Here is a 56,291-nt window from a genome sequence, read left to right as displayed (position 1 = left end):
CGCTTCCTCATCGATGACCCGATCGAGCCAGACAGCGAACGGGAAGCTCGGGAAATTCCTGAGCTTGCGCCTCGATATCGGCAGGAATTGTCCGAACGTACGTGACATGACACATGCGGGTAGCCGGGCATATTGAGATCGAGTCGACTTTACATACATACTGTCCGTTTGTAAATGATTGGATCAAGGGGTATTTTATGCGACGCACGAAACAAGAGGCGGCCGAAACGCGCCAAACGATCTTGAAGGCGGCCGAAACGCTCTTTCTGGAAAAAGGGTACGACTCCGTTTCCTTGGACGAGGTCGCCGCCGCGGCCGGCACGTCGCGAGGCGCGATTCACTGGCATTTCCGCAACAAGCAGGGCCTGCTCTTCGCGCTGCGCGACGAACTGCGTCTGCCGATGCAGTATCTCGTCGATCGGCTATCTACCGATACGAAGCTGGTGGCGCTCACCGCGCTCGGAGACGCGCTCGAAGAAGCATTTGTCCGCTTTCAGAACGACCCGCGTCAGAAGCGAATGCTCAGGGTGATTCTCGCGACAGAATGGGCCGCGGAAGACGCATTGCCCCAGGGTGGGCGGCTACAAGATCAAACCAAGGAGCTGTTGTTCAGCATCTTCCTGGCGGCTCACAAGAATAAGCCGCTGCCGGCACCGTGGACGCCTAAATCCGCGACCATCGCATTCAATGCCATGGTCAACGGATTGGTCGGGGAATGGGCGCGTGGAGCTGAGGATTTTGAGCTCGTTCCCGATGTGGTCGCGATCGTGCACACGGTCCTGGAAGCGTGGGGTGCGCCGCCGGCACGGAGACAAATCAAGAGGCCTTCCGTACGCGAGTAGCTTGCTTGGCAAATGCCCTTCGAGCCGAGTCCGAGATCAAGGCGGCGTCGGTTGCGGCCGAAGTCTACAAAAGTACCGCGCCACTATGCTGTCGCGCGCCAAAACGACAGCTGCGCGAGAAGGCCGGCGCCGCTGAGCACAAGCGCGGCGGCCAACGCTGGATTGTCGCCGATTCCCGCGAGAGCCGTGCAGACGGCTCCGACCACCATTTGTGTGAAGCCGTAAGCCCCGGAGGCAGCGCCGATGCTTTCTGGGTCGACGCTGATGGCCTGGGACAAAGCAGCGGGGGAAGCGATGCCGGCCCCAAGCGCAAACAGAAACATCGCCCCGACGACCAACGGCACGCTCAGCCAGCCGGTCAGGACGGCGATCAGAAGCGCCAAGGCTGCCGCTACGCTCAGCAGATTTGCTCGCACCAAGAGCCTCTCGATCGTGATCCGCCCGATCAGCCGGCTCGCTAACATGCTGCCTAGCCAGACGCCTGAGATCAGCATGCCGAGATAGAGGCCTACCTCCTGCGCCGAGCGATGCAGCGCTCCAGTGAAAATAAACGGTGCGGCGGCAACGAAAGCGTACATGGCAGTCGTCGCGCAGCCTCCGCCTATGGCGTACCCGAGAAAGACGGGAGACGCGAGGAGCTTGCGGTAGCTGGTCAGGACGGTGCCCGGGCGATACCCGTCGCGCCTCCCGGTCTCGGGCAACAGAAACCAGGCGCAAAGCAAGTTGGCGATTCCGAAGGCCGCGAGCGCATAGAGGATCGAACGCCAGCCGAGGGTGGACGCGAGCAGAGCGCCAATAAGAGGTGCGAGTCCGGGGCCGACCGTCACCATCAGGTTCATCAACGCCAGGCGCCGAGCGGTCTCCTGCGGCATTGCCGTATCGCGGACGATCGCGCGCCCGAGGACCAGTCCGGCGCAGCCGCCGAACGCCTGCAACAGCCGCGCCCCAATCAGCATGATCGCGTTGGGCGCCAATGCTGCGGCCAGACCGGCTGCGGCGTAGAGAGCGAGTCCGCCAATCAGGACTGGCCTGCGCCCGAAGCGATCTGACAGCGGACCGTAGAAGAGCTGTCCGACGGCAAGCCCGGCGATATAGAGGCTGACGGTGAGCTGCATCGTGCCGGACTTAGCCTGCAGCCCCGCTGCGGCGATTGGCAGAGCCGGCACGAAGATGTGCATTGCCAGCGTTCCGCTGAAGGTCATCAGGGCAAGCAGCCAGAGGGGCGCCGCGGGAGGTTGGCTGCCGATCGGCGTCTGACGGTCTATCCCGTGAGCGCCGCCTGTCATCTCGTGACCGCTCGATCCGTCGAGGAAGAGGAAATGGCGGCTTGCGCTGAAACCTCCTCACGCGGCCCGATCTCGACGGTCGCCGTCAGCCCTGCGATCAGGCGGTGCTCTCTTGCAGGTTCGGTGACCTCGATGCGGACAGGCACACGCTGAGCGAGGCGGACCCAGGTGAACGTGGGATTGATGTTCGCGAGCAAGCCATTGCCCGCAACCCTTTCCCTGTCCTCGATAGCCGCCGCGATGCTCGTCACCCGTCCCTGTAAACGGCCCGCCTGTCCCATCAACGTTATCGTGACCGGGGCACCGACCTGGATCCGGGGCAGCTTGGTTTCCTCGAAATAGCCCTCGACATGCAGGGTATCGGTGTCCACCAAAGCAACGACCGCTTTGCCGCTCGCCACATAGTCTCCGGCCTGAAGGCTCAAATTGGTGACGATGCCGTTTGCCGCCGCTCGGACCTCCGACCTGTCGAGATTGAGCTTGGCGAGCGCCCGGTCGCTCAGCGCCTTCCGATGGTCGGCTTCCGCCTGTGCCAACGCCGTCTCGGCCTCTTCCTTGCTCTTGCGCGAAACTACCTCTTTCAGCTGTTGGTAGCGGTCGACGTCGCGCCTCGCTTGTTCGAGCGCAGCGACGCGACTGGCCAACGCAGCCTCGGACTGATCCAGGGCGATTCTGAAACGCTCGCTGTCGACGCGAAACAGCAGATCACCTTTGCCGACTGATTGATTGTCTCGGACGGAGACCTCGCTGACCAGACCGGAAACGTCGGGAGCGACGCTGATCACGTCGGCGCGAACCCGCGCATCGCGTGTCCACGGCTCGTTCATGTAATGATTCCAGAGCCCACGGCCGACGGTCGCCGATGCGGCGACGACGGCGAGGGTAATCAGCACGCGGCCGGCGAGGACCAGATAAGTCTTCATGATGAAAGCCATTGGGAAGCGGAGAACAGTGCACCGACGATGCAGACATAGAGGGCGACGTTGAGCAGCGCCCTGTGCCAGACGAGCCTGTAGAAGCCGGTGCGTGCGAGCACGCCGATCAGCGCCTGGGTCAAGACGTAGGCGATGATCGCAATGACGAAGAAGCTGGGAACGAAGACGCCGTAGACGTCCAACTCGGGAGGCATGCGCTTCTACTCCGCGGCCATCAAGGTGAATGGAGCCTGCTGGCGGTCGAGAGGCCGGGGCTCTGGCGGCGGGCCGGCTTCATGCGGAAAAAGTGCACGTCGAAGGCCGACTAGTGACTGAAGCGTATCGAGCTCCGCGCTGCCTTCCCCATGCTCGCGCACCGTCCGGAACGTCGTGTCGATGCTATCGCGGAGGTCACGTGGCCCATCGGCGGCAAAGTTCCCCGCTGACAGGCTTTGGCGCGCGAAAGTCGCCACGCCGCTCAAGACGGTATCGATACTGTCACGGGCCCGACCGGCGACGAGACGCCGGTCCCGTTGCAGCGCGACGATATTGTAGCCGATGCGAATCTCGCGAAGGATGTCGACGGAGGTCTCTTGATCGGGGGAAGCGACGCTCCAGCGCGGCACGAGTTGGCTCAAGCGGTCGAGATTGCGGCCGGCCAGAGCCGACAGGTCGTGCTTGCGCTTTCCCTCCGCCAGCGTCGCGAGATCGGACCAGCCGGCGCGCAGGAGTCGTCTGGCCGCGATCTCGGCGCCGAACGGCTTGGTGACGAGCGTCCACGTCAGGGCGAACAGAACACCGCCGAGCGCCGCGAGCCCCTCGTTCGCATAGGCGGCGAAGTCCATGCTGTAGCGACTTTGAAACGCCAGGCTTCCGGTGCTGTTGGTCGCCAGCACCAACGTGATCAGCATGAGCTGAGGCCTCGGAATGAAGGCGCCGATCAGCAGGAACGGCACCGCAAGCGTCAGCACCACCATTTCGAAATCATGGATCCGCGGCAGGACGGCGAAGAGATAGAGCGCGGCACCGGTCGTGCTGACCGCGAGCCAAACGACCATCGTCCTCATCGCGGCCGCAGGCCGGTCGAGCAACCCGAAGAAGCAGCAGGCGACAGTCGTCATCGCGACGAAAAAAGCCCCGCCGGGCCAGCCGCTCTGGATCCAGATCAGCCCGGCCGCGAGCGTAGCCAGAACGGCCGATCCGCATGAAAACAGGATGAGGCCGTGATCATAGTAGCGCGTGCCGGGGACCAGTTGATTGCGTGAGAAGGCGGGGCGCCAGGCTTCGCCAGTCTGCCCAGATGCGATCAGCTTCTGCAGAACGAGACAATCCTGCCAGAGATCTATGACGTCGTTCAGGCGCGATAGAAGGCTCGTGGTCAGCAGGCCCTCCCAGCGTCCTAGCTCCTCGCGCGAGGGTTGGAGTGCCGTGAGGCTGGAACGCAACAGGTCCGGCGTTGTCGACCCGGCAACGGTTCGCCCCGCTATCCAGTCGGCAATCTCGTCCAGTGCCGAAGTCAGCCCCGGGGGAAGCTCTTTTGCCTCGAGCTTCAGCGCATGCAGACGATCAGCCAGCGAGGACAGCATCGGCAAAAGCAGCAGCAGTCGTCCGCGAAGTTCTCTTGCCCATCTGAGCCGGCCGCGAGTATCCGCGCTATGCGATATTTGGCCGATAAACATATCGAGCGCGGTAACGTCCGCTGCCAGCCGTTGCCGGGCTACCGGCGTCGCAGGCCCTGCCCGGTCATGCAGGATGTCGTCGGCCCAGGTCGCAGCGTCCCGCAGCCATTTCGCGATCCGAGCGTCGAAGATTGGGCCGATGCCGACCGGAAACACGATTGCGCCGACGACGCTGGCGCAGACGATGCCGAGAATGATCTCTTCGCTGCGGGCCACCGCCAGATCGAAGATGTTTTCCGGTGTGGCAAGGCTCGGCAGCGCAACCAGCGGCAGCGTATACGCCGAGAGCATGAAGACATAACCGCGCGGCGTCCGATCCAGAGCCGCGAGATAACAAAGGCATCCGGCCCAGAGTGCGACGGCGAGAGTCAGGAGTTCCGGCGCATTGACGAAAAGGGGAACAAGTACGACCGCGGCCGAAGCGCCCAAAAGCGTCCCGAGCGTGCGATAGAGCGCCTTCGAGTTTGTCGTGCCGGATAGAGGATTGGCGACGACATATACCGTCGTCATCGCCCAATACGGCCGAGGCAGGTCGCAGGCGAGGGCAATGTAGAGGGCCAGCATCGCCGCGGCGAAGGCTTTCGCCGAAAATAGCCAGTCACGCCACGTCGGAAAGGTCACGCGACCGTCTCAGGGAGATGAGCCTCCTCTGGCTCGGTGCTGCTGGCTCGGTTGATCGCATCCATCACCTTCAGCGCAGCTGCAATCTCGGCCGGGCTCACGTCACGCAGAACACGATCCCGCAACTCGTTCAGAATTTGCTCGATCTTGCCCGCGAGGCGCGCGCCTTCCGCGGTGAGCCAGATCGCATTGGCGCGCCGGTCGCTGGGGTCGTCACGACGAAGAAGGAGGTCCGCCGCGCTGAGTTGGTCGAGGAGCCGGACCAGCGACGTTCCTTCGATCCCGATATGACCGGCCAGCGTTACCTGCCTGACGCCGTCGCCAAGCCGATGCGCCCAAACCAGCACCGCCGCCCGGGCCTGGGAAATCCCATGGGCTGCAAGCGCAGCCTCGCAGAGCTTCCGCCATTGGCGGCCGCTCAACAGGAGATTGGAAGTCAGGGTGAATGTGGGACTATGCATGTCTTCAACATTGGTAGCTTAAAAATAATGAGCATGCAATCTAATTAGCGACCGATCGCGGCTGAGAGCGGACGAGGCGTCGGAGGGTGGTGGGTTGACTGGTGCGCAAGTCGCGCCTGCCTCGCTCTTGCGCGCGTCGGGAAAACCTGAAGCCCAGATCGTCGGAGGATGCGCATCGCTATCACTCCGGTATTTCGTTTCTGCCGCGTGTCATGTCGTCTGGTTCGCGATACAGGAGCTTGGGGCGCTGGAGGCGAACACTGGATGATACCCAGGAGGACGATCGAAACGCTCAGCTTTATGGCCGTCGTCGTCATAGTGACGGCAGCGTTCATCTGGCTTTTGCTCCCCTACTACGGCGCCGTCCTCTGGGCCGTCATTTTGGCGATCCTGTTCACCCCCCTGCACCGAAGACTCTTGAAATGGTTAGGGGGACGCCAAAATCTGGCGGCGACGATCAGCTTAACGGTCTGCGTTTGCATCGTCGTAGTTCCAGTGACGCTGATCCTCGCGTCGCTTGCGCAGGAAGCGGCCAGATTCTATGGCCGGATCAGCTCGCAAGAACTCGATCTCGCTGCGATGCTCGCGCGAATCCGTCGCGAAATGCCTCCGTTCATCCTCGATACGCTGACGGCGCTGAACTTGGGCAATCTCGCAGAGATCCAAGCGCGGCTAACCTCCTTCCTCTTGCAAGCCACTCAAACGGTCGCAGGAGGAGCCGTGACTTTCGGGCAGAACACGGCGGAGCTTTTCGTCAGCCTCGGCATCATGCTGTATCTTCTATTTTTTCTCTTCCGCGATGGAGCTGACCTGACGGAGGTCCTTCATAGGGGGAGTCCCCTGGATAAGCGCCACACAAGTCACATCCTGAGCAAATTCTCGTCCGTCGTGAAAGCGACGATCCAAGGCAACGTCATTATTGCAGCAATGCAGGGCGCGATCGGTGGAATCGCCTTTTGGGCGCTGGGCCTCGACGGAGCGATCCTCTGGGGCGTGTTAATGGCGGTCCTATCTTTATTGCCGGCGATCGGCGCGGCGCTGGTCTGGCTGCCAGCCACCGGATATTTGCTGCTCTCAGGCGACTATGTGAGAGGAGCCATACTGCTCGCGATCGGCACGTTGGTGATCAGCACTGTCGACAATCTCGTGCGTCCGCTTCTGGTCGGCAGGGGAACGCGTCTTCCGGACTACGTCGTTCTTGTTTCGACCGTCGGCGGCCTTTCGCTTATCGGCATGAACGGCTTCGTCATCGGTCCGCTGATCGCAGCGCTGTTCTTGGCGGTGTGGTCGCTGTTCATCGACGATCAGTCGCATTCCTGAACATGCTCGTAACAGCCCCAAATTCCAAGTCTGACGAACCGTATCGGCAGAGCTGCGCAGACGTGCTCTCGGCAGCGGCCGCGGATCCTAGCATCGGCCTCGACCAGGCCGAAGCGAAGCGTCGTCTGACGGAATATGGTCCCAACGAGCTCGATGCGCCGCCGCCACGACCGGAATGGCTGAAGCTGCTTGCGCAGTTTACCGATATCTTGGTGCTCCTCCTTCTCGCCGCCGCGACGATCTCCGCGGCCGTTTGGTGGCGCGAAGGGAAGACTGAGGTCCCCTACGAAGCTCTGGCCATCTTCGCCATCGTCGTTCTCAATGGGTTGCTGGGCTATGTTCAGGAGGCCCGGGCGGAACGCGCCGCGGCGGCTTTGCGCCAATTGTCGGCGATGCGCTCGGACGTCGTCCGCGACGGAGCTCAGACGAGCATCGCCTCCGCTGACCTCGTGCCGGGGGACATAATCCTCGTCGCCGAGGGGGACACGATCCCCGCCGACGCCCGGCTGATCCAGTCCGCCGCGCTGCAGACGATGGAAGCTGCGCTCACCGGCGAGAGCCTGCCCGTATCCAAGGGCATCGACGCCATCTCCGGCAGGGCAGAGATCGGCGATCAGCGCAACATGCTCTTCAGCGGCACCACTGCCATCTACGGGCACGGCCGCGCCGTTGTCACGGCGACGGGCATGAGAACGGTGATGGGTCGCATCAGCGGCATGCTGGAGAAGGCCCCGGACGAAGCGACACCGCTGCAGAAGGAGCTTGGCCGCGTCGGCAAGGTGCTTGCAATCACCGTCGTCCTGATCGCCGCTGCCGTCATTGGAACCATCCTCCTCTTGTCGGAGGTCCGTGGCCTTTCCCGCACGGTCGACGTGATGCTTCTCGGCGTCGCGCTCGCCGTGGCCGCAGTGCCGGAAGGGCTGCCGGCGGTCGTCACCGCCGTGCTATCGCTCGGCATGCAGCGCATGGCGCGCAACAGCGCCGTCATTCGCCGCCTCTCCGCGGTAGAGACGCTGGGCTCCGCGACCGTCATTGCTTCGGACAAGACCGGCACTCTGACCAAGAACGAGATGACCGTGCGCCGGATCATAACGGCGAGCGGCTGCGCCAACCTTTCCGGAACCGGCTATGCGCCAAATGGCCAGGTCGAATTCCGCGAGGCGGGACGTTCCAACGGCCTCCTTCAATTGGAGATCGTGCGCGCGCTGACAGCCGCCGAGCGTGCGAACAACGCGCTGCTCAGCGAGCGCGCGGAGGGCTGGGTCGTGCACGGCGACCCGACGGAGGTGGCGCTCATCGTCGCCGCTCGCAAGGCCGGTCTGCTGACGGAGGCGCTCAATGCGCGCTTCGGCCGCGTCGGGGAGGTGCCATTCTCGTCCGAGCGCAAGCTCATGAGCACGATCCACAGTGATGCGGAGCGGCCCGAACGCCTCGTCTTGGTGACCAAGGGGGCGCCCGACGTGTTGCTTGACCACTGCACCCACGAACTCGTCGGGTCGGATGCCCTGCCGCTCACCGATGCGCGCCGTGTCGAGATCATGGCCAGCAATGAAGCCCTCGCCGAGGAGGCGCTGCGTACGCTCGGCGTCGCCTTCCGCTCCCTGCCGGCAAAGCTTCCCGAGGCCAGCCAATTCGAGGAGGCGATCGAGCGCGAGCTCGTCTTCATCGGCCTGATCGGCATGATCGATCCGCCACGGCTCGAGGCGCGCGAAGCAGTGGGGCGTGCGCAGGTTGCGGGCATCCGCTGCCTCATGATCACCGGAGACCATCCCAAGACAGCGAGCGTCATCGCCCGCGAGCTCGGCATTTCCGTAGACGACCAGGTGGTCACAGGCGCCCAGATCCAGGCCATGACGGACGACGAGCTCGACGATGCGGTGAGAGAGGTCGCCGTCTACGCGCGCGTCAATCCCGAGCACAAGCTGCGGATCGTGCTGGCTCTTCAGCGGACTGGAGAAACGGTCGCCATGACCGGCGACGGCGTCAACGATGCGCCCGCGCTGAAAGCAGCCGACATTGGCATCGCGATGGGGATAACCGGCACCAACGTGTCCAAGGAGGCAGCGGACATGGTTCTGGCGGACGACAATTTCGCGACCATTGTCGCCGCGGTCGAAGAGGGGCGAGCGATCTTCGCCAACATTCGGAAGTTTCTGCGCTATCTTCTCTCGTCGAACATCGGCGAAGTCATGACGATGTTCTTTGGCATTATCCTCGCCGGCACGATCGGCCTCAGCGGAGCCGGCATCGGCGGTCTCGCGTTGCCGCTTCTGGCGACACAGCTTCTCTGGATCAATTTCGTCACCGATGGTGCGCCTGCGCTCGCCATCGGCGTCGACCCTGCGGATGACGACGTTATGAGCCGGCCGCCACGGCTGCGCGACGAAGGGGTATTGACCGGCCGGATGTGGGCGGGTGTCGTTTTCGTCGGCGCCGTCATGGCAACGGGAACGCTGCTCGTGCTCGATGGAGCCCTTCCTGGCGGGCTGATCGAGGGCTCGGGCACGATCGCGTACGGGCAGACGATGGCGTTCACCACCTTGGTGATGTTCCAGCTCTTCAATGTCTTCAATGCGCGCTCGGACGAGCTCAGTGCCTTGCGGCGGCCGTTTCGAAATCGCTCGCTTTGCTTCGCGGTCGCTTTGTCATTGGTGATGCATGCCGCGGTGATCTACACGCCGTTTTTGCAGAAGGCGTTCTCCACCGTCTTCCTGAGCATCAGCGACTGGCTGCTCTGCATCGCTGTCGCGAGCTCGGTGCTGTGGCTGCGCGAAATCGAAAAGGCGGTAATGCGTCGCCTGGCGCCGGGCGGTGCCGACGTCGGCCCGCGGGATCTCGATCCAGATCAGGTTGAGACGTCGTAGCTACGCCGCATCCCTGTCGGCCCGATCTAGCCTATTTCGCCCTTGCCGCCTGTTCCAGGCTCGCCGGCGCGATCACGCGGTGGAGCGGCGCGATCACCGCTATGTACGTCCGCCCCAACCAGTTGTGGCAATGCACCACGGTCACCACGACTAGCTCCCGGCCGCCCGCCGCGCCTGGGCGCAGCAGGATCGCGAGCCGGAAGTCGAGATGCCGGTCGTCCTCGCCGAGCACCAACTCCCTCGCAGTCTTCGACAGCAGCGGAAAGAAGCCAATCACCGGGCCCCGCGCCGCCGCAGCAGCACCGACCGCGCGAGACGATTTGACGCCGACTGTCGCCATCACCACATCGCGCACCCGCGTCAGCGCGCGAATCCACCACGCCTGCCGCTCGAACCCAGCGCGCGCCAGCACTTCGAGATCGTTGTTTGACCCCACCGGCAACTGAATCGCGTACGCATCCAGCAGGTCCGCGCCAACATAAAGTGGCGCTAGCACGCTGTCGGACGGCACGGGCACCGCATAGGCTTTGGTCATGTCGCCGGCTTTCACAAAGTCTCATCAGCCGCAAGCGATAAAGGCAAACCAGTTGCCCCATGCACCCCGTCTTCCAGTATGGGCGTCCCGCCCGGCTCGATACGAGGTGCCATTTGGCGCGCCCTTCTGCTATCATTTTCTTAGCAGAGAATGACCTCCGAACGCTACGAAAAATATAGCATGAAAGTTCCCAAACCTGGCCAGCCCGTACGCGGGTCGCGTTCCGGACACCCAACTATGGCGCTTCTCGATCTGCTGGGGAGGCGCATGAGTTTGCGCGTTTTGTGGGAGCTTGCGCACGCCGGACAACCTCTAACGTTTCGGGAACTGCAAGCGGTCGCGGAAACAAATCCGAGCCTCCTGAACACGCGCCTCAAGGAACTGCGGGCCGCCGACATCGTAGTCCATCACTCGGGCGGCTATGACTTGAGCGAAGAAGGGAAAGTGTTGGTCAGCCTCATCATGCCGCTCGACCAGTGGGCCGCCGCATGGGGAGCAAGACTTGGGGCCGAAAACGAGGCGCCGTCAGCACTGCATGCGATGCAAGACGCTCTGGAAAAGGACCGCTCAAGATCAAATGAAAGCTAGTTGCCGTTCTCCTGCGCCACCGTAGCCCAGCCCTTTTGCGTATCGCAGCGACCGGTTTCGCCTTTTTTTTGAGAGGCTGGAATCAAGGATGACTTTCGAGACGCTCGGCGGCGTTTGGCTCGCCGCCTCTGCAATCGAGATCGCTTCCATTTCAGTTCCCCGATAGCGGCCCGCTGATCGTCATCATGCGACGGATTCTTCGGAGCGAGGCGCCACGCGCCCGAGTCGCCTCTTCGCGTCGAGCTCGTAGAGGATCGGCACGACGAAGACGGTCAGAGCGGTTGAGACCACCGTTCCGAAGATCAGCGAGATGGCCAAGCCGCCGAAGACGGGATCCGTCACCATGATCGCCGAGCCCAGAATAATGGCCAGCGTTGTCAGCAGGATCGGGCGCAGGCGCACGGCGCCGGCCTGCCTGGTCGCGACGTCGAGCGCCATGCCGTGCTTCAGGTTGTCCTGAATGAAGTCGATGATCAGCAATGAGTTGCGGATCACGACACCGGAGAGCGCGATGATGCCGACCATCGAGGTCGCTGAGAAATCCGCCCCGACGAGCCAGTGGCCCGGGAAGATGCCGATGACACCGAGAGGCACTGACGACATCGCGATCATCGGAACGAGGAAGGAGCGATAATAGGCGACGAGCAGAAAATACACCGCCAGCAAGGCGCCGCCGAGCGCGATGCCCATGTCGCGATAAACGTCGAGCGTCATTCGCATCTCGCCGCCCCACAGCAGCTGATAGCCGTCGATGGTGTCGGGCGCGTCCTCCTTGAAACCGAGATTTCCGGTTCTCAGCGGCCGGCCGTCTGGAGCGGTGATGCCATTCAACCGCTTCTGAAGATCCAGTACGGCGTAGAACGGCACGGAGTTCGACAGTTCCGCTCCGACGAAAGTCACCTTCTCATTGTCGCGGTGGAGGACCGGCCTGTCCGCAGCGGCAGGAAGGATCGTAACAATCTCCGAAAGCGGGACAGGCTTTCCGTCGGCGTTGCCGACGAACACCCTGTCCAGCCGGGTCGGATCGACCGCGAAGCGGCGCGGCACGAAACCTCTGACGTCGACCGCGTTCTTCTCGTCGGGTAGGTGCGCCCGGCTCAAGGTCTTGCCGCCAAAGACGAGCGAAAGCGCCTCGGCGATCTGGGCCGTCGAGACCTTGGACAGAGCGGCCTTCTCCTTGTCGGGCACGATACGATGCTCGGCCACGTCGGCCAGCTCCGTATCCGTGAGGTCGACGACGTCGTAGGTCTTCTCGAACGCTTGGCGGACCTCGGCGGACAGTGTCCGCAGCCCCTCGGAATCCGGGCCATAGAGCTCGGCGAGCACGGTCGAGCGCAGCGGCGGACCCGGCGGGTCCTCGACAAGCGCGACCTTCGCGCCGGGGTAGGAGCGACGGAGCGCGTCGACCTTCGGCCTCAGATCCCGCACGATGTCGATCGAGCTTTCCTTCCTGTCGTGCTTGTCAGTCAGGTTTACGCGGATTTCCGCCACATGATTGCCCGTGCGCCCGGCTGTGCCCTTGAACAGGCCGTTGAAGTCCTCGACGCCGGCCTGCCCGATCCAGGTCTGGTAGTTGAGGACGTGCTTTTCCGCGGCAAGCAGCTTCGCCATCTCGCGCACGAAACGGTCGGTAGCTTCCACCGGAGTGGTTTCCGGCATGGCGACCACGATGTTGAACGTGTTCTTGTTGTCCTTGGGCAGGAAGCCGATGGCGACGCCAAGCGGCGAGACCGCTCCTCCCACCCCGGCGGGCCGGACGAACTGCCAAGCTCCCTGCATGACGGACACCGCCATCAGAGCGAGGATCGTCGCCCCGAAAGCGAGGCGTGCGCGACGGTTCTGCTGCAAGGGCCTGATGAGGCGAAGGTAGAGACGCTCCATCCTTCCCGGTTGGCCATGGCTGGCCTCCTGCTCATGCTCGTCGTCTTCGTGGATTTGGTGGCGGTGCAGCCAGCGATTGGCCGCCCACGGCGTGACGATGTAGGCCACGACGACCGAGGCGGCCATGGCGATCGGCACGTTGAAAGCGATAGGATAGAAATAATCGCCCGCCATGCCGGTGACGAGAAACAGCGCGGCGAAGACCAACATCACCGCGAAGGTGGCGAGATTGGTGGCGTTGCCGATCTCGTTGGTGGCCCGGACGGTCACGGCCTCCTTGCTGGCGTGAAAGCGCGCGGCTCCGTAGTGGCGGTGGATGTTCTCGATCACGACGATCGCCGCATCCACCAGCAGGCCCAGCGCCAAGATCAGAGCAAATAGAGTTACCCGGTTTATGGTCACCCCGCCGAGCAGATCGGCGAGAAGCGTGATCGACAGGATCAGCGGCACCGTGACCATGACGATCATCGCCTCGCGCCAGCCGAGGAAGAAAATCAGCACCAATCCTACGGTCCCGAGCGCAACGAGGAGGTGCTCCAGCAGCAGGTTTACTGCCGCGTCGGCCTTTTCACCGTCGTTGCGGGTAACGATAGCCTGCACGTCCTTGGGTACGAAGGAGGTCTGCATGCGCTCGATCCGATCGATCACCGCATTGGCTACGACCACGGCGTTAGCGCCCTTCTTCTTGGCGACGGCGATGGTGACCGCCGGCATATCCGTCGCAGCCTTGCCGAAGCGAGGATCGCCGGGCCCGAAAGAGAAACGACTGAACGCGGTCACTTCCGAGGGCGGCCCATCGGTGACAGTCGCTACGTCGCGCACATAGACGGGGCGCCCGTTATGGATGCCGACGATCTGGTTGCGGACGTCGTCGGCCGACATGAAGGAGGCAGATAGTTTGATGGCTTCGACCCTGCCGTCGCGCACCGTCGGCTGCAGCGGCATGGAAAGATTGCTCGCCGTGAAAGCGCCATAGGCTTGGCTCAGCGTGACGCCGAACGCCTGGAGGCGGTCCGGGTCGAGCTCGATGGCGATTTCCCGCCCCCTGCCTCCCTTGATGCCGACAACGGAAACGTTCTCGGTGCTGCGCAGGCGCTCAGCCATGCGCTCGGCCACCCGTCTCAAGGCGTAGTCGTCATAGTTCGCCGACGCGAGCGTAACGGTGACGATGGGAACATCGTCGGCATCGATGCTTTGCACGAACGGCGTTCCGGCATCGACAGGCAGGCGGCTGCGGCTCGCCAACACGCGGTCGTAGAGCTTGACCAGCGACTCTTCCTTGGGCTGCCCCACCTTGAACTGGACTTGCACCAACCCGAGCGAATTCTGCGCCGTGCCCTCGATGTGATCGACCCCGGATATTTCGCCGAGGATCCCTTCCAGAGGCGTGACGATCAGTTCCTCGACCTCTGCGGCCGAGGCGCCCGGCAAGCTGACGCTGACCAGCGCGGCCGGCACCACGATCTGCGGGTTCTCCTCGCGCGGCGTCTGCAGCACCGCAACGACGCCCATCAGGGCCACGGCGATGATGAAGACGATAGTCAGCTTCGAGGTGATGAAGGTCTGGGCGAGGCGCCCTGCGAGGTTGAGGCGGAGTTCGTTCATCGCGGGCTCTCCACTGTCGCGACCACGGAACCGTCGCGCACTGCGCCGTTCGCAGCAGCCAGGATCGTCTCTTCGCCCGACAATCCCGCCACGATCTCAACTGACTCGCCCACGTTTCGGCCAAGGCGCAACCAGCGGAACCGCGCAACGGTGCCGTCGAGCACAAAGACCCCGTCCAGGCCCCCACGCCGGATCACAGAGGCACGTGGGATCAGCATCGCCTTCTGAACGCCGAGCGCGATGTCCGCACGACCGAACATGCCGGGCACGAGGCGTGAATCGTTCGGCAGGACGATGTTGATCTCGTATCGCCGAGTGACATCGTCCCCGGAGGGGACGATGCCCCGGATCCGGCCCTGAAAAGGAGTGTCCTTCAAGGTGTCGATCCGCACGAGCACCGGGGTCGCCTGATCGATCGCAGACAGATTGCTCTCCGACACGAAGGTCTTGAACAGAAGAACCTCGCGGGACTCGACGGTGAGGATGGCAGATCCTGCCGTGGCCATTTCGCCCCGGCGCCTGGCGACCGAAACGACGACGCCGTCCACCGGGCTCGTGATGCCGGCATAGCTCTTCTGCGCCTGGGCGGCAGAGAGGGCGGACTGCGCTCTGTCGAGGCTCGCACGCGCGATATCGACTCTCACCTTGGCCTTGCGCACGGTTTCGGATGCGGCCGAACCCGACAGCGCAAGTCGAGTGAACTTCTGGACGTCCTGTTCGGCGTCGTCCAGCTCCTCGCGGCTCGTGCGGACGCCAGCCTGAGCCTGGCGGATGGCCTCGTCGATATCTGTCGGATCGATCTGGACGAGCAGATCCCCCCGCGAGACCTTCTGGCCCTCGCGGACGTCGAGCCGTTCGATGAAGCCGACGACGCGAGAGGACACGTCTATGCGCCCGTCCGAGACGACAGAACCGGGGACAGTATAAGTGACGGGGATCTCCGCTACTCGAACCTGCGTGATCGGGACGGCCGTGGGGTTGTCCGAACGAGGGGGCTGAGCGCTTGCCGCGATCGGTGCCGCCAGAATGACGCTCAGCGCGATGAGGCAAGCGGCTCGGGAAGTACTTCCCATCTCATTTTTCCTTTTCCGCATCGTGGAACGCCCGGCGCAGAACCGCCGAGATATGCTGTCCGAGAATCGAAGGATCCCCGTAGTCGGGACGGCCGCCCGGCAGATACGGCAGCAGCGCTGCAAGCTGCACATGGCCGAGGATGATGCCGATCATCGAAACAGTGGTCAGAAAGCGCTGATCTTCTGACCCTTGCTGGTCGGCCAGGCTGCTTACCAAGCTGAACGGACTTTCGAGCACGGAATGGGCGAGCTCCCGCAGCCGGCTGCCGCCGCCGTCGAGCAATTCGCGCACGAGCAGGCGAAAGAAGACCCTGTCCTCCAGCAACAGGCGAAGGAAAAAATCGACGAAGACTTCCAATTGCCCGCTCGAAGCAGCCGTTCGTGTGAAGATGTCGGCCAACGGAGCGGTCTTTTGGGCGAAGACGTGGGCAAGCGTCTCTCGGATGAGATCTTCCTTGCCTTTGAAGTGATGATAGAGATTGGCTGGCGTAACCCCGATCTCTTTGGCCACGTCACGCATAGAAACTGCGCTGTACCCGAGATCGGCATAGAGGCGAGCAGCGACCTCCAATATAGCCGTGCGCGTGTCGGTGGGCTCCATGGTCCCTCGCATATGGAACTGAACGTTCGTTAAGTGCCGTCTACGGCGGCATCTGATCCATGTCAATTGAAAAGTTCGTTCGAATGAACTATATCGTCCCTCGACGAAAGGAGTCGGCCCATGACGGAGTCCAAAGCGACATCGAGCGGACACGAAGCGCGCAGCGCCAAGACGCGCTCGCAGCTGATCGAAGCCGCGATCGAGGTGATCGGCGCTGTCGGCTACGAGGGGGCCAGCACTCGCGCGCTGGCCACGGCTGCGAAAACGACGCTGTCCGCAATTCCCTATCATTTCGGGGGCAAGAAGGAGCTCTACCTGGCTGCGGCAGGCATGATCTCCGACTACGCGGCCGGCCGCTTCGAAGAGGCTATCGCGCTTCTCGACGTGGCGAAGCCGTCCGAGAGGGCTGCCCACTTCGAGCAGGCGCTCACCGAGCTCATGCATATCATCATGGAGGATGCCGAGCCCCATTCGTGGACGTCCTTCGTCGCACGCTGCGCCTATGACAATGACGAGGCCTTCGCGCTGATCCACGAGCGAGCCATCGCTCCCCTGCTGAAACATCTCGTGCAGGCTGCAAGCGATTTCACGGGAAGAGATCCCGGCGACGAAGCGCTCAGGTTACGGATCAACGCGATCGTGACTGCGATCATCAGCTTTAGGTTTCTGCGCGGCATCATGCTGCGAGGAATGGGCTGGGAGAGCATCCGACCCGACAGCATCAAGCAGGTCGAGGACATGGTCCGCGATCTCTGCCGCAGCGACTTTCTTGCTGTCCGGTTTTCCCAATGAGGCGCGGGAGAAGGAGCAAGAGTGCTGCTCCAGCCGCCTCGACAATCTTCTCGTCACCCAAAAAAGGAATCACACGGTGAGCAATCAATCCTACGCGCATGAAACCATTGCCTGGGCGAAACAGCGCCTCGACGATGCGGATACCATCGTCTCCGAGGTCGAGAAAACCGCTGAAACGCTGCAGGACGACGTCCGCAAAGAAGCCGACGCCGCACTCGCCCGTCTCCGGGTCTCACGCGGCAAGATCCAAGAGATCTATGATCGGCTTCGTGCCGAGGCCGCGAGCGCGAAGGAAGGCGCCGAGCAGATCCAGGGCGCCCTCGAGGCCGAATGGATCGAGGTCGAATCCGCACTTCAATCCTACCTGAGCGCGGCCAGAGATCGAGCGGACACGGTGCGCGGAGTCGTGGCCGCGCGCGCCCAGACTCAGCGTCGGTCGTGGGAAGCGTCGCTGCAGGAGATTCGCGACCGGGCGGCCGACGCCGTCGAGACTGCGCGTGGAGAGCTCGACGCCGCCATCAAACGCTTGTCCGACGAGGCTGAGAAATTCCAGGCTCGGATCGGCGATGCCAAGGATGCCGGCGACGAGTCCTGGGAAGCCGTGAAGAGCGGCGTTGCTGAAGCGAAGGCGGTGCATGACCGTACGATTCAGCGGATCAAGGACGCGTTCTCGAAGCTGTTCTGATCGAAGCGCTTCGGCCTTTCGATAATGGCGAACCAAGGAAGAACGACATGAAATCCCTCATATCTGCGATAGGTCTGGCGCTCTTTGCCCAGACCAGCTTGCTGGTTGTGCCAGTTGCCTTTGCCCAGAACGCGACCGGACAAGGTCAAGCCGCCTCTCAGAACGACCCTTCGCTTGCTCGGCGGGCGGTGGAATGGTCTCGGGATCGGCTCGCCGAGCTCGACGCGACCATCGTCGTGCTGGAGAAGGAGTCGGCCCGACTTCAGGGCGAGGCGCGGAAGAATGCGGACGAGGCCCTGAAGGCGCTCCGCGATCGACGCGACGCATACCGTGTCCAGGCTGAAGAGGCTGCGGCCAACGCCAGCACCTGGACGGATGCGCAGGTCGCCGCGGCGCGGAAATCTCTGGATGACGGTTGGGCCGCCTTCCAGACTACTCGGGATCGGTATCTCGAAGCGGCGAAGGTCGATCTGGCCACCCGCCGGGCGATACTGGAGGCCGAGCTCGAAGCGCGTCAGAAGGCGTGGCGGAATTCGATCGACGAACTGCGCGCCAAGGCCTCGAAACTTGCGGCCGACCAGCGGGCAGCGATCGACGCCCGGATCGCCGTGCTGAATTCGCAGGTCGACGAAGCAAAGGCCCGAATCGCCCGGCTCGAGGATGCCTCCGCCGAGGCGTGGGAAACGACCAAGAAGAGTTATGCGGACGCGCAGAAGCTCTTTTCCGACACCTATGCCTCGATCCGAAAAACCATAGAGGACGCGACGAAGTAGCCCTCTATGGGCCGGAGGCGGCATGACGGCGCCCCTGTCCTCCGCCTCCGGCAAGCGTTCAAGGAGAGGCTCATGAGCCTGATGAGCGAAATTCAGATCTTGCGTGCACAAATTGATGCTCATGCCCGCAAGGCGCCGACCGCCGACGTGGGCGTCGAGCAGGGACCTGTGCCTCCACGTACAAGCCCGGACATCCCTCATGAAGGGCTCGACCTCGACGCTTTCCTGAAAGCGGTCAACGAGACCCTCGACGAGTTTGCCGAGGAACTCGACAGGTTCCCTCGCCTGACGGCGCTCGCCGCGCTTGGGCTCGGTCTGGCGGCCGGTGTCGTCATCGGTCGCCAGCTCCGCTAACCGTCTCCCTGACCGCCAGAAAGGTCAACAATGTCCACCCTCAATTCCGCGAAACTGTATGGTCGCGTGGCGTTGCTGCGTCGTCAGGTTCTTCTTCGGCAGTTGATCCGGCGCGCTATCGCCGGCGCGCTCGCGGTGGCCGCCTTCACCGTAACTGCTGGGCTCGCCACCTATGCGCTGTTCCTTGCGATCAGGGCTCCGTTCGGCGACCTCAACGCGGCGCTAGCCGTCGCAGCGCTCTACCTTGCTATGGCGCTCGTTCTGTTGGCCTACACGTTGCGCGAGCCGCATTCCCCTGAACTCGAAGCACTGGCGGAAATGGAGGCGGCCGCGCTTGAGACGATCACGGCCGAGACCCAGGGCGTGGTCCAGATGGTCAACACCGCCGGTCATCGCTTTGAGAACCTCGGAAGCAGTCTGACGCTCGGCGTCAGCATCCTCGGTGCGCTTCGCAGGCTGTTAGCCGCCCGAAAGCCCTGAGGCGAGTCAATCCGCTAGGTCGCCGTGCCGCTCCATTCCGCAGCGTGCTCGCACCCGCACATCCGTTGGAAGCCTGATTCTCCGCGCATATGGCACGCATGCCGGGTACCCGAAAGGACTATGCAATGCCGGACCTCATCGTCGTCGGTTTCGATACCCAGGACGCGGCGGACGACGCTCTGCTCAATGCGAAAATCCCGTGCCCGCTGCTTGTTCGTTCTCGCCTTCGCTCTCCTAACGGCCTGTGCGGAAAGACCTGGACCTGAACTGCTTGAGAACGTGAGCACGACATTTCCCAGCGGGCGCTTCGTCACCGTCTACGCCGCCAACACGCGTCAGCGTGCAGCTCCTGATTCGAGAGCCTTCACGTCCGCTCGGGAGCCGGAGCTGAGCTACGACGAGTACACGATATCGATCCCGCCTGGTCACGTACCCGGAAAGATCGAATGGCCGGAGCATCAGTCCGACCCAGCAAGACAATTTGGCGTTGTCGGTCATCGCGTCCTCGACCGGGCAGGCTTCGAGCGGCAGGTCTCGAAGCGCCGTGGAGGGCATCCGCCGGACATCGGGGTCTTCGTCCACGGCTACAATACGAATTATCAGGAGGCGCTCTTCAGGCTGGCGCAGATGACGGCCGACGCGAGCGTCGAACACGGAGCGCCGATCCTGTTCTCTTGGCCGTCCCAAGGCAGCGTTGCAGGTTACGTCGCCGACAAGGACGCAGCGACCTTCTCACGCGATCAGCTTGCCCTGTTGCTGACGAGCATCGCAAGAACGGAAAGCCGCGGCAAGATCACTGTCGTCGGCCACAGCATGGGAGCATGGCTGACGACCGAGGCGATTCGCCAACTTCGCCTGACTGAGAAGAATGCCGTCATCGCGCGGCTGCAGGTCATTCTCGCAGCGCCCGACATCGACGTCGACGTCTTCAAGGCGCAAGTCGGAGTGATCGGCCCGCTCTCGCCGCCGATGACCATCCTCGTCTCGCAAGACGATCTTGCCTTGAGAGCCTCCGAGCTTCTGACCGGCGAGCGCCAGCGGCTAGAGCGTCGGATCTGAAATTGGAATCGTGTGATTCCCTTTTGACTGGGTTTGTGATTCACCGTTTTTTGGAGGTGGATCATGGGTCTCGGCTATTCGCAGGATCTTCGCGAGCGGGTTGTCGGCTTTGTCGAGGCGGGGCATTCGCGTCGGGCCGCCGCGCGGCACTTTGGCGTCAGCGAGAGCTTTGCGGTGAAGCTGTTGCAGCGCGTGTCGCGTCTCAAGACAGTTCAGCCGGCTCGGCAGGGTCGTCCGCGCGGTAGCCGACTCGACGGCCATGGCGCCTATCTGGTGGCGCAGGTCGAGGCTGTGCCCGACATCACCATGCCGGAGCTTTCGGCGCGTCTGGCGCAGACCGCCGGACTTGCGGTCGATCCCGCGGTTTTGTCGCGCTTCCTTTGCCGTCTGGGGTTCACATATAAAAAAAGCGCTGATGGCGTCGGAATGCGCACGCGCGGATGTGCGTGAGCAGCGCCGCCTCTGGATCGAACGCCGTCAGCCGCGCATGCGCCTCGAGCCGCACAGGCTCGTCTTCATCGACGAGACCTCGATCAACACCAAGATGGTCCGGCTGCGCGGCCGCAGCCCACGTGGCGAGAGGCTGCGCGCATCGGCTCCCTTCGGACATTGGCGGACGCAGAGCTTCATCGCCGGCCTGCGCTGCCATGGCCTGACGGCGCCCTGGATCATCGACAAGGCTATGGATCGCGTCGCCTTCGATCTCTATGTCGAGACGCAGCTCGCGCCCACCTTGTCGAGAGGCGACATCGTCATCCTCGACAATCTCGCCGTCCACAAAAGCGCTCGCGCCGCCCGGTGCCTCGCCGAGCGCGGCGCCTGGTTCCTCTTCCTGCCGCCCTACAGCCCCGATCTCAACCCCATCGAGATGGCCTTCGCCAAGCTCAAGGCGCATCTGCGAAAGGCGAAAGCCAGGACCTTCGATGCCCTTTGGAAAGCCGTCGGCGACATCTGCCGCCTCTTCGAGCCACAGGAATGCCAAAACCTCTTCAAACACGCACGATATGCGTATGATTAAATGTCCGGCGCTCTAGGCAAGCTTGACGTCAGCGATCCAAGCGTCGTGAAAGCGACGCGCGAGGCGGGAGTTCAGGTCGTCGACATAACCGGTCTGAAATCGTCCGACAGCTTCAAGCACAGCCGTTTCGCGGAGCTGGCTGCATTGTATCCGAAGCTTTCTGCGGCACACGCGAACGGCGCGCCGCTTGACCTTCGCCGGTCTGGTGCCTTCGTATTCAATGCGGTTGGAGCGACGGTATCGAGCCCCTTCCTCCTAGCGGGCAAGGTCGTGGGCGGCGATTGACGCTCGCTCGCTGCAGCGTGCGCCGCACCTGGCTCGGACCGAATAGGGCGGAAGAATGCTTTTGCCGCGGCCTCCGGCAAGCCGTTCGCGGTGCTCGACAAGCGGCTTCTCCGGTTCGCGCACGCGTGGCCGAGACTGACGTCAGCACTTCCCCCATCGGACAGTCCCGCCGCCCGAAATACGTCTCATCGCCCGGTTGTCGCGCTCCAGCCGGTGAAGGTGCGCAAGCGTTTCGCCTAGCGCGAAGCGGCGGTGACCGCTCTGAAATGCTCGTTCGAACAGACGTTCCGCCGCTGCGAACGCCGTCATCGGAATTTCGATCATAGTCTCAAGAGTAGCCAATCGTTCCTCATGATGCCTTTTCAAGGCGGTCAGCCGCGACCCGAGCTCCGTAAAGGGAACGCCATGTCCCGGCAGTACGAGCGCATTCTCCGGAAGCTCCGCCAGATCCCTCAGCGACGCCAGGTAGTCGCCCAGCGGATCAGCTTCGGGCAGGTCCTCAAAGACGGCGATCACAGGCGATATCCTCGGGAGAACCTGATCGCCCGCGACAAGTATCCGATCGTCCGCACAGTAAAACGAGGCATGAGAATCGGCATGACCGCCATGAACGAGCACCTCGAAGCTGCGGTTCCCGATCCTCAGCTTTTCGTCCGGCCGCAGTGCGCGCAGACGGCCCGGCATCGGCCCGAGGTACTGGCCGATCGACTTGAATTCCTCGCGCATCTGCGCCGTGACTGCAGGCTCGCAGCCGTGCATCGTCAGAAAGCGATCCTCTTCGGACGACGGCTCCTGCGCAGCATCGGCGTAGCGGATGCGCGCCTTCAGCCATTCCACCAAAGTCGCTTCAAAGGGGACCTTGAGCTTTTCGGCCAGGTAACCTGCGCAACCCACGTGATCGGTATGTCCGTGGGTCGCGATGATGCGCGAGATGGGACGCCCGTCCGGAAGATTGGCGAGCAGCGTTTCCCAGATGGCGCGGACTTCAGGGCTGTCGATACCGCAATCGATCAGAGCCCAGCCGTCTTCGTCGTCGATCAGCCACACATTCACCTGGTTGAGCCGAAATGGCAGCGGGATCTGAGCCCAGAAAATACCTTCGGCGACCGATGCCCATAGACCGGATGCAGGCGGCTCAAATACTATTGCGACGCTGCTAGATTGGGTCATCGGGTGCCTTAACTGTCTCCTGAGCATCAAGCAGCGCCGACAGGTAGCTGCCCCGTCGAAGCCTACGCAGCGGCCTTGAACGCGGCTCGCGTCTTGGCTTTGATCTCGTCGAGCGTCACACCGTCCGCCAGCTCGATCAGGGTCATACCGCCGCCGTTCTCGTCGATGATGAAGACGCCGAGGTCGGTGATCACCATGTCGACGACGCCCGCGCCCGTCAGCGGCAGGTCGCAGGCATCGAGCAGCTTCGGCGATTCCGTGCCGTCCTTGTTCTTTGCGACATGCTCCATCACCACCACGACCTTCTTGACGCCGGCGACGAGGTCCATCGCACCGCCCATGCCCTTCACCATCTTGCCGGGGATCATCCAGTTGGCGAGGTCGCCGTTCTGCGCGACCTGCATGGCGCCGAGGATGGAGAGGTCGATATGGCCGCCCCGGATCATGCCGAAGGAGTCGGCCGAGGAAAAGAAGCTCGTCGTCGGCAGTTCGGTGATGGTCTGCTTGCCGGCGTTGATCAGGTCGGGATCCTCGTCGCCCTCATAGGGGAAAGGGCCCATGCCGAGCATGCCGTTCTCCGACTGGAGCTGAACGCTGACGCCGTCGGGGATGTAGTTGGAGACCAGCGTCGGGATGCCGATGCCGAGATTGACGTAGAAGCCGTCCTTGAGCTCCTTGGCAGCGCGCGCGGCGATCTCTTCGCGAGTCCAGGGCATAACTTCCTCCTTACGCCGCTCGCTTGCGGACGGTGCGCTGCTCGATGCGCTTGATCGGATTAGCGACGTGCACGAGCCGCTTCACGAAGATGCCCGGCGTATGGATTTGGTCCGGATCGATCTCGCCTGCCGGAACGAGGTGCTCGACCTGCGCGACTGTCAGGCGCGAGGCAGTCGCCATCATCGGGTTAAAGTTGCGGGCGGTCTTGCGATACACGAGGTTACCTTCGGTATCGCCTTTCCAGGCATGAACCAGCGAGACGTCGGCGAAGATGCCACGCTCCATGATGTAGCGTTCGCCGTCGAACTCACGCTCCTCCTTTCCTTCGCCGACCAGCGTGCCGACGCCGGTCTTGGTGTAGAAGGCAGGGATGCCGGCGCCGCCCGCGCGGATGCGCTCGGCCAGCGTGCCCTGCGGCGTGAATTCGAGTTCGAGCTCGCCGGAGAGATATTGCTGGGCGAAGAGCTTGTTCTCGCCGACATAGGACGAGATCATCTTGCGGATCTGGTGGGTCTCCAGCAGCAGGCCGAGGCCGGCGCCGTCGACGCCGGCATTGTTGGAGACGAAGGTCAGGTCCTTCGCGCCGCTCTCGCGGACCGCCTCGATCAGCAGGTCGGGAATGCCGCACAGGCCGAAGCCGCCGGCCATGATCGTCATGCCGTCCTTGATCTCGCCTGCAAGCGCGGCCGCGGCGCCCGAGAAAACCTTCTTCATCGTCCAGATCCCATACCTAATTGCCCGGAACGTCGTCAGCGGATCAAAATCCCTTAGAGCGGCTTCTTGATCGCCTTTGCCACGACACCGACGATGCCTTCGCGGAAAGCGAGCACGCAGATGACGAAGACGACACCCTGGACGACGGTGACCCAGGCCCCCAGAGAGGCGAGATAATTCTGCATCGCGACGATGACGAGCGCGCCGGCGATGGGGCCAAACACGGTACCCAGGCCTCCGACGAGCGTCATCAGCACGACCTCGCCCGACATCGACCAGTGCACGTCGGTGAGCGACGCGAGCTGGAAGACGATAGCCTTGGTGGCGCCAGCGAGGCCCGCCAGAGCAGCCGAGAGCACGAAGACCGTGAGCTTGTACCGGTTGACGCGATAGCCGAGCGAGATCGCCCGCGGCTCGTTGTCCCGGATCGCCTTGCAGACCTCGCCGAAGGGCGAGTGGATGATGCGATACATTGCGAGCAGCCCGGCCATGAAGATGGCAGCGACGAGCCAATAAAGCGCCCGGTCGTCGGCAAGGTCGATCAGCCCGAACAGCCGACCGCGTGGCACCGCTTGGATGCCGTCCTCGCCGCCGGTGAAGCGCGGCGTTTGCAGGCAGAAGAAGAACAGCATCTGCGCCAACGCCAGCGTGATCATGGTGAAGTAGATGCCTTGGCGGCGGATCGCGAGCGCGCCGAAGACGAGCCCGAGTGCCGCCGCGATCGCAGTGCCGGACAGGATCGCGAACTCCGGCGTCAGGCCCCAGTTCTTGGCGGTATAGGCGCTGACATAGCTCGCCATCCCGAAATAGGCGGCATGGCCGAAGGAGAGCAGGCCGCCGTAACCGAGAAGGAGATTAAAGGCCAACGCAAACAGCGCGAAGCACAGGACCTTCATCACGAATACCGGATAGGCGACGAAGGGCGCGATCGCGAGCAAGAGCGCCAGGCCGATCAGGACATTGCGGTGCAACTGATCGGCACTGCGGTCGGTCTTGGCGACCGGGATGCCCGAGGTTTCGTCGGAGGCAATGTCAGCCATTTCTATGGGACTTTCTCTTGGGGCCGTCTCAGGCCGGACGCCCGAACAGGCCGGCGGGCTTCACCAGCAGCACCAGCACCATGATAATGAAGATCACCGTGGCCGAGGCTTCCGGGTAGAACACCTTGGTCAGGCCCTCGACCAAGCCGAGGGAGAAACCGGTCACGATCGCGCCCATGATCGAGCCCATGCCGCCGATCACGACCACGGCGAAGACGACGATAATCAGATCGGCGCCCATGTTCGGGTTGACCGAGTAGATCGGCGCCGCCAGCACGCCGGCGAAGGCAGCGAGCGCGACCCCGAAGCCATAGGTCAGCGTCACCAGGAGCGGCACGTTAATGCCGAAAGCTTGGGTCAGGGTGGGATTCTCGGTCGCGGCGCGCAGGTAGGCGCCGAGTTTCGTCTTCTCGATCATGAACCAGGTTGCAACGCAGACGACGAGCGAGGCGACGACGACCCAGCCGCGGTAGTAGGGAAGGAACATGAAGCCGAGATTCTGTCCGCCGCGCAGTTCGGGCGGAATTTGGTAGGGCAAGCCGGAAGAACCGTACTGATTGCGGAACAGACCCTGGATGATCAGCGCTAGCCCGAAGGTGAGCAGCAGGCCGTAAAGATGGTCGACATGGACGATGCGCTTGAGCAGCAGCCGCTCCATCGCGATGCCGACTGCCCCCACGACAAGCGGCGCCAGCAGAAGCGCCGCCCAATAGTTCAGGCCGAGATAGTTTAGCCCCATCCAGGCGACGAAGGCGCCCATCATGTACTGCGCGCCATGGGCGAAATTAATAACGTTCAGGAGCCCGAAGATCACCGCCAGCCCGAGGCTCAGGATCGCGTAGAAGGAGCCGTTGATCAGGCCGAGAAGGACCTGGCCGAACAGGGCCTGCGGGGGGACGCCGATAAGCTCGAACATGATGGGCTTGCCTTGGTCGGTGTTTGGCGTTCGGGAAAGCCGTGCCTGTGTGCGCGGCTCCGGCGGGGTGACCGGGCAAGCACTCGCCCGCCCGGGTCATCCCTTGCGCCGGGGCTCACTTCTTGATGAGCGGACAGTCGCCGGCGTCGAGCGGGCGAAATGCTTGTTCGGCCGGCAGCACGGCGATCTGCTTGTAGTAGTCCCAGGGCCCCTTCGACTCCGCGGGCTTCTTGACCTCATAGAGATACATGTCGTGCATCTTGCGGCCGTCGGCGCGCACCGAGCCCTTGCCGAAAAGCGGGTCGTCGGTCGGCAGTTCCTTCATCTTGGCGATGACGGTGGCGGAGTCCTTAGTCTTCGTTGCCTCGACCGCTTTGAGATAATGGAGCAACCCGGAATAAACGCCGGCATGGACCATGGTCGGCTGCTTGCCGCCATTGAGCTTGGCGAAACGGGTCGACCAGGCTCGGGTCTGATCGTCCCTATCCCAATAGAAGGATTCGGTGAGGACGAGACCCTGAGCAGCCTGCAACCCGAGCGCATGGATGTCGCTGATGAAGACGAGCAGGCCCGCAAGCTTCTGCCCGCCCTGGGTGATGCCGAACTCGCTCGCCTGCTTGACCGAATTGGTGAGGTCGCCGCCTGCATTCGCAAGCCCGATGACTTTGGCCTTGGACGCTTGCGCCTGCAGGAGGAAGGAGGAGAAGTCGCTGCCTGGGAAGGGCGTACGCACCGTGCCGAGCACCTTGCCGCCGGCCTTTTGCACGACCGCGGAAGTGTCGCGCTCCAGCGCATGCCCGAAGGCGTAGTCCGCCGTCAGGAAGAACCAGCTGTCTCCGCCCGCCTTGACCATCGCCCCCCCGGTGCCCTGTGCCAGCGCATAGGTGTCGTAGGTCCAGTGGATGGTGTTGGCGTTGCAAGCCTTGCCGGTCAGATCCGCTGTGCCGCCGCCTGAAACGATGAAGACCTTGTTCTTGTCCTTGGTCAGCTGGCTGACCGCCAATGACACCGAGGAGGTCGGTACGTCGAGGATCAGATCGACGCCGTCCTGATCGTACCATTGCCGCGCGATGGTCGAGCCGACATCGGGCTTGTTCTGATGGTCGGCTGAGACGATCTCGACCTTGATGCCCTTTTCGGCCGCCTTGAAGTCCTCGACCGCCATACGCGCGGCGATCACCGAGCCCTCGCCCGTGAGGTCGGCATAGACGCCGGATCGATCATTGAGCACGCCCGCCTTGATAGAGATCTGCTGCGCGAGTGCGGGGCTCGTCATCAGGCCAATCAGCGCCGTGGCCGCCACAAATGTCTTTCTTGAAAACATGTTCATTTCTCCCTGAAGCTGAAGACCGCCGCTATGGACGCTGTTCTTGGTGGGCCGAGATCAGACCCCGAGATAGCTGTGTAGCTTGTCGATGTTCCGATCGAGCTCGGCATTGGGGATCATGTCGATCACCTTGCCCTGCTCGACGACGTAGTGACGGTCCGCCACTGTCGCGGCGAAGCGGAAATTCTGCTCGACCAGGATGATGGTGTAGCCTTCCTGCTTGAGCTTGCGGATCGTGGCGCCGATCTGGTCGATGATGACGGGCGCGAGCCCCTCGGTCGGCTCGTCGAGCAGCAGGAAATGCGCGCCCGTACGCAGGATGCGGCCGATCGCGAGCATCTGCTGCTCGCCGCCCGAGAGCTTGGTGCCTTGGCTGCGCAGCCGCTCCTTGAGATTGGGAAACAGCTGGAAGATCTGCTCGACGCCAAGGCCGCCGTCCCGAATCCTGGGCGGCAACATCAGGTTCTCCTCGACGGAGAGCGATGAGTAGATGCCGCGCTCTTCCGGCACATATCCGATGCCGAGCCGAGCGATAGCGCGCGAGGGCAGCGCGATCGTTTCCTTGCCTTCGAAGATTGCGGAGCCGGTGCGCTTGCCGATCACGCCCATGATCGATTTGAGCGTCGTCGTCTTGCCGGCGCCGTTGCGGCCGAGCAGGGTCACGACCTCGCCAGGTGCGACGTCGAAGTCGATGCCGTGCAGCACATGACTCTCGCCGTACCAAGCCTCGAGGCCGCGGACCTTCAGCAGCGGCGCCGCACCCGCGACTACGGCCGGCACCCTCAGCACCTCAGTGGTGGCCATGGCCGCCTCCCGAACCGATATAGGCCTCGATCACGCGCGGGTCCTTCGAGACGGTGGCATAGTCGCCCTCGGCCAGGATCTGCCCGCGCGCCAGCACAGTGATGTGGTCGGAGAGCGAGGCGACGACCGAAAGATTGTGCTCGACCATCAAGATCGTGCGGTTCTTCGAGACCTTACGGATCAGCGCCTCGACGCGCTCGACATCCTCGCGTCCCATGCCCGCCATCGGCTCGTCGAGGAGCATCATCTCCGGGTCGAGCGCCAGGGTGGTGGCGATCTCCAGCGCGCGCTTGCGGCCATAGGACAGCTCGCCTGCCGTCAGCGCGGCAAAGGCCGACAAGCCCACCGCATCGAGGAGATGCAGAGCCTCTTCGTCGAGCTCGCGGAGAACCTTTTCTGGACGCCAGAAATCGAATGAATCGCCGCGCTTGCGCTGCAATGCGATGCGGACATTGGTCTTGGCGCTGAGCTGCGGAAACACCGCCGAGATCTGGAAGGAGCGCACCAGTCCCTTGCGCGCGATCTCCGCCGGCTGTTCGCGGGTGATGTCCTGTCCATTGTAGACGATGGCGCCTTTTGTCGGCGGCAGGAACTTCGTCAGAAGGTTGAAGCAGGTCGTCTTCCCGGCGCCATTGGGCCCGATGAGCGCGTGGATCGTTCCACGCTTCACGTTCAGATCGACGCCGTTAACGGCCCGGAAGCCGCCGAACTCCTTGGTCAAACCGGAAGTCGACAGGATGATGTCAGTCGTGACGTCAGAGGAGCCAAGCGGCATCGGACAAGCTCCGTCAATACGATTTCGGCTGATCGAGCACGCGCTCCGCGATGTAGCTCAGGATGAGCTGCTCGCTGATTGGGGCGAGCCGCGTCACGAGGACTTCTCGCAGCAAGCGCTCGACCTGATATTCCTTGGCGTATCCCATGCCGCCATGGGTCATCACGGCCTGTAGACACGCATCGTATCCGGCGCGGGCGCCGAGGAACTTGGCGCCATTCGCCTCGGCGCCGCAGGGCTTGCCAGAATCGTACAGAGCAGCTGCTTTCATGGCCATCAGCCAAGCAGCTTCCAGCGCGATCCAGCGCTCGGCGAGAGGGTGCTGAATCCCCTGGTTCTGTCCGATCGGCCTGCCGAAGACACTCCGCTCGCGAGCGTAACGCGCAGCGCGGCCGAGCGCGTCCTGCCCGATTGCGATGGCCTCGACCGCGATCAGAACCCGCTCCGGATTGAGGCTGTCGAGCAGATAGGAGAAGCCCTTGCCTTCCTCGCCAATCCGGTCGGTTTCCGGCACGAACACATCGTCGATGAAGACCATGTTGGAATCGACCGCGGCGCGGCCATGCTTGGCGATGCTCTTCACCTCGAAACGCGAACGGTCGAGATCAGTATAAAAGATGGTCATGCCGTCGCTGGCGCGCCGTACGTCCTTGCGCGCAGTCGTCCGCGTCAGGATCAGGATCTTGTTCGCGACTTGCGCTGTGGACGTCCAGATCTTTCGACCCGAAATGCGATAGCCGCCGTCCACCTTGGTCGCGAAGGTCGTAATGTTCGTCGTATCGAGGCCGGCATTCGGCTCGGTCACGCCGAAGCAAACCTGGTCCTCGCCGGATACCAGCCGCGGGAGCCAACGCTCCTTCTGTTCAGCCGAACCGTGAACGACGATCGGATGCGGGCCGAACATGTTGATATGGATCGACGAGGCGGCCGCCATCGCTCCCCCGCTGCCCGCGACGGTGTGCATGACGAGCGCCGCTTCGGTGACGCCGAGGCCGGCGCCACCGAATTCTTCCGGCATCGTCACGCCGAGCCAGCCGTCCGCGGCCATGGCGCGGTGGAACTCGCGCGGGAACCGGGCCTCGCGCTCGCATTCCGCCCAGTATTCGTCGTCGAAGCGCTTGCAGACGGCGGCCACGCCGTCGCGAATCGCCTTCTGGTCGTCGTTGAGTTCGATCATTTCGGTTAATCCGGCGATGTCAGAAAGCGGTTTGGTCGGCGCCCTTCAGCAGAAGCATCTGCCGGGCGTCGTCCGGGGTGGCGACCTCCAGCGAGAGCTCCGTCAGGATGCGCTTGATCTTCGCGACCTGCTCGGCGTTCGAGCGGGCGAGCACGCCCTTGCCGAGATAGATCGAATCCTCGAGGCCGACGCGGACGCAGCCCCCGAGAATGGCGCCCAGCGTCACCAGGCTCGTCTGGTGACGCCCGGCCCCGAGGATCGAGAGGATGTAATCGTCCCCGAAGAGCGAGTCGGCGACACGTTTCATATGCATCAGGTTCTCGGCATCGGGACCGATCCCGCCGAGCACGCCGAAGATGCACTGCACTAGGAAGGGCGGCTGGACGAGCTTGCGTTCGACCGCCCAGGCCAGGTTGTAGAGGTGGCCGACGTCGTAGCATTCGAACTCGAAGCGCGTGCCATGTCCGCTGAGCTCGGTGATGCCGCGCTCGATCTGGCTGAACGTGTTGGAGAGGATGAAATCCTTCGTCATCTCAAGGTAGCCCTTCTCCCAAGGCTGCTTGAAGGACGAGATTTTCTCGGCGGCCTGGAACAGGCCGAAATTCAACGAGCCCATGTTCATGGATGCGAGCTCGGGCTTGAGCGTATTGGCCGCGAGAAGGCGCTGATCCAGGCTCATGCCGAGCCCTCCGCCGGTGGTGATGTTCACTACCGCGTCGCAACCCTGCTTGATGCGCGGCAGGAAGCGCATGTAGTCCTCTGGTGCCGAAGAGGGCGCGCCGTCTGCTTCATTTCTGGCGTGGAGGTGAAGGATGGCTGCGCCCGCTTCCGCCGCACCGAGAGCCTGCTCGGCAATCTGGTCGGCGTTGACCGGCAGCGCGTCCGACATCGTGGGCGTGTGTATCGACCCGGTGATGGCGCAGCTGATGATGACCTTGGTCAATTTCTTCACGCGCGGGTCTCCTTAGTTCGCGGCGCAGGCCGTCGCGATCGCGGCACCGATCGCGACCAGCTCTGCATCGGCTTCCGCTATGAGGTTATGCAGGCGTACGAAGCCGTGCGTGAGGCCGGCGGCCTCCCGATAGACGACCGCCACGCCGGCTTGCGACAGCCGCTGCGCATAGGCACGGCCTTCGTCTCGTAGAACGTCGTACTGGGCCGTGACGACGACTGCTGGGGGTTGGCCGGAAAGATCCGGCGCTCGCAGCGGAGAAATTTCGTCGCGCGGATGCTCGGCCCGCGGCGCGTAGTGATCGAAAAACCAGGTCATGTCCTGTCGGGTCAACGGCAGGCCGGTGCCGTGTTCCCGATAGCTCCTAGTCCCGAAGTCACAATCGGTAACCGGATAGATCAGAACCTGCAGGGCGCAGGCGACTTCGCCGCCCAGCCGGCGTAGCGCGACCGTAACGAGATTAGCACCGGCGCTGTCGCCGCAGGCGATCACGGGCCCGTCACCGCATCCCAACTCCGCGCGATGCCTCGATGCGTAACGAAGCGCGTCCTCGCAATCCTCGAGCCCGTTCGGAAAGGGGTTCTCCGGGGCCAGCCGATAGTCCGGCATCAGTACGCTGCAACCGCTCGTCACGGCCAGGCGCCTTGCGCAGATCTCGTAGTCGTCGAGCGTCCCGGCTAGCCAGCCGCCGCCATGAACATAGACGACGAGGCCCGCGGACGGGCTTGTCGGCGTGATCAGGCGCGCCCCGATCGACCCGCCTCGTGTCGGGATGTCGATGTCGCGGATCGAGCCGACCTCCGGTGCCGGACCAAGGGCCGCGCGACCTGAGGCGACGAGGGCGCGCGCGTCGGCCGGGCTGCCGTCGCTGAGGTTGGGGCGCCCGGCCGCCGCGAAGCTCGCCGTCATCGCCTGCAAGAAGGGATGGAGCGGGGCCTCTGCGCTCTTCGGCAGGCGTAGGGCGCCAGCGGTCGGCTTATCGATCATTCCCTTCCGCGCTCCTTCCCGTTGCCGGCGTGCCTGATGGCTTCGTGGTGCCGGTCGATTTCCCACGACTAGTCGCTGAAACGCGTATCGTCAAATGGTTTGACCATTGACCGCATCGTGCTAGCGTCGTCGCAACAAACCCGGCCGGGCTTCGCCCCGAGTCCGGGGAAAACCAAAATGGGAGAGGAACGATGACCATCGAGACTGGCCGCGCCTGGCCAACCTTATCGTCGGCCGCCATGTTGGCCGCAGGGTTCATCGCTGGCCCAACGGGGGCGTCGGCTCAGGAGCCATTCAAAATCGGATCGCTCAGCGACATGTCCGGCATCGTCGTCGATCTGTCCGGTCCGGGCACCGTCGTCGCCATGCAGCTGGCGGCCGAAGATTTCGGCGGGAAGGTGCTGGGCCGCCCGATCCAAATTCTCAGCGCCGACCATCTTAACAAGCCGGACGTCGGCATCGCCGCGGCGCGCAAATGGTATGACGAAGGGGTCAGCGCGATCTTCGACGTCGGGATCACTTCGGTCGCGCTCGGCGTGCAGCAGCTCACGCGCGACAAGAACAAGATCGCGATCTATCTGAGTTCGGCTTCGAGCGACCTGACCGGCAAGGCCTGCAGCCCCTTCGGCATCCACTGGACGTACAACAACTACAGTCAAGCGCTGGGCGTTACGAAGTACTATCTCGATGCCGGAAAGAAGAACTGGTACTTCATGACGGTCGACTACGCTTATGGCCACAACGTCCAGCGCGATACGACCGGCATGGTCGAGGCGGGCCAGGGCAAAATCATAGGCTCGGCCCGGCATGCCTTCGACAACAAGGACTTTTCTTCCGACCTCTTGAAGGCCCAGGGGTCCGGCGCCAACGTGATCGCCCTCGCGACCACGACGGGGCATGTGGCGAGCATCGTCAAGCAGGCCGACGAGTTCGGCATTCGGCCGAAACAGGAAATGGCCGCCCTCAGCCTGACCCTTCACGACGTCAAGGGCATGGGGCTGCAGACGGCGCAGGGGCTGGTGGTGACTGCGCCCTTCTACTGGGATCAGAGCGAAGAGACACGCGCTTTCGCCCAGCGCTACAAGGCCCGCTTCGGCAAGATGCCGAACATGGTCCAGGCCAGCGCCTATGGCGCCGTGATGCATTACCTCAAAGCGGTCCAGGCCGTCGGCGCGGACGACACGGCCAAGGTTGCCGCCAAGATGAAGGACACGCCGATCAACGACTTCATGACCAGGAATGGACGCATTCGGGAGGATGGCCGCGTAATCCGGGACATGTACGTCTTCCGGGTAAAGGCCCCATCGGCGTCGAAGAGCGAGTGGGATCTCTACGAGCTGGTCTCGACGATCCCTGGCGAAGAGGCTTTCCAGAAGGCCGATGCCGCCGCCTGCCCGCTGGTCAAGGGCTGACGGTCGTGGATCCGGCCTCGATGCAAGATGGAGACAGTTGATGACGAATCGGCAGTGGCTGCTGGCGTCCTATCCGCAAGGCCCGGCTTCGCTGGAGACCTGGACGCTGCAGGACGCGCCCATGCCCGAACCTGGTCCTGGGCAGATCCTGGTGCGTACGCGGTGGCTGTCGCTCGATCCCTACATGCGCGGCCGCATCAGCCCAGCGGGCAACTATACGAAAGGCGTCGGCGTCGGCGAGGTCATGCAGGGCGGGGGCGTCGGAGAAGTCGTCGCCTCTCGTCATCCCGACTGGAAGGCCGGGGATCTCGCCGAAGCCATGACCTTCGGTTGGCGTGAGTTCGCCGTGCTGACGCCGGACATGCCTGGCTCCGCGAAGGTCAATCGTGTCGATCCCGATCTGGCTCCGCCGCAGGCGACGCTGTCCTGGCTCGGCATGACGGGGCTGACGGCTTACGTCGGGGTATTGGAGATCGGACGCCCACGCCCCGGCGATACCATGGTCGTCTCGGCGGCGTCGGGAGCGGTCGGGCAGATCGCCGGTCAGATCGGCAAGCTCTGCGGCGCGCGAGTGATCGCCATCGCCGGTTCCGACGACAAGCTCGACTGGTGTCGGAAGATCGGATTCGACGAGACCATCAATTACAAGACGAGCAACGACCTCGCTGGGGCACTCGCCAGCTTGGCTCCGGGCGGCGTCAACGTCTTTTTCGACAACACCGGAGGCCCGATCCACGACGCGGTGATGCGCAACCTCGCAGTCGCCGCGCGGGTGGTGATCTGCGGCCGGATCGCCCTGGCGGACAATTTCGAGCAGGACGACATCGGGTTGCGCGCCTCCTCGCGCCTGATCGTCACCCGCGCCATGGTCCAAGGCCTCGTCGTGTTCGATTGGTGGCACAAGCGCGATGAGGCCTTCGCCCGGTTGGCTGCCTGGCACCGCAGCGGGCAGCTGACGACGAGGGAGGACATCCTCGATGGTTTCGAGCGTGTGCCGGAAGCTTTCCTGCGGATGATGAACGGCCGGAATTTCGGCAAGCAACTGGTCCGAGTCGCGTAGCTAATGCTGCTGGCCTGGGCCAATGCTTGATTTGCTCGGACCATTGGTTCAATGGGAGCTGGTAGTGGCCAGCGCTGAGGAGACCCATGAGCGATACAGAACGCTCTTCCGAGACCGTCGTCGGGAGGATCTCGGTCCAGAAATCCTATGAGGTGCTCGCCGATCGATTGCGCGAGACGATTCTCGCCGGGTCGCTGGCCGAAGGGGCGCGTCTGCCCACCGAACGCGAGCTCGTCTCACAGACGGGGCTGAGCCGTGGATCGGTTCGCGAAGCCTTACGTAAGCTAGAGGTCGAGGGTCTGGTCAAGACGCGGCTCGGGCGCCTGGGTGGGATCATCGTCAGTCGTCCCGGCAATGACGCTATGGCCCATTTCATCAAACAGTTCGTTCGGGGGCGGCGCCTGTCCTTGCGCACCTTGCAGGAGGCGCGCGAGACGCTTGAGCCACATCTGGCTCAGATGGCGGCGGAGCGGCGAACGGCTGAGGACCTCGCTCGTCTTCGACAGCTCAATGCCGAATTGGAGGAAGCGCTCGGCGACAAGGATCAGTTCGCCGCGGTAAATATCGACTGGCACAACGCGATCGCCGCCGCCGCGCGCAACGACCTGCTCTCGGCCTTCCTCTATTCGATTTCCTACGATGTCGCCGTCTCGACGATCAGCGTGGAGTACGACACGCTCGAAACCCGGCAAGCCGTCGTCGATATCCATACGCGCATTCTCGCAGCGATCGAAGCCGGCGACGGCGCCGCAGCCTATCGTCGCATGCAGCGACACATGCAGGCGACACGCGCGGCGACGAAGGCCCGCGAGGACGAGGATCTTCAGCCCGAATAGGCTCGGCCGGCTGCACCGCTCGAAACGGATCGCCGGCCGCTCGACGATGAGGCTGCTACTCGGCCGCCGCCACGATGCGGCGCGCGAGCTTGAGGTGGGGAATGTCGTACATTTTCCCGTCGATGCCGATGGTGCCGATCCCGGGCTGAGTCTCGAAGGCGGCGACGACGCGCCTGGCTTGGGCGAGGTCGTCCGCCGACGGCGAGAAGCAGCGGTTGATCGTTTCGACCTGATCGGGATGGATCGCGATCCGGCCGGTGAAGCCGTCCTGCTGCGATGCCCGGCAACTTTCCTCGAGGCCGGCCGGATTCTTGAAGTCCGCGTAGAGCGTGTCGATGCGCGCGACATCCGCTGCGGAGGCAGCGAAGAGGCACATCGAGCGAACGATTCGATAGGTCTGCGTCCAGTCGCCGTCGCTCTGCTTGTTCGTGGCCGAGCCGATGACGGCACCGAGATCTTCCGCCCCCCAGGTCATTGCGGCCAGCCGCTCATGCGCGGGCGCATAGCTGCCGAGGTTGAACATGGCTATCGGGGTCTCGGTCGCAACCACGATGATCTTGACGGTGCCCCGCGCCATGCCGCTGCGGGTCTCGAATGCATCGAGATAATATCCGATCCGCTCGATATCGGACGCACCGTTGGCTTTGGGCACCATGATGCCGCCGAGGCCCGGCCTTACGACCGCCGACAGATCGTCGAGCGTAAGCCCCGTGTCGAGCGCGTTGACGCGGACCCACAGCGACCAATCGCGGGGCGCCTCCGACGAAATGAGTTCGGCCAGCATGTCGCGAGCCAGCGTCTTGCGATCGGGGGCGACGGAATCCTCGAGGTCGAGGATCAGCGCGTCTGCGCCGCTGTTTTGGGCCTTGGCGAATTTTCGCTCGCTGTCTGCGGGCACGAACAACATGGACCTTAGTTTCATTGTTTCACTCCCTTTGCGGATTGAGGACTAAAGCCAATCAGGGGTAATCGTCAAATGGTTTGACCATTGACTGGAATCGACCTACCGTTTCCCGCAATCGCGCAAAAAGCGCAGCGAGAACGGGAAACGGACATGGAGCAGCGGAAACGCGAGGCGCGGTTCAACGCCGAAATTTTGGACGTGGTCATCGTAGGAGCCGGCTTCGCCGGCCTCTACATGCTGCATAAGCTCAGGACGCTGGGCTTCTCGGCGAAAGTCTTCGAAGCCGCCGAGGATGTCGGCGGCACCTGGTATTGGAACCGGTATCCAGGAGCGCGCTGCGACGTCGAAAGCGTCCAGTACTCCTACTCCTTCGATCCTGCGCTGGAACAGGAATGGCGCTGGAGCGAGCGCTTCGCGACCCAGCCGGAAATCCTGCGCTACATCAACCACGTCGCCGATCGCTTCGATCTTCGGCGCGACATCGTCCTGAACACGCGGATCAAGGCTGCCGAATTCGATGAGAAGTCGGGCCATTGGACGCTAACGACGGCGGATGGAGCGGCGATCGAGTCCCGATTCTGCGTCATGGCGACAGGCTGCCTCTCGGCATCCCGCCTCCCGGCTATCGACGGTCTTGATTGCTTCGCGGGCGAGGTCCTGCACACCGCCCTATGGCCGCGCGAACCGTTCGACTTCACGGGCAAACGCGTCGGCGCCATCGGGACAGGATCATCCGGAATCCAGGCGATCCCGCTGATCGCCGCGCAGGCGCAACATGTCACGGTGTTCCAACGTACGCCGAATTTCAGCGTTCCGGCCCGCAACTGGGACATGACCGACGACTATGAGAGGTCTTGGAAGGAAAGCTATCCGGCCCTCCGCAAACGCGCCCGTGAATCCACCTGGTCCGGCACGCTGTACGAGTTCAGCGACAAGGGGGCGATGGAGGTCGACGAGGCGACGCGTCAGGCCGAATATGAGAGGCGCTGGCAGACGGGCGGCGCCAACTTCATGCACGCTTTCAACGATCTGCTGATCAGCGAGGCGTCCAATCAGACCGCTGCGGACTTTGTGCGTGGGAAGATCCGCCAGATCGTCCGCGATCCCAGGACTGCCGAAGCCCTGTTGCCGTTCGACCACCCGTTGGCCGCCAAGCGCATCTGCGTCGATACCGACTACTATGCGACCTACAACCGCGACAATGTCGAGCTGGTCGATATCCGCAACGAGCCGATCAACGCAATTACGCCCGAGGGGCTCAGCGCCGGTGGGCGTGACTACGCCTTCGACGTGCTTGTTTTTGCTACCGGCTTCGACGCGATGACCGGAGCTCTGAATGCGATCGATATTCGCGGAAGGGATCAGCGCTGCCTTTCCGACGAATGGAGAGACGGACCGAGAAGCTATCTCGGCCTGATGGTAGCAGGCTTCCCCAACCTGTTCACGGTAACCGGTCCAGGCAGCCCGTCCGTCCTCAGCAACATGATCGTGTCTATCGAGCAGCATGTGGACTGGATTGCTGAATGCCTCTGTCATCTGAACGAGGCGGGGCTCGATCTGATCGAAGCCTACTCCGGGGCGCAGACGGAATGGGGACAAGAAGTCAACGCCGCAGCCGAGCGCACGCTCTATCCCCGCGCTGGCTCCTGGTACATGGGCGCCAACATCCCCGGCAAGGCGCGGATGTTCATGCCCTATGTCGGAGGCTTGGGAAACTATCGCCGGATCTGCGCCGAGATCGCAGCTGACGGCTACCGGGGGTTCCGACTGCAAGGGATCCGCAGCGCGGCTGCAATGTCAGCCTGAGGGCAAATCGCGGAAAATGGGAGGAAGCAAAATGAAAAAGACTGTGATGAAACTGCTTGCCGTCGCGCTGCTGTCGGGGGCGCTGCCGATGGCCACGGCCGAGGCACAGGATTACCCTACGCGACCGGTCACAATCATAGTGCCGTTCCCGGCCGGAAGCGCGACCGATGCGGTCGCCCGCAAGGTCAGCGAGGGACTGCAACGGCATCTCGGCCAGGGCTTCATCATCGAGAACAAGGCCGGCGCGGACGGCATCATCGCCAGCCGGCAGGTCGCCGGCTCGGCGCCTGACGGCTACACCCTGCTCGTCACCACCAACACGACGCACTCGGCCAATCCGAGCATCTATCGCCAGCTCCCCTACGATCCGAAGAGGGATTTCACGCCGATCGGCGGGATCATTCGCATCCCGTTCATGCTCGCTGTTCGTCCTGGCTTCCCGGCAAGGGATTTCTCAAGCTTCGTCAAAGCGGCGAAGGAAGCCAATCCGCCATTGTCTTACGGCAGTGGAAACACCGGCGGGCGGGCCTCGGGCGAGTTGCTCAAGGCGCGCCTCGGCTTCGACATGACGCATGTGCCGTATCGCGGTTCGCCTCAGGCTATGACCGATCTGATCGGCGGCCGGATCGACGTGTTCTTCCCCGATCCAGCCAGCGCGCTCGGCATGATCCAGGAAAAGAAGTTCGACGTGCTGGCGGTGACCGGCCCAAAGCGCGTGCCGACGCTGCCCGATATTCCGACCTTGATGGAGCTCGGCGTGCCGGACTTCAACATTGTCGCGTGGGTTGCTGCCTTTGCGCCCGCGAAAACGCCGCAGCCAATCGTCGCGCGCCTGAACGAGGCCTTGAACACTCTGCTGCGGGAGCCGGACATGATCGCCTTCGTGAATCAAATCGGATCGGAAATCCTATCGACGACTCCAGCAGAGCTCGGAGCCTATGTCGACGAGGACGCAGCGCGATGGGTTCATCTCGTCGAGATCGCGAAAATCGAGAAGAAGTAAGGTCCCTCGGCGTCGCCGCTCGCGGCGCGCCCCGGACTGCGATGGAGGAATATGTGACCAAGCCACTGACGGGCGTGCGCGTCCTTGACCTGACGAAGGTCCTCGCAGGCCCTCTCTGCACGCAGTATCTCGGGGAAATGGGGGCCGAGATCATTAAGGTCGAGCCCGTGCAGCTCGGTGACGAGACGCGCGGCTGGCCGCCTTTCCGTGCGCCTGGGCTCGGCGCCGTGTACATGAGCGTCAACCGCAACAAGCGGAGCATTGCGCTCGATCTCAAGACCGAGCGCGGCAAGGCGATCGTGCATCGCCTCGCGAAAACAGCCGATGTCGCGATCGAAAGCTTCGGGACTGGAGTGGCCGAAAGGCTCGGAATCGATGCGGAGACGCTACGGGCGATCAACCCGCGCCTGATCCATTGCAGCATCTCGGGCTTCGGCCGCGAAGGGCCGTTGCGCGCGGCTCCCGGATACGACGTGATCCTGCAGGCCTTCTGTGGCGTCATGGCGCTGACCGGCGAGGAGGGAGGCAGCTATATCCGCAGCCCGATATCGCCGATCGATCAGATGACTGGCATGCACGCCCTTACCGGCATCCTGGCGAAGCTCTACGAGAGGCAGAATGGCGGGGCAGGCGGAACCGTCAACGTGTCGCTCTACGATACTGCCATGGGACTGATGGCCTACAATCTTCAGAGCTTCTGGGAGCGCGGGGTCCAGCCGAAGAAATGCGGCTCCAGCCACGAGTCGCTCTGTCCTTACCAAGCGCTTGAAGCAGCGGATGGCCCGATCATGATCGGCGTCGCAAACGATAACCTATGGAGAAAATTCTGCGCCGCCGCGGGACTTGATCAACTCGCAGACGATCCGGAGTTCCGAACCAACGCGGACCGCGTCAGAAACCGCGCCAGGACGCTTGAAATCGTTCAGGCCGCCCTCCTCACCAATACGGCGGCACACTGGTACGAGGTGCTCTCCAAAGCCGGAATTCCGTGCTCGCCAATTAATTCGATCCAGCAATTGCTTGATCACCCTCATACGCAGGCAACGGGAATGGTCATGACGTATGATCGGCCCGGGGTTGGCGACCTGCACGGGATTGCGCAGCCCGTTCGGTTCGATGGTCGAGTGGCTGAGCCCGGCTTGTCTCCACCCAATCATGGCGAGCACACCGAGGAGATTCTCGCTGAGCTGGGACTAACGCCAGGCGAGTTGGAATCTCTGGCGCCAGGTGAGGCCGCCGCGTAGCGAAGACCGCGGTCTCAGTTCTATACCGCGGTCACCCACCGCGTCCCCACCGCTCCATTTGGCGATGGCGTTGGGCAGGTCGAGCACCGTTCGGTATCGAGATTGTCTTGCAAGGATAGGCCAAGCCAAAGTGCGCAGCCCTATTTGATGTGGCCTGGTCGCGTTCGGCGACGTAGTCGCCTGATGGGCCAGGAGGATCTAGTCCCTCGGACCGAACGCCCGGCTGGCCAGGGAGATCGCTTCCTCGAGCTTCTTGCCCGTCAGGCTTGCCCATTCGTCGCCCAGGCTCCGCGAGGCCCCGCGTTGGCGGGCGAGATGCAGGCCAAGGCGGTCCTGCAGTGCCGCATCGAAGAGCTGGTCCCCGGGCAGGCTGAGCTGCTTCTTGAGACCGCGCAACGTGCGCCGCACGATCTGATAGCGGCCGATGGCGCTGGAGCCCCCGCCGGCGTACAGCGCAGCGTTTTTAGGGTGCGACAACATCACCGTCTGCAGAGCTTCGATCTGATCGAGGGTCAGGACCGTCAGGTCCTGCTCCATAGCCCTTGGCAGCCACCTGCCGTAATCGAGCGAGGTGGAATACCCGTCGTTCGCCTGGTTTGCCGTGCCCTCGCATTTCGCGATGTAGTTCAGGAGCGCTTTCTCCTGATCGGTGACGCGCTGCGCGAGGACATCTTGCGCTACGGGATCGACCGGATGCGCAACAGCCCGATTGTCATTCGCGGCCTTCAGGATTTCGTTGTCGTTGGCCGCGCGAACCCTGCGGTTATCGTTGGCCGCCGATCCGAGGAGGCTGTCTGCCTGCGGGACGAAGCTGAGCGCGCAAGCTGTCAGGAGGGCAATCACGAAGCCGCAGCCCACAAAGGAAGCGGCACGCGGGAAACTGTCCATCTTGGACCCCATTGGCCAGGGCCGAAGCTTGTTGCTTCGGGCGTTCGAGGCCGGGGACTCCCCGGCCGCCTCCGCGGCGCGGAAGGCCAGGGCAGGATCAGGGCGTGGACAGCTCGATTTTTCAGCGCGCCCTTCGGAATGAAACAGTCCGCGTTAGATGTTTCCCTTCGTGGTCTGGCGTGAAAAGAAAAGTGAAAAAAGAGCGAGAACGCCGACACGGCAGGGGTTGCCGTGGTGTTCCTCTAGCTGAACGAAATGAAACAGCGGCGTTCACTGGGGGTTCAGGCCATCGCTGCCAGCCTGTCAGCGCGATGATTTCGTTCCACGAAGCCCCTGAGCTGAAACAAGGCAATTCCGCTTGGGCACACGCGAACTATAATCATGTCACTGCCGCATCGACTGGAGGGTCAATTGACCAAGAAGCCCGGCGCGAACAAGTCTGAAGGCAATAGGGCCAATCTCGTTCTCAATGCCCGATCCGGCGTAAACTGGGCGCGCAACGTGAACGGCCGGAAGCGTTTTTCCTACCGCAGCTTCAGGCACAGCTTGGGTGCCGGCGCCCCCGCTATGACCTCGATCTATCGATTGGCAAACAGCCCCCTGGAAAAGCTGCTCGGGCCGCGCACGAAGTACGATGACATCGCCGGCCTTAATGAGCAGGCCATCAAGGCGATCTTTCCGACGGAGGCGTCGAGAGCGGCGATGCGGATGGAATGGCTCCTGCGCTCGGCGAGTTACAATCTGATCGAGCCTGCCCGAGCGATGCTCCTTCTCTCTGAGGCGGAGGGTGTTCTCGAACACCTGGACGAGAAGGCGAGCGGCAATGAGGAATGCCGGGTTGACTGGCTGTGCCGCTCCTCGCTCGGCGCGCAGATCCCGACCTATAAGGCTGGCGCCCCGAACATCAGCCCCGAGCGCAAGGTGCGCCTGTTCGAACAGGCGCAGACCCGGCTCGCCGAGTGCGCGGCTGAGCGCTTGCATGTCCTGAGAAACATCGAAGCCCCCTTCACTGAAAAGGCGGTCTCGGTGCGCATGGAAACACTGGCTTTCTTCGTCGAGTACAATCTGCGCAACCAGCGGCAGAGCAATCTCAAGGCGATGGCCGAACGCATCTCCGAACCCGTTGTCCTGAAGGCGGTAAAGCTGGCGACTGGGCGGCTGGGTGATCCCCGCATCCCCCTGAACTTCGCCGAAGCCGCCGGCTATGTCGCGATGATCGAGCACGGCGGCAAGGCTGACGCCTACAACAAGAAGGCCGAGGCCATGATCCAGCTGATGCTGGATACCGCGAACCACACCGGTCCGATTCGGGAGTTCGCCCCGGCCTGGATGCCGGAAGGCTATGATCTCTTCAAGACCCCCGAACTTGAGGCCGCAATCCGACTCATCGAAGCGAGCGAAAAGGAGTAATGCTGATGCCGACCCATCCCCGCCGTGTGCGCATCGCTATCGCACTGATCCTGAGCCTGGTGTTCGCGCAAGCGAGCGTGGCTCTTGCTGCGGCTCCGATTCATCTGACGGAACGCGGAAGCAAGGTCAGTTCCGATGGGGCGACGCTATTCGCCCGGGCGCCGATCCACGTGACCGGCGCTTAAGCCTAGCCCCACGACCTCATTGGTGCCTGATATCTGCCGTGAGCCCTTGGGCTCACGCCATTTCGATGCCGCGATTGGCGTCATTTTGGAAACCCATCTCGGCCGGTTTGCCACTCGATCTCGCGACGCGTCGCGACTCATTCGATGGAGACGCCAGCCGATTTGGCAATGGCCCTGAACTTGGCAGTTTCGGATTCGACGAAGGCGGCGACCTCGGCTGGCGAGGCGGGCTTGCTGGTCTCCGCACCCAACTCAGAGAAGCGCTTGTTCATCTGCGCGCTCCCCATCACGGCGTAGGTCTCCGCGTTGAGACGATCGACGATCGGCTGCGGCGTGCCTTTGGGGACGGCGATGACGTTCCAGGTATAGGTTTCATAGCCGCTCAACCCCGCTTCATGCATTGTCGGAGTGCCGGGCAGGAGCGATGAGCGCGTTTTCGTGCTCACGCCAATCGCTTTCAACTTGCCGTCGTCAACGAAGGGCGCTGCAGTCGTTACCTGATCGAAGACGAAGGAAACATTGCCGCTAATAAGGTCCGTCATCGCCGGAGCAGCGCCGCGATAGGGCACATGCACCATGTCGACCTTCGCCATCGACCGAAACATTTCCGCCGCCATGTGCAGCGTCGTGCCGTTGCCCGACGATCCATAGTTGTACTTTCCCGGATTCGCTTTCAGCAGAGCCAGCAGTTCCGGCAGGTCGTTAGCGGGCACAGAGGGATGCATGACGAGAACGAGCGGGGCGCTTCCTGCCATTGCAACAGGCACCAAATCCGCGGGCTTGTAAGGGAGCTTGCGATAGACGCCGGGGTTGATCGCGTACGCGACCGACGTGAACAGGACCATGTAGCCGTCGGGCTCGGACTTTGCGACCGCGTCGGTGCCTGACACAGAGCCGGCACCTCCACGATTTTCGACTACGACTTGCTGCTTCAAGCGCTCGGCCAAAGCGCCTGCGACGACCCTCGCCAGCACATCTGTGCCGCCTCCCGCCGCGAAAGGAACGATCATTCTTATCGGTCTTTGAGGATATTCCTGCGCCCTCGCGGCGACCGGACTCGCGAGCCCCAACAGCAGCACGGCAACGGCCGGGATCTTGATCATTGCAATCCTCCCTCTTGCCGGTTCCAGCCGGCATTCTTTATAGTACAAAGGTAGGACCATTATATTTTAGGGTCAACAATCAGAACGAGCCGGCGGCTCGAAAAAGCAAAGGGAGGCATTGAAATGGCGGGTTTATTTTTTGACGAGCTGACGATCGGGCAGGTTTTCAAGCATGAGATCCGGCGCACAATCACCGAGGCCGATAATGTCTGGTTCAGCGCATTGACGCACAATCCGGCCTATCTCCACCTCGATGAAGAGTATTGCCGAACTGAAACCGAGTTCGGCCAACGGCTGGTCAATAGCGCGTTCACGCTCGGCCTGATGGTCGGCATCTCAGTCGGAGACACCACGTTGGGTACCGCCATAGCGAACCTCGGTTGGGACGAAGTGCGCTTCCCGAAACCGCTCTTCCACGGCGACACAATCCGGGTTGAAACCGAGGTGGTTGATCTGCGGGAGAGCCGATCCCGGCCGGAAGCGGGGATCGTCACCTTCCTACATCGCGCATACAACCAACACGGCGACTTGGTCGCGCAATGCCGCCGGTCGGGCCTCCAGCGAAAGCGACCTTCTTAGGGGGCCTCAGCTGCCTTTAAACGCAGGCCGCCGCTTTTCCCGAAACGCTTGGATGCCTTCGCCGTGGTCTTCTGTCAGGAGATTGACGCCCTGCGCCCAGGCCTCGGCGTCCAGGAAGGTTTCCAGGCTAGGGGAATGCAGCAGCTTGAACATCTTCTTGGTCGTGCTGAAGGAGAAGTGCGGGCCGTCGACGAGTTCCTCGACATAGCGCTGCGTTTCGGCCTCGAGTTCGTCGTCCGGCACCATGCGCGTCACGAGACCGAGGGACAGGGCCTCCTCCGCTCCTAGTTTACGCGCGCGATAGACGAGTTCCTTGGCGCGCAATTCGCCGATCACCTTGGAGAGGAAGTAGATGGCGCCGCCATCAGGCGACAGCCCGACATTGCGGAATACCTGGGAGAACACGGCCGTCTCGGACGCAATGATCATGTCGCAGGCTAGCGCCATGCTCCATCCGATGCCGGCGACAGGCCCGCGGACGCTGGCGATCACCGGCTTCTCGATATTGGCGAGCGCGATGATCATGCGATGGGCGCGCTTCAGACGCTCGCGGCCGGTAACGGCCGTGAACTGTCCCATCGTCGTCGTGTCGCCGCTGGCGCAAAAGCCGCGGCCCGCTCCGCACAGAACCACGACTTTGACCGCCGGATCCCGATTCACCTGCCCGAAGATGTCGGGCATGGCCTCCTTCATTTCTTCGGAAAGCGCGTTGAGGCGTTCCGGCCGGTTGAGCCGGACCGTCGCGACCGGCCCGGAGATTTCGAGATCGACGTTCATGGATTGCTCCCAAGCGGTTCTGCAGGGCTCCGCGTCCTTTAGCGGCCCTTAAAATCAGCGGGGCGCTTCTCAGCGAAGGCGGCAGGCCCTTCCTTCGCATCCTCCGTGGACTGAAGCAGCCTCAGCACCATCTGTTCCATGCGCAAGCCGGTCGTGAGATCCATGTCGCGGCCGCGGATTGCGAGCTCCTTGGCGGCCTGGACGGCCAAGGGGGCGGCGGCGGCGATGCGGCGTGCATAGTCCTTCGCTGCGGACATGACCTCGCCGGCGGGCACGACCTTGTTGATCAAGCCCCATCGAAGAGCGGTCTGCGCGTCGATGGAGTCGCCTGTCAGCAGCATTTCCATCGCGATCGCATAGGGAAGCTGTGACAATACCCGCTGCGTGCCGCCATTGGCCGGGATGACGCCGCGCTTGACCTCGGCAAGGCTGAAGGTCGCGTGCTCAGCTGCGACCCGAAGGTCGGTGCCCATTAGCAGCGTCATGCCGCCGCCGAGGCACAGCCCGTTCACGGCGCAGATGACAGGCTTCCACACCTCGAGGCCGCGATTCAGCAACTGGTCGCGCTGGGTCAGCCACATCTGCGAGAATTCGGCCGGCTTTGCCACGAAGCTCTTGATGTCGGCACCGGTGGTGAAGGCGCGCTCGCCCGCCCCGGTGACGATCGCGACGCGGATGTCGATGTCGTCGCGGACCTTGATCCAGGCTTCGGACAGGGCGCGGTAGTGGTCGCCGTCCATCGCGTTGAGCCGCTCGGGGCGGTTGATCGTGATGATCGCAATTCCGTCCTCGACCTCGAAATCGATAGCCATTTCATAGTCCTCGGTAGAGCGGGCGGCGGTCAGCCCTGATTGATGTAGACGTTCTTCTGATAAAGGAACGCGTCGACGTGGTGGGGGCCGCCCTTGTTGCCGTAGCCGCTCATCCGGATGCCGCCGAAGCCGACAGACGGGTCGACGACGCCGTAGCAGTTGACCCAAACTGTTCCCGATTTGATGCCGTTGGCCATCCGCAACGCCGTGGACACGTCGCGGGTCCAAACCGCGCCACCGAGCCCGTAGATGGTGTCGTTCGCCATTCGGAGCGCGTCCTCGGCATCGTCGAACGGGATGACGGACACAACGGGACCGAAGACCTCCTCCCGCGCGATGCGCATGCCGTTCCCGACGCCGGAAAAGATCGTGGGTTCGATGAAGTAGCCGTTGGCCAGATCCCCTTGCAGGCGGTTGCCGCCGGCCGCGAGCGAGGCGCCCTCCTGCGTCGCCACGTCGATGTAGCCAAGAACGCGATCCAACTGCTTCTGGGAGATAAGCGGTCCCAGATTGACTGTGGGGTCGAGCCCGTTGCCGACGCGCAGGGTCTTGCCGAAGGCGGCGAGCCTCTCGACGAATTCTGCCTGGATGCCGCGCTGGACGAAAAGCCGCGAGCCCGCGTAGCAGACCTGGCCGCTGTTGTTGAACACCGCCATAGCCGCACCGGGGACGGCGACGTCGAGGTCGGCATCCGCGAAGACGACGTCGGGCGACTTGCCGCCCAGCTCCAGCTGCAGGCGCTTAATGTTGACGGTCGAGGCCTCGATGATCTTGCGTCCCGTCTCGGTCGAACCCGTGAAGGCGATGCGATCCACGTCCGGATGGCGGGCAAGCGCGTCGCCCGCCTCGGCACCATAGCCCGTCACGACATTGACGACGCCTTCTGGAAGCCCGGCCTCATAGAGAAGCTCGACCATCCGCAGCACGCTGAGGGAAGCGTCCTCCGCCGGCTTGAGAACCACCGTGCAGCCGGTCGCCAGGGCCCCGCCCAGGATCCACCACTGGCTGATCAGAGGTCCGTTCCAGGGAATGATTCCGCCGATGACGCCGACCGGCGCCTTGATCGACATCGTCGTGAAATTGCCGGGAAGCGAGTTCGGCAGGGTTTCTCCGGCGGTGTTGACCGCCTGGCTCGCATAATAGAGCGCCGCCTGGAGGAGGAACGAGCGGAAGGCCTTCGTCCGCGACAGCGGCGCGCCCATGTCCAGCGTTTCCAGCAGGGCGAGCTCGTCGAAATGCCGATCGATGAGATCGTGGACGCGCACCAACAAGGCTTGGCGCTGATAGGGAGTAAACGACTTCCACGGCCCCTCGAAAGCCTGCCTCGCGGAACGTACTGCATGCTCGACGTCCTCGGCCGATCCTTCGGCGAGATCGGCGAGCTTCTCGCCGGTCGCGGGATTGAAGGTCGCGAAGGTCCGCCTCGACCGCGACGGCACCATCCTGCCGTCGATCAGGTGGCCTTTGGCCGCGCCGGTCAGATATGGATGCGATACCGGAGGAGATGCGTGCGTATTCATGGGGCTTTCCACCATCAGCAGGAGTCCGGGACTGTCGGCGGTGCTGATCAGGGCTGCAGGACGACCCGTCCGATCACGCGCCCTGCCTTGAGATCCGCGAGCGCCGCCGGAGCGGCGGAAAGCGGCCTTTTGTCGAGCGGCGCGGCCGGCAACCCTTTTTCACGCGCCAATGCCACGAACTCGCGCAATTCGGCCGGGGAACCGGTGTAGCTGCCCTGGATCGTCAGTACCTTGAGTGGGAAAGTCGGCACGGGAAGGTCAATGGCGCCGCCGAACAGGCCCACGACGACCAGTTTTCCTGTTTTGTCGAGCGCGTCGACCGCGAGCTTGGCGGTGCTCCCGCTGCCGACGAGGTCGAGCACAGCCCAGACCGGCCCTCCGACAGCCTGTCTGATATCCTCGAGGGCGGATTCGCCGGGCGCGATGGCGGCGAGAGCCCCTGCTGCCAGAGCAGCTTCCCGCTTCGCGGCATCGAGTTCGACGACGACGACTCCGACCGAGCCGAGCATTCGGGCTACGGCTATGGCGATGAGTCCCAGGCCGCCGGCACCGACGACGACGATGGGGCGGCGCCCTTCCAACGGACCGAATTTCTTTAGCGCGCTGAAGGTCGTCAGCCCGGAACACACCATGGGAGCGGCGGCGATCGGATCGAGCTGACCCAAGTCGATCAGGTATCGCGGATCGGGCACATCGACGAATTCAGCGAAGCCGCCGTCGCGATTCACGCCGACGAAGCGTGGGTTGACGCAGAGATTCTCCAGCCCCTGCGCGCATTGCTCGCATTCGCCGCAACCGATCCAGGAGCAGACTAGGCAGACGTCGCCAACAGCGACGCCTTCGACATCCGGTCCGACTTCGACGACCTCTCCGGACACCTCGTGTCCCAGAGTCCGAGGGAATTTGATGCGCTCGGCAAACGAGATCTTCCTGCCGCCGCCGAGATCGTAGTGACCTTCGCAGATGTGCACGTCGCTGTGGCAGACGCCCGCGGCGATCACCTTCAGGCGAACAGAGCTTCCTGTGACCGGGAGCAGCTCGATGTCGGCCGGTTCGACCGATCCCCCGAACTCATTGATCTGATAGCAGCGCATGCGGCGCATTTCGAACCTCCCGTCGGCTTGTTTTCTTCAGGGGTAGGTCTCAAAGGTTGATGTGTCAATGGTAGGGCCATTGACTCTTTTAGCGCCTTGGAGAACCTTGAGCCCGCAAAATCAAAAACAAATCTCGGGAGGAATTGATGAGAGGATTTCGTTTTCCGCCGGTCCGGCTCGCCGTCACCGCCATTGTCGCGTGCGGCTTATCGATGGCTCAGGGCGCTCAAGCCCAGCCCGCGCCACCCTTGAAAATCGGCGTGCTGACCGACCAGTCCGGCGCCGCGGCCGACTTCTCCGGCCGTGGCACGGTCCTGGCGGCGCGCATGGCCATCGAGGATTTCGGAGGGCAGGTACTGGGCCGCCCCATACAGCTGCTCGACGCGGACCACCTCAGCAAACCCGATCTCGGCGTCGCCATGGCTCGCCGCTGGTATGACGAAGGTGTCGAAGCGATCTTCGACGTCGGGCTCACGAGCATTGCGATCGGCGTTCAGCAGCTGGCACGCGACAAGGACAAGCTCGTCGTCTTCCTGAGTACAGGCAGCACCGACATGACCGGGAAATACTGCTCGCCCAACGGAATTCACTGGACCTACGACACCTATTCCCAAGCGAATGGCGCGTTCCTGGCCTATGGCGGGTCGCCCAAGGACAGCTGGTACTTCCTCACGGTCGACTACGGCTACGGCATCAATCTTGAGCGCGACATCACCACCCGCGTCGTAGCCACGGGCGGAAAGGTGCTCGGCACCACCAAGCATTCGTTCGAGGCGACGGATTTTGCCTCCGATCTGCTGAAGGCTCAAACTTCACGGGCATCGGTGGTCGGACTGACGACCACCACGATGCACTCGGTCAACATGATGAAGCAGGTCGAGGAATTCGGGCTGCGACAGGGTGGTCAGAGGGTAGCGGCACCGGCTCTGACCTTCCACGACATCAAGGCCCTCGGCCTTCCCATCGCGCATGATTTGATGATCGTGGAAGCCTTCTACTGGGACATGAACGACGAGACGCGTGCGTTCGCGAAGAGGTTCTTCGAAAAATTCGGGCGAATGCCCAACATGAATCAAGCCAGCGCTTACGGAGCCGTCACACACTACCTGAAAGCGGTTCAGGCTGTCGGCGGCGCCGAGACGTCCAAGGTTCTCGCCAAGATGAAAGAAACCCCCGTCAACGACTTCATGACGAAGAACGCCGCAATTCGCGCAGACGGCCGGCTCCTGCGGGACATGTATCTCTTCCGGGTCAAGAAGCCTGCAGAATCGAAGGGCGAATGGGACCTTCTGGAGCTGGTCAAAACCTTGCCAGGCAAAGATATCTTCAAGGCTCCTGATACCGAGGCTTGCAGCCTCGTCCGGTAGTCGCCTCGGCCAACAGTCCGGGAGGCGATCACGGGATACGGCGCCTCCATCAGTCCCGGAGAACAATCCAATGCGCGCATGGGCCGTGGTGGAAAACAGGATGCCGCTGCAATGCATCGCGGTCGAGGACCCGGTGCCGACCGGCACCCAAGTCGTTGTCGAGGTGTCCCATTGCGGCGTCTGTCATTCGGACCTGCATTTCTGGGAAGGCTCGTACGACATGGGCGGGGGGCAGGTGATGCTGCTCAAGGACCGCGGCGTCACCCTGCCCAGGGCCATCGGCCATGAGATTACCGGGCGGGTCGTCGCCCTAGGTCCCGACGCCACGGGCGTGAGCGTCGGGGAAAGCCATGTCGTCTACCCATGGCTCGGCTGCGGGGACTGTGCGCGTTGCGCCGTCGGCGACGACAACCTTTGCATCCGTCAGCGCAGTCTCGGCGTGCTCGCCCATGGCGGTTTCGCCGAGCGAGTAGTCGTTCCGCATCCGCGCTATCTCGTTCCTCTCGAAGGGCTCGACCCGGCATGGGCCGCGACATTCGCCTGTTCGGGGATCACGGTCTTCTCGGCCATTCGCAAGGTCCGCCCGGCGAACCCGACCGAGCCGATCCTGCTCCTCGGCGCTGGCGGCCTGGGGCTGTCGGCGATCGCCATGCTGAAGGCGCTGGGACACGAGGCGATCATCAGCGCAGACATCAATCCCGAGGCGCGGAGTGCCGCGGCCGAACTCGGTGCTTCCCACGTCATCGACAGCGAGGCGTCGGACGCCGGGGCGCAGATCGAGGCGGCGGCCGGCGGAAAGGTTCTAGCCGCGATCGACTTCGTCAATGTGACCGCAACGGCGCAGCTCGCCCTCAACGCGCTGGGCAAGGCCGGTCAACTCGTACTGGTCGGCGTCGGGGGTGGTCAGATACCGATCTCCCTGGCGGGCATGGTGTTTCAGGCGAGGACCATCTCCGGCAACAATACCGGATCGCCCCAAGATCTCCGCGATGTTGTCGCGCTTGCCGCGGCAGGACGACTCCCGCGCATTCCACTCCAACTTATGGCGCGTGACCGAGCCAACGAGGCTTTGGAGCTTCTCCATGCGAACAAGGTTTCCGGGCGCATCGTCCTCGTTTCGGGCGACCCGGCGGCCGTAGACAGCAGTGAGAAAGCAGCATGAGTGCCTCGATACAGCCGTCCTCAAATGCTTACCGAGATGTAGATCTGCTTATCGCAGGTTCCCGACGCCCAGGACTCGATCGAATCTCGATCATCGACCCGTCCACGGAACAGGTTATCGGGTCGGTAGCAAAGGCTTCCGCTGCCGATCTAGACGAAGCGCTCGCTGCCGCGGAGGCCGGCTTTCGATTCTGGAAGCGCGAAGCCACTGCAAAGCGGGCAGAGGTGCTGATCCGTGCAGCGTCTCTCCTGCGCGAGCGTATAGATGAGATCGCGACCGATCTCACACGCGAGCAGGGCAGGGTGCTCGCTCAATCGCGATTGGAGATCGCGCTCTGTGCCGAGACCTTCGAGTGGTTCGCCGGCGAGGCGCTGAGAAACTACGGCCGCATTCTGCCTGCGCGCATAGCCGGCGCTCGCCAGATGGTGGTGCCCGAGCCGATCGGCCCGGTAGTCGCGCTGACGCCATGGAATTTTCCTGCGCTGCTGGCCGCCCGCAAGATCGCGCCGGCGATTGCGGCGGGATGCAGCGTCATTCTCAAACCAGCCGAAGAGACGCCGGCCTGCGCCTTTGCGCTGGGACAGGCTCTGCTTGACGCCGGTTTGCCGAAGGAGGTGCTGAGCATCGTCTTCGGCGATCCGGGGCAGATTTCTTCCCATCTCATCGACTCGGCGGTGATCCGCAAGATCACCTTCACAGGATCGGTGCCGGTCGGAAAACTTTTGGCCGCTCAGGCTGGCCGTCATGCCAAGCCCTGCACCCTCGAACTTGGAGGCCATGCACCCGTCATCGTAGCCGAAGATGCCGACGTGGCCGCTGCGGCCGCGATCTCGGCAATTGGGAAAACGCGCAACGCCGGGCAGGTCTGTACATCGCCGACCCGATTCTATGTCCAGCAGAGGATCCGTGACGAGTTCGTGGAGCGCTTTGCAGCCAATCTCAACGGCATCACCGTCGGCGACGGTCTCGATCCTTCCTCGGACATGGGAGCTCTGGCGAACGAGCGGCGACTGTTGGCGATGCAGGACATCGTGAACGACGCACGCTCGCGCGGTGCGGAGGTCGTGACCGGCGGAAACAGGATCGGCAATCGCGGCTACTTCTTCCAGCCGACCTTGCTGACGTCCGTCGCTGGCGACGCGCTTGCGATGCAGACCGAACCGTTCGGCCCTATCGCGATCGTGTCGACCTTCGACGATTTGGACGAGGGCATAGCTCTGGCCAACCAAAGCCCGGTCGGCCTGGCCGGTTACGCATTCACCCGTTCGGCCGGCACGGCTGTTCGCCTTCAGGAGGAGCTTGAGGTGGGCATGGTGGGGATCAATTCCTTCGCCGTTTCGCACACCGAGGCACCGTTCGGCGGCGTCAAAGATAGCGGCTACGGGTACGAAGGCGGACTAGAGGGGTTCGCCGGTTACGTTCACCACAAATACGTCAATCACGTCGGCGGCTGACGACCCGAACCTCGGACATCCTTGGAAAAATGGCGATGAAGATATTGGTGCCCGTAAAGCGGGTCGTCGACTACAACGTGAAGATCCGCGTGAAGGCGGACGGTTCGGGCGTCGAGCTCGCCAATGTGAAGATGTCGATGAACCCCTTCGACGAGATCGCGGTCGAAGAAGCGCTGCGGCTGAAGGAAGCGGGCAAGGCGACGGAAGTGGTCGTGGTTTCGATCGGCCCGGCGCAGGCCGCCGAGACGATCCGCACCGGCCTCGCCATGGGCGCCGACCGCGGCATCCTCGTGAAGGTCGACGGCACGGTCGAGCCCCTCGCCGTTGCCAAGCTCCTCAAGAAGGTGGTCGAGCAGGAGAATCCCGGCCTCGTCATCCTCGGCAAGCAGGCGATCGACGACGACTGCAACCAGACCGGCCAGATGCTTGCCGCCCTGCTCGGCTGGCCGCAGGGCACCTTCGCCTCCAAGGTCGCCGTCGGCGATGGCTCGATCGACGTCACCCGCGAGGTCGATGGCGGCCTGCAGACGGTCGGCCTGAAGCTTCCGGCGATCGTCACCACCGATCTGCGCCTCAACGAGCCGCGCTACGCCTCGCTGCCCAACATCATGAAGGCGAAGAAGAAGCCCCTCGACGAGACCACGGCCGAGACGCTCGGCGTCGACGTCGCCCCGCGGCTCAAGGTGCTGAAGACGGCCGAGCCTGCCGGCCGCTCCGCCGGCATCAAGGTGGCCAACGCCGCCGAACTCGTCTCCAAGCTCAAGACCGCCGGGGTGATCTGATGACCACGCTCCTGATCGCCGAACACGACAACGTCTCCGTCAAGGACGCCACCGCCAAGGCGCTGACCGCGGCGCAGGCCCTCGGCGCCCCCGTCCACATCCTCGTCGCCGGCCAGGGCGCCAAGGCGGCCGCCGATGCCGCTGCCAAGCTCGCAGGCGTCGAGAAGGTGCTGCTGGCGGACGACGCAGCCTACGGCCATGCGCTGGCCGAGCCGCTCGCGGCGCTGATCGTCAAGCTCGCGGATGGCTACGACGCCATCGTCGCGCCCTCCACGACCACCGGCAAGAACGTGCTGCCGCGCGTCGCGGCCGTGCTCGACGTGATGCAGGTCTCGGACGTCACCAAGGTCGTCTCGCCAGACACTTTCGAGCGCCCGGTCTACGCCGGCAACGCCATCCAGACGGTGCAATCCGGCGAGGCCAAGAAGCTGCTGACCATCCGCACCGCCTCCTTCCCGGCCGTCGGTGAAGGCGGCTCGGCCCCGGTCGAGGCAGTCTCTGCCGCCGAGAACCCCGGCTCCTCCAGCTTCAAGGGCGAGGAGGTCGCGAAGTCCGACCGTCCCGAGCTGGCCTCGGCCAAGATCATCATCTCGGGCGGCCGCGCGCTGGCTTCGGCCGAGAACTTCACCAAGGTGATCGAACCCGTCGCCGACAAGCTCGGCGCCGCCATGGGCGCCTCGCGCGCGGCGGTCGACGCCGGCTACGCTCCGAACGACTGGCAGGTCGGTCAGACCGGCAAGGTCGTGGCGCCCGAGCTCTACATCGCGGTCGGCATCTCGGGCGCGATCCAGCATCTCGCCGGCATGAAGGACTCCAAGGTCATCGTCGCCATCAACAAGGACGAGGAAGCGCCGATCTTCCAGGTGGCCGATTACGGCCTCGTCGGCGACCTCTTCTCGGTTCTGCCGGAGCTCACGAAAGAACTTGGGTAGCCTCTATGTTGGATTTTTCGAGCGACACCGACGAAATTACCCACTGCTCCGCATACCAATCTCATGCTTCAGCAAAGCATGTTCTGGCTGCGTTTTCAGGAGGTAGTCGTCCGTGAAGAACGGTGATCAGGCGCCTTGACGCGACATGGCTGGAGCGTTTGTGCCGGCGAGCCTGGTCAGGCTGAGGGCGCACAGAAGCCAGAGCCATTTGAGCAGGAGCCGGAAGTTGTAGCCGACGGCGGCGAGGACGGCGTTTGCGGCGTCGCCGTGGGAGCCGGCCAGGCGGTTGCGGGTCATGCGGTGCTCGTTCTTGAGGTGACCGATGACCGGCTCGACGGCGGAGCGGCGCCGGAGCTGGCGTTTGATGGCCGCGGTGACGCGCCGCTTCTGGCCCTGGATGAAGACTTTGAAGCGGTAGGGTTCGGGCGCGTTGTGGCCCTTGTAGCCGCGGTCGACGAGAAGGCGCTGAAGCGGAGCGCCGGTGCTCTCCTCGATCGCGGGGATGACGGTGGCGAGCGTGTGGCCGTCGTAAGGGGCTCCCGGCATGGCCTTCACATGGGCGACGAACTGGCCGCCCTTACAGCGGTCGAGCGGGGTGGCAACGGACACCTTGACGCCGAATTCGTAGGGCTTGTGGGCCTTGCCCTTGCCGATGCATTCGGTCTCGGGCGCGTGCAGCGAATAGATCTTCTGGCCGCGCTGGCGCCGGTCCTGGGCGTGGACCTGGCGGGCGAGCGAGAGCGGCAGGGCGAAGGCGGCTTCCAGGTCCGCCTCGCCCCGGATGCGCCGGCCGATATCGCGGATGACCCGGCCGAGCATGGTGCGGATCGCCTTGAGCGCCCGGTTCGCCCGGTTGAACTACTTGGCGTGGGCGTAGCGCTGGTGCGCGATCAGCGCGTGCGTGCCGACCCGCGCGTAGCTCTGGCGCAGATCGACGCCCGCCTTCTTCGCCAGGCGCACCAGGCGCTGGCGGGCTGTGTGCATCAGCTTGGCGTCGGTCGGGAAGGTGATCGCCTTCTCCTGCACCGTGGTGTCGATGATGACGCGGGTGAAGTCGGCGGGCTTGGCCGCACCGGTCTTGACGGCGACTGTCAGGCTTTCCTGCACGAGGGTGGCCAACCGCTCCTCGCCCATGCGCTGACGCCAGCGGGTGAGCGAGGAGCGCTCGAAGGTCAGTTCGTGCTGGAAGAACTCCTCGCCGCAAAAGAACTGGAAATACGGGTTCTCGACCCAGCGCTCGCACAGCGCCTCGTCGGACAGGTCGTGCATGTGCTTGAGGATGGCGAGCCCCGCCATCAGCCGCGTCGGCAGCGGCGGGCGACCGGCGGCGTCGGTGTAGACCGCGCCGAAGGACCGTTCCAGGAAGCTCCAGTCAATCGTCCGCGCCAGCCGAACCAAGGCATGGTCGAGGGCAATGATCTGGTCGAGCCGCGCACGGAACAGATCACGCTGACCGCTCTCCACCGGTTCCCTCGGCCGCATCCAAGCCCCTCCATCGCCGCCCATGACGGCGATGGAATCACGGTCTGACGCCCAGATCTGTCAAACGGCGCGCAATGTTGCCCCCCGATCGGCGTCCAATATTGACCCCTTGATGAGCTGTGGCGGTCAGGAGGCGGCGCGGCGGAGCTGGTTTGGGTTGCACAGCCGCGCCGGCTCCGGGTCG

54 protein-coding genes and 1 pseudogene are annotated in these 56,291 nt (G+C 63.3%); 27 read left to right on the top strand and 28 right to left on the bottom strand.

All coding sequences use genetic code 11. The features are described 5' to 3' along the window. The first annotated feature begins 197 nt into the window (after positions 1–197). Positions 198–842 carry a TetR family transcriptional regulator gene (locus tag AE618_RS08710; RefSeq protein ID WP_156330179.1) on the top strand — a complete coding sequence of 215 codons (645 nt, stop codon included), beginning with the start codon at positions 198–200 and terminating at the stop codon, positions 840–842. Positions 843–925: 83 nt separating this feature from the next. On the opposite strand, the gene AE618_RS08705 is transcribed toward AE618_RS08710, so the two are convergent. The 5 genes from AE618_RS08705 to AE618_RS08685 are packed head-to-tail and all read right to left on the bottom strand — an operon-like array spanning position 926 to position 5,764. Beyond that, positions 926–2,128 (bottom strand): multidrug effflux MFS transporter, encoded by a 1,203-nt coding sequence (locus AE618_RS08705; protein ID WP_082365106.1) that lies wholly within the window; start codon positions 2,126–2,128, stop codon positions 926–928. Then, the gene (locus AE618_RS08700; RefSeq protein ID WP_054208694.1) at positions 2,125–3,051 is read right to left on the bottom strand and encodes an efflux RND transporter periplasmic adaptor subunit; all 927 of its coding nucleotides are present in this window, start codon (positions 3,049–3,051) and stop codon (positions 2,125–2,127) included. The genes AE618_RS08705 and AE618_RS08700 overlap by 4 nt, the downstream gene beginning before the upstream one ends. Next, positions 3,048–3,257 (bottom strand): DUF1656 domain-containing protein, encoded by a 210-nt coding sequence (locus AE618_RS08695; RefSeq protein ID WP_054208674.1) that lies wholly within the window; start codon positions 3,255–3,257, stop codon positions 3,048–3,050. The genes AE618_RS08700 and AE618_RS08695 overlap by 4 nt, the downstream gene beginning before the upstream one ends. Positions 3,258–3,263: 6 nt before the next feature. Next, entirely contained in the window at positions 3,264–5,342 is a 2,079-nt protein-coding gene (locus AE618_RS08690) for an FUSC family protein (RefSeq protein WP_054208673.1), read from the bottom strand. Then, the gene (locus tag AE618_RS08685) at positions 5,339–5,764 is read right to left on the bottom strand and encodes a MarR family winged helix-turn-helix transcriptional regulator (protein WP_248310795.1); all 426 of its coding nucleotides are present in this window, start codon (positions 5,762–5,764) and stop codon (positions 5,339–5,341) included. Before AE618_RS08685 ends, AE618_RS08690 begins: the two co-directional genes overlap by 4 nt. 339 nt (positions 5,765–6,103) lie before the next feature. On the opposite strand from AE618_RS08685, the gene AE618_RS08680 reads away from it, so the two are divergent. Continuing rightward, the gene (locus tag AE618_RS08680) at positions 6,104–7,123 is read left to right on the top strand and encodes an AI-2E family transporter (protein ID WP_248310794.1); all 1,020 of its coding nucleotides are present in this window, start codon (positions 6,104–6,106) and stop codon (positions 7,121–7,123) included. Between the two features lie 2 nt (positions 7,124–7,125). Continuing rightward, positions 7,126–9,987, top strand: coding sequence for a cation-translocating P-type ATPase (locus AE618_RS08675; RefSeq protein WP_054208670.1), 2,862 nt, complete (start codon positions 7,126–7,128; stop codon positions 9,985–9,987). A gap of 31 nt (positions 9,988–10,018) precedes the next feature. Here AE618_RS08675 and AE618_RS08670 read toward each other — a convergent pair whose 3' ends face one another. Then, complete coding sequence (locus tag AE618_RS08670) at positions 10,019–10,522, bottom strand: DUF2867 domain-containing protein (RefSeq protein WP_054208669.1); 504 nt, start codon at positions 10,520–10,522, stop codon at positions 10,019–10,021. Positions 10,523–10,759: 237 nt separating this feature from the next. Here AE618_RS08670 and AE618_RS08665 point away from each other — a divergent pair, with 237 nt between their 5' ends. Continuing rightward, positions 10,760–11,110: a winged helix-turn-helix transcriptional regulator gene (locus tag AE618_RS08665; protein ID WP_054208668.1), complete on the top strand. Its 351-nt coding sequence runs from the start codon at positions 10,760–10,762 to the stop codon at positions 11,108–11,110. 183 nt (positions 11,111–11,293) lie between these two features. Here the strand turns inward: AE618_RS08665 and AE618_RS08660 are convergent, their stop codons facing one another. Genes AE618_RS08660 through AE618_RS08650 form a run of 3 tightly spaced genes read right to left on the bottom strand, consistent with a single transcriptional unit; the run spans position 11,294 to position 16,270 of the window. After that, complete coding sequence (locus AE618_RS08660; protein WP_054208667.1) at positions 11,294–14,596, bottom strand: efflux RND transporter permease subunit; 3,303 nt, start codon at positions 14,594–14,596, stop codon at positions 11,294–11,296. Further along, positions 14,593–15,690 (bottom strand): efflux RND transporter periplasmic adaptor subunit, encoded by a 1,098-nt coding sequence (locus AE618_RS08655; protein WP_197280729.1) that lies wholly within the window; start codon positions 15,688–15,690, stop codon positions 14,593–14,595. The genes AE618_RS08660 and AE618_RS08655 overlap by 4 nt, the downstream gene beginning before the upstream one ends. Next, the gene (locus AE618_RS08650; RefSeq protein ID WP_197280728.1) at positions 15,671–16,270 is read right to left on the bottom strand and encodes a TetR/AcrR family transcriptional regulator; all 600 of its coding nucleotides are present in this window, start codon (positions 16,268–16,270) and stop codon (positions 15,671–15,673) included. Before AE618_RS08650 ends, AE618_RS08655 begins: the two co-directional genes overlap by 20 nt. Positions 16,271–16,390: 120 nt before the next feature. Between AE618_RS08650 and AE618_RS08645 the strand changes: the two genes are divergently transcribed. The 9 genes from AE618_RS08645 to AE618_RS08605 all read left to right on the top strand — a co-directional run bounded on the left by AE618_RS08645 (position 16,391) and on the right by AE618_RS08605 (position 21,716). Further along, positions 16,391–17,062 carry a CerR family C-terminal domain-containing protein gene (locus AE618_RS08645; RefSeq protein WP_054208664.1) on the top strand — a complete coding sequence of 224 codons (672 nt, stop codon included), beginning with the start codon at positions 16,391–16,393 and terminating at the stop codon, positions 17,060–17,062. Continuing rightward, positions 17,040–17,747 carry a hypothetical protein gene (locus AE618_RS08640; RefSeq protein ID WP_248310792.1) on the top strand — a complete coding sequence of 236 codons (708 nt, stop codon included), beginning with the start codon at positions 17,040–17,042 and terminating at the stop codon, positions 17,745–17,747. Before AE618_RS08645 ends, AE618_RS08640 begins: the two co-directional genes overlap by 23 nt. Positions 17,748–17,794: 47 nt before the next feature. After that, positions 17,795–18,520 (top strand): hypothetical protein, encoded by a 726-nt coding sequence (locus tag AE618_RS08635; protein WP_054208662.1) that lies wholly within the window; start codon positions 17,795–17,797, stop codon positions 18,518–18,520. Positions 18,521–18,592: 72 nt separating this feature from the next. Beyond that, complete coding sequence (locus AE618_RS08630) at positions 18,593–18,874, top strand: hypothetical protein (RefSeq protein ID WP_054208693.1); 282 nt, start codon at positions 18,593–18,595, stop codon at positions 18,872–18,874. A gap of 30 nt (positions 18,875–18,904) precedes the next feature. Continuing rightward, positions 18,905–19,354, top strand: a complete 450-nt coding sequence (locus AE618_RS08625) for a hypothetical protein (RefSeq protein ID WP_054208661.1) — start codon at positions 18,905–18,907, stop codon at positions 19,352–19,354. Positions 19,355–19,479: 125 nt separating this feature from the next. Further along, positions 19,480–19,620 carry a hypothetical protein gene (locus tag AE618_RS28450; protein ID WP_197280727.1) on the top strand — a complete coding sequence of 47 codons (141 nt, stop codon included), beginning with the start codon at positions 19,480–19,482 and terminating at the stop codon, positions 19,618–19,620. 13 nt (positions 19,621–19,633) lie between these two features. Then, positions 19,634–20,413: an alpha/beta hydrolase gene (locus AE618_RS08620; protein ID WP_054208660.1), complete on the top strand. Its 780-nt coding sequence runs from the start codon at positions 19,634–19,636 to the stop codon at positions 20,411–20,413. Between the two features lie 63 nt (positions 20,414–20,476). Next, positions 20,477–21,431, top strand: a protein-coding gene (locus tag AE618_RS27240; RefSeq protein WP_282568496.1) for an IS630 family transposase whose coding sequence is annotated in 2 segments (ribosomal slippage) — positions 20,477–20,824 and positions 20,826–21,431 — 954 coding nt in all. Because the reading frame shifts where the segments join, the coding sequence is not laid out codon by codon here. Further along, the gene (locus tag AE618_RS08605; RefSeq protein ID WP_054208657.1) at positions 21,432–21,716 is read left to right on the top strand and encodes an alpha/beta hydrolase; all 285 of its coding nucleotides are present in this window, start codon (positions 21,432–21,434) and stop codon (positions 21,714–21,716) included. A gap of 141 nt (positions 21,717–21,857) precedes the next feature. Here the strand turns inward: AE618_RS08605 and AE618_RS08600 are convergent, their stop codons facing one another. The 11 genes from AE618_RS08600 to AE618_RS08550 form a co-directional block, all read right to left on the bottom strand. Beyond that, complete coding sequence (locus AE618_RS08600; RefSeq protein WP_054208656.1) at positions 21,858–22,886, bottom strand: MBL fold metallo-hydrolase; 1,029 nt, start codon at positions 22,884–22,886, stop codon at positions 21,858–21,860. A 62-nt stretch (positions 22,887–22,948) separates the two neighbouring features. After that, positions 22,949–23,602, bottom strand: a complete 654-nt coding sequence (locus AE618_RS08595; RefSeq protein WP_054208655.1) for a 3-oxoacid CoA-transferase subunit B — start codon at positions 23,600–23,602, stop codon at positions 22,949–22,951. A 10-nt stretch (positions 23,603–23,612) separates the two neighbouring features. Beyond that, complete coding sequence (locus tag AE618_RS08590) at positions 23,613–24,317, bottom strand: CoA transferase subunit A (RefSeq protein ID WP_054208654.1); 705 nt, start codon at positions 24,315–24,317, stop codon at positions 23,613–23,615. 53 nt (positions 24,318–24,370) lie between these two features. Further along, complete coding sequence (locus AE618_RS08585) at positions 24,371–25,357, bottom strand: branched-chain amino acid ABC transporter permease (RefSeq protein ID WP_054208653.1); 987 nt, start codon at positions 25,355–25,357, stop codon at positions 24,371–24,373. A 28-nt stretch (positions 25,358–25,385) separates the two neighbouring features. After that, complete coding sequence (locus tag AE618_RS08580) at positions 25,386–26,273, bottom strand: branched-chain amino acid ABC transporter permease (RefSeq protein ID WP_054208652.1); 888 nt, start codon at positions 26,271–26,273, stop codon at positions 25,386–25,388. 115 nt (positions 26,274–26,388) lie between these two features. Continuing rightward, positions 26,389–27,597 carry an ABC transporter substrate-binding protein gene (locus AE618_RS08575; protein WP_054208692.1) on the bottom strand — a complete coding sequence of 403 codons (1,209 nt, stop codon included), beginning with the start codon at positions 27,595–27,597 and terminating at the stop codon, positions 26,389–26,391. Between the two features lie 60 nt (positions 27,598–27,657). After that, positions 27,658–28,404 (bottom strand): ABC transporter ATP-binding protein, encoded by a 747-nt coding sequence (locus AE618_RS08570; protein ID WP_054208651.1) that lies wholly within the window; start codon positions 28,402–28,404, stop codon positions 27,658–27,660. Beyond that, on the bottom strand, positions 28,391–29,179 hold the full coding sequence (locus AE618_RS08565) for an ABC transporter ATP-binding protein (RefSeq protein ID WP_054208650.1): 789 nt from the start codon (positions 29,177–29,179) through the stop codon (positions 28,391–28,393). Before AE618_RS08565 ends, AE618_RS08570 begins: the two co-directional genes overlap by 14 nt. A 13-nt stretch (positions 29,180–29,192) precedes the next feature. Beyond that, positions 29,193–30,356 carry an acyl-CoA dehydrogenase family protein gene (locus AE618_RS08560; RefSeq protein WP_054208649.1) on the bottom strand — a complete coding sequence of 388 codons (1,164 nt, stop codon included), beginning with the start codon at positions 30,354–30,356 and terminating at the stop codon, positions 29,193–29,195. Between the two features lie 19 nt (positions 30,357–30,375). Beyond that, a complete protein-coding gene (locus AE618_RS08555; protein ID WP_054208648.1) occupies positions 30,376–31,308 on the bottom strand; it encodes a 3-keto-5-aminohexanoate cleavage protein in 933 nt (310 codons plus the stop codon). Between the two features lie 12 nt (positions 31,309–31,320). Further along, a complete protein-coding gene (locus tag AE618_RS08550) occupies positions 31,321–32,295 on the bottom strand; it encodes an alpha/beta hydrolase (protein WP_054208647.1) in 975 nt (324 codons plus the stop codon). Between the two features lie 191 nt (positions 32,296–32,486). Between AE618_RS08550 and AE618_RS08545 the strand changes: the two genes are divergently transcribed. The 3 genes from AE618_RS08545 (at position 32,487) to AE618_RS08535 (ending at position 35,603) form a co-directional block, all read left to right on the top strand. Beyond that, entirely contained in the window at positions 32,487–33,707 is a 1,221-nt protein-coding gene (locus AE618_RS08545; protein WP_197280726.1) for an ABC transporter substrate-binding protein, read from the top strand. 40 nt (positions 33,708–33,747) lie between these two features. Then, positions 33,748–34,767 carry an NADP-dependent oxidoreductase gene (locus AE618_RS08540; protein WP_054208646.1) on the top strand — a complete coding sequence of 340 codons (1,020 nt, stop codon included), beginning with the start codon at positions 33,748–33,750 and terminating at the stop codon, positions 34,765–34,767. Between the two features lie 152 nt (positions 34,768–34,919). Continuing rightward, on the top strand, positions 34,920–35,603 hold the full coding sequence (locus tag AE618_RS08535; RefSeq protein WP_197280724.1) for a FadR/GntR family transcriptional regulator: 684 nt from the start codon (positions 34,920–34,922) through the stop codon (positions 35,601–35,603). A gap of 55 nt (positions 35,604–35,658) precedes the next feature. Here AE618_RS08535 and AE618_RS08530 read toward each other — a convergent pair whose 3' ends face one another. Continuing rightward, positions 35,659–36,525: an HpcH/HpaI aldolase/citrate lyase family protein gene (locus tag AE618_RS08530; RefSeq protein WP_054208644.1), complete on the bottom strand. Its 867-nt coding sequence runs from the start codon at positions 36,523–36,525 to the stop codon at positions 35,659–35,661. Positions 36,526–36,657: 132 nt separating this feature from the next. On the opposite strand from AE618_RS08530, the gene AE618_RS08525 reads away from it, so the two are divergent. From AE618_RS08525 to AE618_RS08515, 3 genes are read left to right on the top strand one after another with little or no spacing between them, the layout of a single operon-like run. Beyond that, positions 36,658–38,313 carry a flavin-containing monooxygenase gene (locus AE618_RS08525; protein ID WP_054208643.1) on the top strand — a complete coding sequence of 552 codons (1,656 nt, stop codon included), beginning with the start codon at positions 36,658–36,660 and terminating at the stop codon, positions 38,311–38,313. Continuing rightward, positions 38,204–39,316, top strand: a complete 1,113-nt coding sequence (locus AE618_RS08520; RefSeq protein ID WP_156330177.1) for a Bug family tripartite tricarboxylate transporter substrate binding protein — start codon at positions 38,204–38,206, stop codon at positions 39,314–39,316. Before AE618_RS08525 ends, AE618_RS08520 begins: the two co-directional genes overlap by 110 nt. Positions 39,317–39,369: 53 nt before the next feature. Continuing rightward, positions 39,370–40,560, top strand: a complete 1,191-nt coding sequence (locus AE618_RS08515; RefSeq protein WP_197280723.1) for a CaiB/BaiF CoA transferase family protein — start codon at positions 39,370–39,372, stop codon at positions 40,558–40,560. A gap of 198 nt (positions 40,561–40,758) precedes the next feature. Here AE618_RS08515 and AE618_RS08510 read toward each other — a convergent pair whose 3' ends face one another. After that, a complete protein-coding gene (locus AE618_RS08510) occupies positions 40,759–41,448 on the bottom strand; it encodes a hypothetical protein (RefSeq protein ID WP_156330176.1) in 690 nt (229 codons plus the stop codon). A 411-nt stretch (positions 41,449–41,859) separates the two neighbouring features. On the opposite strand from AE618_RS08510, the gene AE618_RS08505 reads away from it, so the two are divergent. Together AE618_RS08505 and AE618_RS08500 are read left to right on the top strand one after the other, a co-directional pair. Beyond that, entirely contained in the window at positions 41,860–42,858 is a 999-nt protein-coding gene (locus AE618_RS08505; RefSeq protein WP_054208639.1) for a hypothetical protein, read from the top strand. Positions 42,859–42,863: 5 nt separating this feature from the next. Continuing rightward, the gene (locus tag AE618_RS08500; protein ID WP_156330175.1) at positions 42,864–43,043 is read left to right on the top strand and encodes a hypothetical protein; all 180 of its coding nucleotides are present in this window, start codon (positions 42,864–42,866) and stop codon (positions 43,041–43,043) included. Positions 43,044–43,180: 137 nt separating this feature from the next. Here the strand turns inward: AE618_RS08500 and AE618_RS08495 are convergent, their stop codons facing one another. Continuing rightward, positions 43,181–44,146: a Bug family tripartite tricarboxylate transporter substrate binding protein gene (locus AE618_RS08495; protein ID WP_054208637.1), complete on the bottom strand. Its 966-nt coding sequence runs from the start codon at positions 44,144–44,146 to the stop codon at positions 43,181–43,183. Positions 44,147–44,269: 123 nt separating this feature from the next. Between AE618_RS08495 and AE618_RS08490 the strand changes: the two genes are divergently transcribed. After that, positions 44,270–44,725, top strand: coding sequence for a MaoC family dehydratase (locus tag AE618_RS08490; RefSeq protein WP_054208636.1), 456 nt, complete (start codon positions 44,270–44,272; stop codon positions 44,723–44,725). A 6-nt stretch (positions 44,726–44,731) separates the two neighbouring features. Here the strand turns inward: AE618_RS08490 and AE618_RS08485 are convergent, their stop codons facing one another. The 4 genes from AE618_RS08485 to AE618_RS08470 are packed head-to-tail and all read right to left on the bottom strand — an operon-like array spanning position 44,732 to position 48,937. After that, complete coding sequence (locus AE618_RS08485) at positions 44,732–45,502, bottom strand: enoyl-CoA hydratase/isomerase family protein (RefSeq protein WP_054208635.1); 771 nt, start codon at positions 45,500–45,502, stop codon at positions 44,732–44,734. A 38-nt stretch (positions 45,503–45,540) separates the two neighbouring features. Then, on the bottom strand, positions 45,541–46,314 hold the full coding sequence (locus AE618_RS08480; RefSeq protein WP_054208634.1) for an enoyl-CoA hydratase/isomerase family protein: 774 nt from the start codon (positions 46,312–46,314) through the stop codon (positions 45,541–45,543). Between the two features lie 29 nt (positions 46,315–46,343). Beyond that, the gene (locus AE618_RS08475; protein WP_054208633.1) at positions 46,344–47,834 is read right to left on the bottom strand and encodes an aldehyde dehydrogenase family protein; all 1,491 of its coding nucleotides are present in this window, start codon (positions 47,832–47,834) and stop codon (positions 46,344–46,346) included. A gap of 47 nt (positions 47,835–47,881) precedes the next feature. Beyond that, positions 47,882–48,937, bottom strand: a complete 1,056-nt coding sequence (locus AE618_RS08470; protein WP_156330174.1) for an alcohol dehydrogenase catalytic domain-containing protein — start codon at positions 48,935–48,937, stop codon at positions 47,882–47,884. Between the two features lie 137 nt (positions 48,938–49,074). Between AE618_RS08470 and AE618_RS08465 the strand changes: the two genes are divergently transcribed. From AE618_RS08465 to AE618_RS08445, 5 genes are all read left to right on the top strand, one after another. Next, positions 49,075–50,295, top strand: a complete 1,221-nt coding sequence (locus AE618_RS08465) for an ABC transporter substrate-binding protein (protein WP_054208631.1) — start codon at positions 49,075–49,077, stop codon at positions 50,293–50,295. Between the two features lie 70 nt (positions 50,296–50,365). After that, positions 50,366–51,457, top strand: a complete 1,092-nt coding sequence (locus tag AE618_RS08460; RefSeq protein ID WP_054208630.1) for an alcohol dehydrogenase — start codon at positions 50,366–50,368, stop codon at positions 51,455–51,457. After that, on the top strand, positions 51,454–52,911 hold the full coding sequence (locus tag AE618_RS08455) for an NAD-dependent succinate-semialdehyde dehydrogenase (protein WP_054208629.1): 1,458 nt from the start codon (positions 51,454–51,456) through the stop codon (positions 52,909–52,911). The genes AE618_RS08460 and AE618_RS08455 overlap by 4 nt, the downstream gene beginning before the upstream one ends. A gap of 35 nt (positions 52,912–52,946) precedes the next feature. After that, entirely contained in the window at positions 52,947–53,693 is a 747-nt protein-coding gene (locus AE618_RS08450; protein WP_054208690.1) for an electron transfer flavoprotein subunit beta/FixA family protein, read from the top strand. Next, positions 53,693–54,625 (top strand): electron transfer flavoprotein subunit alpha/FixB family protein, encoded by a 933-nt coding sequence (locus AE618_RS08445; RefSeq protein ID WP_054208628.1) that lies wholly within the window; start codon positions 53,693–53,695, stop codon positions 54,623–54,625. Before AE618_RS08450 ends, AE618_RS08445 begins: the two co-directional genes overlap by 1 nt. A gap of 126 nt (positions 54,626–54,751) precedes the next feature. On the opposite strand, the pseudogene AE618_RS08440 reads toward AE618_RS08445, so the two are convergent. Then, positions 54,752–56,107, bottom strand: a pseudogene (locus AE618_RS08440) (IS5 family transposase). Between the last annotated feature and the right edge of the window lie 184 nt (positions 56,108–56,291).

The sequence above is a fragment of the Allobosea vaviloviae genome, from assembly GCF_001298265.1.
GTDB lineage: Bacteria > Pseudomonadota > Alphaproteobacteria > Rhizobiales > Beijerinckiaceae > Allobosea > Allobosea vaviloviae_B.
Note: the sequence above shows the minus strand (reverse complement) of the source record. Positions and strands in the feature narration are given on the sequence as shown.

Excerpts from the sequence above, each read along its gene's own strand:
- AE618_RS08710 (WP_156330179.1), top strand. The coding sequence starts at position 198 with ATGCGACGCACGAAACAAGAGGCGGCCGAAACGCGCCAAACGATCTTG.
- AE618_RS08705 (WP_082365106.1), bottom strand. The coding sequence starts at position 2,128 with ATGACAGGCGGCGCTCACGGGATAGACCGTCAGACGCCGATCGGCAGC.
- AE618_RS08700 (WP_054208694.1), bottom strand. The coding sequence starts at position 3,051 with ATGAAGACTTATCTGGTCCTCGCCGGCCGCGTGCTGATTACCCTCGCC.
- AE618_RS08695 (WP_054208674.1), bottom strand. The coding sequence starts at position 3,257 with ATGCCTCCCGAGTTGGACGTCTACGGCGTCTTCGTTCCCAGCTTCTTC.
- AE618_RS08680 (WP_248310794.1), top strand. The coding sequence starts at position 6,104 with ATGGCCGTCGTCGTCATAGTGACGGCAGCGTTCATCTGGCTTTTGCTC.
- AE618_RS08675 (WP_054208670.1), top strand. The coding sequence starts at position 7,126 with ATGCTCGTAACAGCCCCAAATTCCAAGTCTGACGAACCGTATCGGCAG.
- AE618_RS08670 (WP_054208669.1), bottom strand. The coding sequence starts at position 10,522 with ATGACCAAAGCCTATGCGGTGCCCGTGCCGTCCGACAGCGTGCTAGCG.
- AE618_RS08665 (WP_054208668.1), top strand. The coding sequence starts at position 10,760 with ATGGCGCTTCTCGATCTGCTGGGGAGGCGCATGAGTTTGCGCGTTTTG.
- AE618_RS08660 (WP_054208667.1), bottom strand. The coding sequence starts at position 14,596 with ATGAACGAACTCCGCCTCAACCTCGCAGGGCGCCTCGCCCAGACCTTC.
- AE618_RS08655 (WP_197280729.1), bottom strand. The coding sequence starts at position 15,690 with ATGCGGAAAAGGAAAAATGAGATGGGAAGTACTTCCCGAGCCGCTTGC.
- AE618_RS08650 (WP_197280728.1), bottom strand. The coding sequence starts at position 16,270 with ATGGAGCCCACCGACACGCGCACGGCTATATTGGAGGTCGCTGCTCGC.
- AE618_RS08645 (WP_054208664.1), top strand. The coding sequence starts at position 16,391 with ATGACGGAGTCCAAAGCGACATCGAGCGGACACGAAGCGCGCAGCGCC.
- AE618_RS08635 (WP_054208662.1), top strand. The coding sequence starts at position 17,795 with ATGAAATCCCTCATATCTGCGATAGGTCTGGCGCTCTTTGCCCAGACC.
- AE618_RS08630 (WP_054208693.1), top strand. The coding sequence starts at position 18,593 with ATGAGCCTGATGAGCGAAATTCAGATCTTGCGTGCACAAATTGATGCT.
- AE618_RS08625 (WP_054208661.1), top strand. The coding sequence starts at position 18,905 with ATGTCCACCCTCAATTCCGCGAAACTGTATGGTCGCGTGGCGTTGCTG.
- AE618_RS28450 (WP_197280727.1), top strand. The coding sequence starts at position 19,480 with ATGCCGGACCTCATCGTCGTCGGTTTCGATACCCAGGACGCGGCGGAC.
- AE618_RS08605 (WP_054208657.1), top strand. The coding sequence starts at position 21,432 with ATGTCCGGCGCTCTAGGCAAGCTTGACGTCAGCGATCCAAGCGTCGTG.
- AE618_RS08600 (WP_054208656.1), bottom strand. The coding sequence starts at position 22,886 with ATGACCCAATCTAGCAGCGTCGCAATAGTATTTGAGCCGCCTGCATCC.
- AE618_RS08595 (WP_054208655.1), bottom strand. The coding sequence starts at position 23,602 with ATGCCCTGGACTCGCGAAGAGATCGCCGCGCGCGCTGCCAAGGAGCTC.
- AE618_RS08590 (WP_054208654.1), bottom strand. The coding sequence starts at position 24,317 with ATGAAGAAGGTTTTCTCGGGCGCCGCGGCCGCGCTTGCAGGCGAGATC.
- AE618_RS08585 (WP_054208653.1), bottom strand. The coding sequence starts at position 25,357 with ATGGCTGACATTGCCTCCGACGAAACCTCGGGCATCCCGGTCGCCAAG.
- AE618_RS08580 (WP_054208652.1), bottom strand. The coding sequence starts at position 26,273 with ATGTTCGAGCTTATCGGCGTCCCCCCGCAGGCCCTGTTCGGCCAGGTC.
- AE618_RS08575 (WP_054208692.1), bottom strand. The coding sequence starts at position 27,597 with ATGTTTTCAAGAAAGACATTTGTGGCGGCCACGGCGCTGATTGGCCTG.
- AE618_RS08570 (WP_054208651.1), bottom strand. The coding sequence starts at position 28,404 with ATGGCCACCACTGAGGTGCTGAGGGTGCCGGCCGTAGTCGCGGGTGCG.
- AE618_RS08565 (WP_054208650.1), bottom strand. The coding sequence starts at position 29,179 with ATGCCGCTTGGCTCCTCTGACGTCACGACTGACATCATCCTGTCGACT.
- AE618_RS08560 (WP_054208649.1), bottom strand. The coding sequence starts at position 30,356 with ATGATCGAACTCAACGACGACCAGAAGGCGATTCGCGACGGCGTGGCC.
- AE618_RS08550 (WP_054208647.1), bottom strand. The coding sequence starts at position 32,295 with ATGATCGATAAGCCGACCGCTGGCGCCCTACGCCTGCCGAAGAGCGCA.
- AE618_RS08545 (WP_197280726.1), top strand. The coding sequence starts at position 32,487 with ATGACCATCGAGACTGGCCGCGCCTGGCCAACCTTATCGTCGGCCGCC.
- AE618_RS08540 (WP_054208646.1), top strand. The coding sequence starts at position 33,748 with ATGACGAATCGGCAGTGGCTGCTGGCGTCCTATCCGCAAGGCCCGGCT.
- AE618_RS08530 (WP_054208644.1), bottom strand. The coding sequence starts at position 36,525 with ATGAAACTAAGGTCCATGTTGTTCGTGCCCGCAGACAGCGAGCGAAAA.
- AE618_RS08525 (WP_054208643.1), top strand. The coding sequence starts at position 36,658 with ATGGAGCAGCGGAAACGCGAGGCGCGGTTCAACGCCGAAATTTTGGAC.
- AE618_RS08520 (WP_156330177.1), top strand. The coding sequence starts at position 38,204 with ATGTCGGAGGCTTGGGAAACTATCGCCGGATCTGCGCCGAGATCGCAG.
- AE618_RS08510 (WP_156330176.1), bottom strand. The coding sequence starts at position 41,448 with ATGGACAGTTTCCCGCGTGCCGCTTCCTTTGTGGGCTGCGGCTTCGTG.
- AE618_RS08500 (WP_156330175.1), top strand. The coding sequence starts at position 42,864 with ATGCCGACCCATCCCCGCCGTGTGCGCATCGCTATCGCACTGATCCTG.
- AE618_RS08495 (WP_054208637.1), bottom strand. The coding sequence starts at position 44,146 with ATGATCAAGATCCCGGCCGTTGCCGTGCTGCTGTTGGGGCTCGCGAGT.
- AE618_RS08490 (WP_054208636.1), top strand. The coding sequence starts at position 44,270 with ATGGCGGGTTTATTTTTTGACGAGCTGACGATCGGGCAGGTTTTCAAG.
- AE618_RS08485 (WP_054208635.1), bottom strand. The coding sequence starts at position 45,502 with ATGAACGTCGATCTCGAAATCTCCGGGCCGGTCGCGACGGTCCGGCTC.
- AE618_RS08480 (WP_054208634.1), bottom strand. The coding sequence starts at position 46,314 with ATGGCTATCGATTTCGAGGTCGAGGACGGAATTGCGATCATCACGATC.
- AE618_RS08475 (WP_054208633.1), bottom strand. The coding sequence starts at position 47,834 with ATGAATACGCACGCATCTCCTCCGGTATCGCATCCATATCTGACCGGC.
- AE618_RS08470 (WP_156330174.1), bottom strand. The coding sequence starts at position 48,937 with ATGCGCCGCATGCGCTGCTATCAGATCAATGAGTTCGGGGGATCGGTC.
- AE618_RS08465 (WP_054208631.1), top strand. The coding sequence starts at position 49,075 with ATGAGAGGATTTCGTTTTCCGCCGGTCCGGCTCGCCGTCACCGCCATT.
- AE618_RS08460 (WP_054208630.1), top strand. The coding sequence starts at position 50,366 with ATGCGCGCATGGGCCGTGGTGGAAAACAGGATGCCGCTGCAATGCATC.
- AE618_RS08455 (WP_054208629.1), top strand. The coding sequence starts at position 51,454 with ATGAGTGCCTCGATACAGCCGTCCTCAAATGCTTACCGAGATGTAGAT.
- AE618_RS08450 (WP_054208690.1), top strand. The coding sequence starts at position 52,947 with ATGAAGATATTGGTGCCCGTAAAGCGGGTCGTCGACTACAACGTGAAG.
- AE618_RS08445 (WP_054208628.1), top strand. The coding sequence starts at position 53,693 with ATGACCACGCTCCTGATCGCCGAACACGACAACGTCTCCGTCAAGGAC.